This window comes from Microbacterium sp. M4A5_1d (genome assembly GCF_053345465.1).
In genome coordinates, this window is the sequence record NZ_JBKFAD010000001.1 from 1 (window position 1) to 57,671 (window position 57,671).

General features: G+C 70.5%; 41 protein-coding genes and 1 rRNA gene (1 of these 42 running past the window's edge). 17 read left to right on the top strand and 25 right to left on the bottom strand.

Annotation, left to right across the window (positions count from 1 at the left end; genetic code table 11):
- The 3 genes from rrf to ACLBWJ_RS00015 all read left to right on the top strand — a co-directional run.
- Positions 1 to 90: ribosomal RNA gene (gene rrf / locus ACLBWJ_RS00005) — 5S ribosomal RNA — on the top strand; the annotation flags it as partial.
- Positions 91 to 189: 99 nt separating this feature from the next.
- A complete protein-coding gene (locus ACLBWJ_RS00010) occupies positions 190 to 846 on the top strand; it encodes a GntR family transcriptional regulator (RefSeq protein ID WP_269266029.1) in 657 nt (218 codons plus the stop codon).
- Positions 847 to 871: 25 nt separating this feature from the next.
- Positions 872 to 1,894: a 1-aminocyclopropane-1-carboxylate deaminase gene (locus ACLBWJ_RS00015; protein ID WP_447659553.1), complete on the top strand. Its 1,023-nt coding sequence runs from the start codon at positions 872 to 874 to the stop codon at positions 1,892 to 1,894.
- A gap of 5 nt (positions 1,895 to 1,899) precedes the next feature.
- Here ACLBWJ_RS00015 and ACLBWJ_RS00020 read toward each other — a convergent pair whose 3' ends face one another.
- On the bottom strand, positions 1,900 to 3,027 hold the full coding sequence (locus tag ACLBWJ_RS00020; RefSeq protein WP_447659554.1) for a class I SAM-dependent methyltransferase: 1,128 nt from the start codon (positions 3,025 to 3,027) through the stop codon (positions 1,900 to 1,902).
- A gap of 67 nt (positions 3,028 to 3,094) precedes the next feature.
- Here ACLBWJ_RS00020 and ACLBWJ_RS00025 point away from each other — a divergent pair, with 67 nt between their 5' ends.
- Complete coding sequence (locus ACLBWJ_RS00025; protein ID WP_274179570.1) at positions 3,095 to 3,490, top strand: DoxX family protein; 396 nt, start codon at positions 3,095 to 3,097, stop codon at positions 3,488 to 3,490.
- Here the strand turns inward: ACLBWJ_RS00025 and ACLBWJ_RS00030 are convergent.
- Together ACLBWJ_RS00030 and ACLBWJ_RS00035 are read right to left on the bottom strand one after the other, a co-directional pair.
- Complete coding sequence (locus ACLBWJ_RS00030; protein WP_269266033.1) at positions 3,469 to 4,122, bottom strand: response regulator; 654 nt, start codon at positions 4,120 to 4,122, stop codon at positions 3,469 to 3,471. The genes ACLBWJ_RS00025 and ACLBWJ_RS00030 overlap by 22 nt on opposite strands.
- Positions 4,119 to 5,792, bottom strand: a complete 1,674-nt coding sequence (locus tag ACLBWJ_RS00035; RefSeq protein WP_447659555.1) for an ATP-binding protein — start codon at positions 5,790 to 5,792, stop codon at positions 4,119 to 4,121. Before ACLBWJ_RS00035 ends, ACLBWJ_RS00030 begins: the two co-directional genes overlap by 4 nt.
- A 153-nt stretch (positions 5,793 to 5,945) precedes the next feature.
- Here ACLBWJ_RS00035 and ACLBWJ_RS00040 point away from each other — a divergent pair, with 153 nt between their 5' ends.
- Positions 5,946 to 7,475, top strand: coding sequence for a CitMHS family transporter (locus tag ACLBWJ_RS00040; protein ID WP_114588223.1), 1,530 nt, complete (start codon positions 5,946 to 5,948; stop codon positions 7,473 to 7,475).
- A 6-nt stretch (positions 7,476 to 7,481) separates the two neighbouring features.
- On the opposite strand, the gene ACLBWJ_RS00045 is transcribed toward ACLBWJ_RS00040, so the two are convergent.
- A complete protein-coding gene (locus tag ACLBWJ_RS00045) occupies positions 7,482 to 8,495 on the bottom strand; it encodes a Gfo/Idh/MocA family protein (protein ID WP_112617948.1) in 1,014 nt (337 codons plus the stop codon).
- Between the two features lie 51 nt (positions 8,496 to 8,546).
- Here ACLBWJ_RS00045 and ACLBWJ_RS00050 point away from each other — a divergent pair, with 51 nt between their 5' ends.
- Complete coding sequence (locus ACLBWJ_RS00050; RefSeq protein ID WP_447659556.1) at positions 8,547 to 9,878, top strand: M20/M25/M40 family metallo-hydrolase; 1,332 nt, start codon at positions 8,547 to 8,549, stop codon at positions 9,876 to 9,878.
- On the opposite strand, the gene ACLBWJ_RS00055 is transcribed toward ACLBWJ_RS00050, so the two are convergent.
- Complete coding sequence (locus ACLBWJ_RS00055) at positions 9,871 to 10,383, bottom strand: hypothetical protein (RefSeq protein WP_274179576.1); 513 nt, start codon at positions 10,381 to 10,383, stop codon at positions 9,871 to 9,873. The two genes, ACLBWJ_RS00050 and ACLBWJ_RS00055, sit on opposite strands and share 8 nt — an antisense overlap.
- Positions 10,384 to 10,570: 187 nt before the next feature.
- Here ACLBWJ_RS00055 and ACLBWJ_RS00060 point away from each other — a divergent pair, with 187 nt between their 5' ends.
- The 5 genes from ACLBWJ_RS00060 to mmsB all read left to right on the top strand — a co-directional run bounded on the left by ACLBWJ_RS00060 (position 10,571) and on the right by mmsB (position 16,523).
- A complete protein-coding gene (locus tag ACLBWJ_RS00060) occupies positions 10,571 to 11,578 on the top strand; it encodes a LacI family DNA-binding transcriptional regulator (RefSeq protein WP_114588219.1) in 1,008 nt (335 codons plus the stop codon).
- 181 nt (positions 11,579 to 11,759) lie between these two features.
- Positions 11,760 to 12,452, top strand: coding sequence for an L-ribulose-5-phosphate 4-epimerase (locus tag ACLBWJ_RS00065; protein WP_269266740.1), 693 nt, complete (start codon positions 11,760 to 11,762; stop codon positions 12,450 to 12,452).
- 63 nt (positions 12,453 to 12,515) lie between these two features.
- Positions 12,516 to 13,643: a multiple monosaccharide ABC transporter substrate-binding protein gene (gene chvE / locus ACLBWJ_RS00070; RefSeq protein WP_181574275.1), complete on the top strand. Its 1,128-nt coding sequence runs from the start codon at positions 12,516 to 12,518 to the stop codon at positions 13,641 to 13,643.
- A 97-nt stretch (positions 13,644 to 13,740) separates the two neighbouring features.
- Positions 13,741 to 15,270: a multiple monosaccharide ABC transporter ATP-binding protein gene (gene mmsA / locus ACLBWJ_RS00075; protein WP_112617952.1), complete on the top strand. Its 1,530-nt coding sequence runs from the start codon at positions 13,741 to 13,743 to the stop codon at positions 15,268 to 15,270.
- Positions 15,271 to 15,293: 23 nt separating this feature from the next.
- Complete coding sequence (gene mmsB, locus ACLBWJ_RS00080) at positions 15,294 to 16,523, top strand: multiple monosaccharide ABC transporter permease (RefSeq protein WP_274179564.1); 1,230 nt, start codon at positions 15,294 to 15,296, stop codon at positions 16,521 to 16,523.
- A 94-nt stretch (positions 16,524 to 16,617) separates the two neighbouring features.
- Here mmsB and ACLBWJ_RS00085 read toward each other — a convergent pair whose 3' ends face one another.
- The 13 genes from ACLBWJ_RS00085 to ACLBWJ_RS00145 form a co-directional block, all read right to left on the bottom strand.
- A complete protein-coding gene (locus tag ACLBWJ_RS00085; RefSeq protein ID WP_282501059.1) occupies positions 16,618 to 17,559 on the bottom strand; it encodes a quinone oxidoreductase family protein in 942 nt (313 codons plus the stop codon).
- Between the two features lie 20 nt (positions 17,560 to 17,579).
- Positions 17,580 to 21,533 (bottom strand): ATP-dependent RNA helicase HrpA, encoded by a 3,954-nt coding sequence (hrpA, locus tag ACLBWJ_RS00090; protein ID WP_447659557.1) that lies wholly within the window; start codon positions 21,531 to 21,533, stop codon positions 17,580 to 17,582.
- Between the two features lie 31 nt (positions 21,534 to 21,564).
- A complete protein-coding gene (locus tag ACLBWJ_RS00095) occupies positions 21,565 to 22,347 on the bottom strand; it encodes a hypothetical protein (protein ID WP_447659558.1) in 783 nt (260 codons plus the stop codon).
- Positions 22,344 to 23,840, bottom strand: coding sequence for a protein kinase (locus ACLBWJ_RS00100; RefSeq protein ID WP_447659559.1), 1,497 nt, complete (start codon positions 23,838 to 23,840; stop codon positions 22,344 to 22,346). The genes ACLBWJ_RS00095 and ACLBWJ_RS00100 overlap by 4 nt, the downstream gene beginning before the upstream one ends.
- The gene (locus ACLBWJ_RS00105) at positions 23,833 to 24,687 is read right to left on the bottom strand and encodes a PP2C family protein-serine/threonine phosphatase (RefSeq protein WP_269266044.1); all 855 of its coding nucleotides are present in this window, start codon (positions 24,685 to 24,687) and stop codon (positions 23,833 to 23,835) included. The genes ACLBWJ_RS00100 and ACLBWJ_RS00105 overlap by 8 nt, the downstream gene beginning before the upstream one ends.
- A complete protein-coding gene (locus ACLBWJ_RS00110) occupies positions 24,687 to 25,985 on the bottom strand; it encodes an FHA domain-containing protein (protein WP_323985839.1) in 1,299 nt (432 codons plus the stop codon). The genes ACLBWJ_RS00105 and ACLBWJ_RS00110 overlap by 1 nt, the downstream gene beginning before the upstream one ends.
- A 51-nt stretch (positions 25,986 to 26,036) precedes the next feature.
- Positions 26,037 to 28,541: a transglutaminase domain-containing protein gene (locus tag ACLBWJ_RS00115; protein ID WP_323985837.1), complete on the bottom strand. Its 2,505-nt coding sequence runs from the start codon at positions 28,539 to 28,541 to the stop codon at positions 26,037 to 26,039.
- A complete protein-coding gene (locus ACLBWJ_RS00120) occupies positions 28,538 to 29,893 on the bottom strand; it encodes a DUF58 domain-containing protein (protein ID WP_282501053.1) in 1,356 nt (451 codons plus the stop codon). The genes ACLBWJ_RS00115 and ACLBWJ_RS00120 overlap by 4 nt, the downstream gene beginning before the upstream one ends.
- Positions 29,890 to 30,855 carry an AAA family ATPase gene (locus ACLBWJ_RS00125; RefSeq protein ID WP_274179557.1) on the bottom strand — a complete coding sequence of 322 codons (966 nt, stop codon included), beginning with the start codon at positions 30,853 to 30,855 and terminating at the stop codon, positions 29,890 to 29,892. Before ACLBWJ_RS00125 ends, ACLBWJ_RS00120 begins: the two co-directional genes overlap by 4 nt.
- A gap of 31 nt (positions 30,856 to 30,886) precedes the next feature.
- Positions 30,887 to 36,823 carry an Ig-like domain-containing protein gene (locus tag ACLBWJ_RS00130; protein WP_447659560.1) on the bottom strand — a complete coding sequence of 1,979 codons (5,937 nt, stop codon included), beginning with the start codon at positions 36,821 to 36,823 and terminating at the stop codon, positions 30,887 to 30,889.
- A gap of 1 nt (position 36,824) precedes the next feature.
- On the bottom strand, positions 36,825 to 37,976 hold the full coding sequence (locus ACLBWJ_RS00135; RefSeq protein ID WP_274179555.1) for a serine/threonine-protein kinase: 1,152 nt from the start codon (positions 37,974 to 37,976) through the stop codon (positions 36,825 to 36,827).
- A 106-nt stretch (positions 37,977 to 38,082) separates the two neighbouring features.
- Positions 38,083 to 39,129: an FHA domain-containing protein gene (locus tag ACLBWJ_RS00140; protein ID WP_269266051.1), complete on the bottom strand. Its 1,047-nt coding sequence runs from the start codon at positions 39,127 to 39,129 to the stop codon at positions 38,083 to 38,085.
- A gap of 33 nt (positions 39,130 to 39,162) precedes the next feature.
- Positions 39,163 to 40,758 (bottom strand): dolichyl-phosphate-mannose--protein mannosyltransferase, encoded by a 1,596-nt coding sequence (locus tag ACLBWJ_RS00145; RefSeq protein ID WP_354450483.1) that lies wholly within the window; start codon positions 40,756 to 40,758, stop codon positions 39,163 to 39,165.
- Positions 40,759 to 40,780: 22 nt separating this feature from the next.
- On the opposite strand from ACLBWJ_RS00145, the gene rsmI reads away from it, so the two are divergent.
- Positions 40,781 to 41,605, top strand: coding sequence for a 16S rRNA (cytidine(1402)-2'-O)-methyltransferase (rsmI, locus tag ACLBWJ_RS00150; protein WP_274179553.1), 825 nt, complete (start codon positions 40,781 to 40,783; stop codon positions 41,603 to 41,605).
- Between the two features lie 87 nt (positions 41,606 to 41,692).
- On the opposite strand, the gene ACLBWJ_RS00155 is transcribed toward rsmI, so the two are convergent.
- The 5 genes from ACLBWJ_RS00155 to ACLBWJ_RS00175 all read right to left on the bottom strand — a co-directional run bounded on the left by ACLBWJ_RS00155 (position 41,693) and on the right by ACLBWJ_RS00175 (position 50,122).
- Positions 41,693 to 44,029 (bottom strand): glycosyl hydrolase 53 family protein, encoded by a 2,337-nt coding sequence (locus tag ACLBWJ_RS00155; protein WP_282501051.1) that lies wholly within the window; start codon positions 44,027 to 44,029, stop codon positions 41,693 to 41,695.
- Positions 44,030 to 44,136: 107 nt separating this feature from the next.
- On the bottom strand, positions 44,137 to 45,030 hold the full coding sequence (locus tag ACLBWJ_RS00160) for a sugar ABC transporter permease (RefSeq protein WP_269266054.1): 894 nt from the start codon (positions 45,028 to 45,030) through the stop codon (positions 44,137 to 44,139).
- On the bottom strand, positions 45,030 to 46,658 hold the full coding sequence (locus ACLBWJ_RS00165; protein ID WP_114589280.1) for an ABC transporter permease subunit: 1,629 nt from the start codon (positions 46,656 to 46,658) through the stop codon (positions 45,030 to 45,032). The genes ACLBWJ_RS00160 and ACLBWJ_RS00165 overlap by 1 nt, the downstream gene beginning before the upstream one ends.
- A gap of 61 nt (positions 46,659 to 46,719) precedes the next feature.
- The gene (locus tag ACLBWJ_RS00170) at positions 46,720 to 47,955 is read right to left on the bottom strand and encodes a sugar ABC transporter substrate-binding protein (RefSeq protein ID WP_274179551.1); all 1,236 of its coding nucleotides are present in this window, start codon (positions 47,953 to 47,955) and stop codon (positions 46,720 to 46,722) included.
- A 145-nt stretch (positions 47,956 to 48,100) separates the two neighbouring features.
- Positions 48,101 to 50,122, bottom strand: coding sequence for a beta-galactosidase (locus ACLBWJ_RS00175; RefSeq protein WP_274179550.1), 2,022 nt, complete (start codon positions 50,120 to 50,122; stop codon positions 48,101 to 48,103).
- A 198-nt stretch (positions 50,123 to 50,320) separates the two neighbouring features.
- Here ACLBWJ_RS00175 and ACLBWJ_RS00180 point away from each other — a divergent pair, with 198 nt between their 5' ends.
- The 3 genes from ACLBWJ_RS00180 to ACLBWJ_RS00190 are packed head-to-tail and all read left to right on the top strand — an operon-like array spanning position 50,321 to position 53,906.
- Positions 50,321 to 51,337, top strand: coding sequence for a LacI family DNA-binding transcriptional regulator (locus tag ACLBWJ_RS00180; protein ID WP_274179549.1), 1,017 nt, complete (start codon positions 50,321 to 50,323; stop codon positions 51,335 to 51,337).
- 59 nt (positions 51,338 to 51,396) lie between these two features.
- On the top strand, positions 51,397 to 52,965 hold the full coding sequence (gene metG, locus ACLBWJ_RS00185) for a methionine--tRNA ligase (protein WP_404567693.1): 1,569 nt from the start codon (positions 51,397 to 51,399) through the stop codon (positions 52,963 to 52,965).
- A gap of 2 nt (positions 52,966 to 52,967) precedes the next feature.
- A complete protein-coding gene (locus tag ACLBWJ_RS00190) occupies positions 52,968 to 53,906 on the top strand; it encodes a TatD family hydrolase (RefSeq protein WP_274179547.1) in 939 nt (312 codons plus the stop codon).
- A gap of 4 nt (positions 53,907 to 53,910) precedes the next feature.
- On the opposite strand, the gene ACLBWJ_RS00195 is transcribed toward ACLBWJ_RS00190, so the two are convergent.
- On the bottom strand, positions 53,911 to 54,876 hold the full coding sequence (locus ACLBWJ_RS00195) for a LacI family DNA-binding transcriptional regulator (protein WP_274179546.1): 966 nt from the start codon (positions 54,874 to 54,876) through the stop codon (positions 53,911 to 53,913).
- Between the two features lie 8 nt (positions 54,877 to 54,884).
- Positions 54,885 to 56,201, bottom strand: coding sequence for a glutamyl-tRNA reductase (locus tag ACLBWJ_RS00200; protein WP_269266062.1), 1,317 nt, complete (start codon positions 56,199 to 56,201; stop codon positions 54,885 to 54,887).
- A gap of 164 nt (positions 56,202 to 56,365) precedes the next feature.
- Between ACLBWJ_RS00200 and hemE the strand changes: the two genes are divergently transcribed.
- Both hemE and ACLBWJ_RS00210 read left to right on the top strand, forming a co-directional pair.
- Positions 56,366 to 57,388 carry a uroporphyrinogen decarboxylase gene (gene hemE, locus ACLBWJ_RS00205; RefSeq protein ID WP_282502583.1) on the top strand — a complete coding sequence of 341 codons (1,023 nt, stop codon included), beginning with the start codon at positions 56,366 to 56,368 and terminating at the stop codon, positions 57,386 to 57,388.
- Positions 57,385 to 57,671, top strand: partial view of a protoporphyrinogen/coproporphyrinogen oxidase gene (locus tag ACLBWJ_RS00210; RefSeq protein WP_447659561.1) — the 5' portion only. It continues 1,120 nt past the right edge of the window; the window shows 287 of its 1,407 coding nt (coding positions 1-287); the start codon lies at positions 57,385 to 57,387; its stop codon lies off the right edge, out of view. Before hemE ends, ACLBWJ_RS00210 begins: the two co-directional genes overlap by 4 nt.

Here is a 57,671-nt window from a genome sequence, read left to right on the forward strand (position 1 = left end):
CCCGGTTACATTCCGAACCCGGAAGCTAAGCCTCACAGCGCCGATGGTACTGCAGGGGGGACCCTGTGGGAGAGTAGGACACCGCCGGACTTCTTTCGTAAGAGGGCCACCCAATGCTGGGTGGCCCTTTTTCGTGCCCCCGGGGCCGTTCGCTTGACGTACTGAGCCAGGTAGTGTGCAATATATTGCATGCCGCTCGTTCCCGTCTCTCGCCCAGCCTCTCTGCGCGACCACGCGTACACGGCGCTTCGCGACGCGATCGTGAGTGGCAGGCTCGAGCCGGGCGCTCGTCTCCGCGATAGCGAGCTCGAGGAGTGGCTCGGGGTCAGCCGTACGCCGATTCGTGAGGCGATCGCCCGTCTGGAGGCCGCGGGGCTCGTCCGGACGCGGCGGGCGAAGGCCACGGAGGTGGCGCCGCTCGATGAGCGCGAGGCTCTCTCGGCGCAGCGTATTGCGGCATCACTGCATGAGTTGGCGGTGCGCGAGGGAGTGCGCCAGCTCACGGCGTCGGACCTCGATGCGATGCGTGCTGCGAACGACCGGTTCGCGGACGCACTGCGCGCGGATGACATCGACGCAGCGCTCGCGGCCGACGACGACTTCCATCGCGTCGCGGTTTCGGCGAGTGCCAACCCTCTTCTGGGCACTCTGCTCGAGCAGGTGACACCCCTTCTGCGACGCCTGGAGCGTGCTCGGTTCTCGAGCCTCGCCGGCCGCGACTCGGTGGCGGCCCATGCCCGCATCATCGAGCTCTGCGCCACCGGCGAGGGCGAGGCGGCCGCTGCAGCGACGCGTGAGAACTGGCTGACGCTCGAACGACTGTTGACCCATCCCGATCCCGCCTGAGCTCCACCCGACCCCAGGAGAACCGATGTCCCTCGCCGACTTCCCTCGTCACCCGCTCACCTTCGGACCCAGCCCCGTGCACCCGCTGGATCGCCTCTCAGCCCATCTCGGGGGTGCCCGTGTCTGGGCGAAGCGAGAAGACGTGTCGAGCGGCCTCGCATACGGCGGCAACAAGACTCGCAAGCTCGAGTACATCATTCCGGAGGCTCTCGCTCAGGGCGCCGACACGCTCGTCTCCATTGGCGGGATCCAGTCGAACCACACTCGCCAGGTGGCGGCGGTCGCGGCGCACCTGGGGCTGAAGGCCGTCGTCGTTCAGGAGAACTGGGTCGACTGGCCGGACGCTGTCAACGACCGGGTCGGCAACATCCTGCTCTCGCGGCTCATGGGAGCGGATGTCCGCCTGTCGCCCGCGGGCTTCGACATCGGATTCCGAGACTCGTGGAAGGAAGCGATCGCCGATGTGGAGGCCTCCGGCGGCAAGCCCTATGCGATCCCGGCAGGCGCGAGTGATCACCGCCTCGGCGGACTCGGGTTCGCCAATTGGGCGCACGAGGTGCGCCAGCAGGAAGAGCAGCTCGGTGTGTTCTTCGACACGATCGTCGTCTGCACCGTGACGGGGTCGACCCACGCCGGGATGGTGGCCGGGTTCGCCGACCTCGCGGAGAACTTCGGTGACCGTCCCCGGCGGGTCCTCGGCATCGACGCCTCGGCCACGATCGACAAGACCCGTGACCAGGTTGGCCGGATCGCGCGTCGCACGGCGGAGCTGATCGGTGTCGGCCGTGAGCTGCACGAGGATGAGATCCAGGTTCTCGAGGGCTGGGCGGGGGAGCGCTACGGCATCCCCGTGGGCTCGACGGATGAGGCGATCTACCTCACGGGGCGCCTGGAAGGAGTCATCCTCGACCCGGTCTACGAGGGAAAGTCCATGGCGGGTCTGATCGACCTGGTCTCTTCCCGCGACATCCCCGCTGACTCGAACGTGCTCTATGCGCACCTCGGCGGGCAGCAGGCGATCAACGCCTACAGCGGCCGCTACCACTGAGACGGTCAGCGGCGCGTGGACACCGTGACCGTGAACTTCGGGTCTCGGGCCACCTGCCGGGTGGGGCCGACAACGCGCTCGAGCTCCGCTCGGTACTGCAGCGCGGAGTTCCAGACGCACCACAGTTCGCCGCGCGGCCGCAGCACACGCGCCGCGTCGCGGAACAAGCGCGGGGCGATGCGGTCGCTCACCGCGGCACCGGAATGGAACGGCGGGTTCAGCGCGATCAGCGACGCGCTCGCATCCGGGCGCCGGGCGAGCAGGTCATCGCGTACCACCTCGACGCGCTCGGACACACCGTTGGCCCGCATCGTGGCCGCCGCGGACGCCACGGCTGAGGCCGATTGATCCGAGGCATACACGCGGACGTCGGGGTGACGGGTGGCCCACGCGGCCGCGACGACTCCCGTGCCGCAGGCGAAGTCGATCCACGGGTCGTCTGCCGTTCCGCCCGGTGCGATCTCGGGCAGGTTCGCGAGGAGGAGTCGTGTCCCGATGTCGAGGCGCGGACCCGCGAACGCGCCGCCGTACGCACGGATCTCGATCCCGTCGCTGCGTCCAGATCGCGCCTCGGGAAGCGTCGTCTGCGGGAGTGGACCGCGGGCGACGAGCACCCGGGACTTCCCACGCGCATGCGTGACGTCGAGGCGCTCGAAGGAGCCGCGGAGAACGTCGTTCATCGCGACCGTCATGTGCTTGATTCGCCCTCCGGCGTAGACGACGACGTCGGGGGAGGCCGCCGCCGCGATGGTGGCGGCGATGTCGGCGAGAGCATCTAGCGAGCGTGGCAGCCGAAGCAGCACGACTCGCGCGCCCGCGACGAGCGCGGCATCGAGCGGGAGAGAGGTGAATGTCGCCTGGGGGACGAGACGCTTCGCGTTCGCGGCGAGAGCGGCCTCGCCGCTGAGGGGGTCCTGGTGGACTCGGATGCCCTCGGCTCCGGCGGCCGCAGCGCCCAGGGTGAGCGCGCCGTAGCTGTCTCCGATGACGGTGACCTCGTCGGGGCCCGTTTCGGCGCGGGCAGATTCCGATTCATCCAGGATCAGGAGATCGGCGGCATCGGCGGCGACGAGACCGGGCGCTTCGACGTCGGGCCAGCGGCGGAGAAGGGAAAGATCGAGCGCGCCGGACACCCGGGTAAGCCTAGTGCGGAGAAAGCAAGGGTTCGCCGGGCGGCCGTGGAGCGCGCAGACTGAACGCATGAGAACCGCGCTCCGCTGGCTGCTCGCCGGCGCCATGATCTTCGCCGGCCTGAGCCACCTGTTCTGGGCGCGCCGTGACTTCCAGGCCCAGGTGCCTGACGCGGTCGTCGAGAAGCTCCCGATCGATCGTGATGGCGTCGTCGTCGCCTCCGGAGCGGTGGAGGCACTGTTCGGGGTGGCGCTGCTCGCCTTGCCGCGCGAGCGCTCGCGCATCGGTGCGCTGCTCGCCGCGTTCTTCATCGCCGTCTTCCCCGGCAACATCGATCAGTGGCGAAAGGGACGCAGCGCCTTCGGGCTCGACACCGATCGGCGTCGATTCGTCCGGCTCTTCTTCCAGCCCGTTCTCGTCACGTGGGCCTGGTGGTCGACGCGTCAACCGCGCGACGCTGCGTAACGGTGCTCCGGGCGGCCCGTCGATCCGTAACGCAACCGCACGTCGACGACCCCGCGCGCGGCCATCGCCGCGAGGTGGCGCTGAGCCGTCGCCCGTGAGATACCGCATTCGGTCGCGATCTCGCCCGCCGATGCCTCCCGCGCCCCGAGGGTCGTGAGGATCATCTGCTCGGTCGCCGAGCGCGTCGTGGTGGCGGGACCGCCGTGGACGATCGACAGGGCGCGATCGATGTCGTCCTGCTCCACGTCGGCGGTGTCGAGGACGTTCCGGTAGCGGGCGTACCGCTCCAGGCGCTCGCGGAGAGCGCGGGAATCGAACGGCTTGATCAGGTAGCCGATGGCCCCCGCACGCAGGGCGCGGCGCACCGTCTCGGCATCGGAGGCCGCCGACAGCACGATGGCATCGGTGTCGATCGAGCGCACGAGCTCGACGCCCTCGCCGTCGGGCAGGTAGTTGTCGATGAGAACGAGGTCGGGGCGGTGCTCGGCGATCGCGGAGCGAGCTGTGCCGATCGACCGGGCCGGCTCGAGCGCGCGGAACCCGGGAACCGCGTCGACGGCGTCGCGGTGGAGATCCGCGACGCGGAAGTCGTCGTCGACGACGAGGACCCGGAGCGGGGCTGTCGTGGTCATGAGTCGTCCTCCTCGGGGCGGGGTGCGGTCGGCTCGGTAGTCGCGGTCGTGTCGGGCGCCGCGGTGCGCAGCACGCCCGGCAGCCGGGCGGCGAAAACCGCTCCGGATGCCGCGGAGCCGCGGCCGCCCGGATCGATCAGCCACACGTCGCCGCCGAGACGGCGCGCCAGCTCGCGCGAGAGCGGCAGGCCGATCCCGCGTCCGCGCACGCGGTCGTCGCCCGGCTCCGCAGACGGCGCGAAGACATCGCGGCCGTCCGCCACACCGGACCCCGAGTCGGCGACGGTCGTCACGAGCGCGTCGCCGTCGCCGAAGAAGGTGACCTCTACCCAGCGGGGTTCGGCTTCACGCGCCGCGGCGGCGACGGCGTTGTCGATGAGATTCCCGATGACGGCCGCGGCATCCTCGACACGCGCGAGCTCTCCGAGGACGAGGGTGTCTTCGCCGACGGCGATGCTCACTCCGCTCGCGGCTGCTTCGGTCGCTTTCGCCGCGAGGAGCGCCTGGAGGAACAGGTCGTCCACCCGCTCGATGCCGGCGACGGCGATCGGAACGCTGCCGCGCTCGAGGAGTTCGTCGAGGAACGCTCGGGCGTCGCCGACCCGCTCGGCGTCGATCAGGCCTGCGGCGACATGCAGGCGGTTCGAGAACTCGTGCCGCTGCACCCGCAGCGCCCCGGTCACGGTCTGAACCGACGAGAGCTGTTCGCCGAGCTCGGCGACATCCGTGTGATCCCGAACGATCACCACGTCCCCGAGCTCGCGGCCACCGCGCCGCACCGGATGCACGTCAACGGCCAGCACGCGGTGGCCTACGACGACACGGTGCAGCGGAAGCCCTTCCATGATCGCGGAGACGACAGGCGCGGGCAGGGGCAGAGCGGAGAGCGGTTGCCCCACGGAGCGCTCGAGACCGAGCAGCTGTTCGGCAGTCGTCGAAGCGACCCGCACGACACCGTTCTCGTCGAGGGCGAGCACGCCGTCTCCGATGCCGTCGAGGACCGCGCTCTGCTGCTGCACCAGCGCGGTCAGCTCCTCGGGCTGCAGACCGAGCGTCGTCTTCTCCCAGCGGCGTCGCAGAACCGAGCCCGCGGCGATGCCGATGCCGAGTGCAAGAAGCGCGGCGATCCCGATCGCGAGAAGCACGGACGGCAGGTCGTCGAGCACGCTGCCCTCTTCGAAACCCACACTCACCTCACCCACCGGCTCGCCGCCGTCGGGCGGGAGGACGGGCACCTTGGCGCGTGCGGAGCGCCCGAGGGTTCCGACCTCCCAGTCGACGACCTCCTCGCCGCCGAGAACGCGGTCGAACGGGGTCGACACGGTCTCGCCGAGACGACGCGGATCGGGGTGGGCGAGCCGGATGCCGTGGTCGTCGGTGATCACGACGAAGAGCGCGTCCGTGCGCTCGGCGATCGCGAGAGCCGTGCTCTGCAACGATCCGCCGACGAGGTCGGCAGCATCCGGGGTACCGGGGTCGTCGGACCACCGGGCGACGGCGGTGCGCACCTCCGGGGTCGCTGCGACTGAGCGCGCGATGTTGAGTGCGCTCTCTTCCGCGGCGTTTCGCACCTGCGTCACCGCGATCACCGCGAACGCCGCCGTGCACACGAGCAGCACGGTCGCGACGACGCCGAGCTGCACGAGGAAGAGCCGCGTCGTGAAGCGCATCCGACCTCCCCTTGCTCGCGCGCAGAATGCGCAGAACACACGCTACGCGCTCAAGTCGCCGGAATGAGCCCAAGCGCGCGGGTCGACGGCGAAGCGACCTAGATTCGACCGATCGCACCGTGGGGCCGTGCGCCCGCCGACGAAGGAGTCGACATGACAAATCCTGTGAACCTCGTGGCCGCCGCCGCGGCCGAAGAGGGGTACGACCTCGCCTTCATCCCGCCCGAGGGCGTTCTCGTCGCGCTCGGGTTCACGATGGTGCTGACCTTCATGGCGCTCATCATGACGCGCCGGCTCACCCCGATGGTCGCGCTCATCATCGTGCCGACGGCATTCGGCCTCTTCGCCGGCGCCGGCCTGGGGCTCGGCGACATGATCATCGACGCCATCACGAGCATGGCGCCGACCGCGGCTCTGCTGATGTTCGCGATCATGTACTTCGGCATCATGATCGACGTGGGGCTCTTCGACCCCCTCATCCGGGTGATCACCCGCGTGCTCAAGGACGATCCCGCCAAGGTCGTGCTCGGGACCGCTGTGCTCGCGGCGGTGGTCTCGCTGGACGGCGACGGCTCGACCACGTTCATCATCACGACCTCGGCGATGCTGCCCATATACCTCCGCCTGGGTATGAGTCCCGTCGTGCTCACCTGCGTCGCGGGCCTGATGAACGGCACGATGAACATCGTCCCGTGGGGCGGGCCGACTGTGCGTGCGGCGTCGGCGCTCGGTCTGCAGCCGACCGACGTGTTCGTGCCGATGCTGCCCTCGCTCGCGGCAGGCATCGTCGTCTCGCTGACCTTCGCCTGGTTCCTGGGACTTTCGGAGCGTCGACGGCTCGCCGGCAGCATCGACACGTCCCGTCTCGGCGGGGGAGACGGCGTGCTCGGTGGGCCCAAGCTCTTCCGCGGTGCCGACCCGCGACCGGGCGCGCTGGCAACGCTGCGCACCGGGAACGTCGTGACCGTGCGCGGCCGGAAGCCCGTTCCGGCGGCGCAGTGGGTCGAGGAGCGCGACACCGCTATGGCCGACACGATGCTGGACCCGAATCGGGCCACGCTGCGTCCGCGCCTGGTGTGGGTCAACCTCGCGCTCACGCTCGTGGTCATGGTCCTGCTCGTCCTCGACCTGTTCCCGCTCGCGTACGTGTTCATGGTGGGTGCGGCGCTCGCCCTCGTCATCAACTTCCCGAAGCTCAAGCAGCAGGCGGACGAGATCGTCGCCCACGCGCCTTCCATCGTCGGCGTGGTCTCGATGGTGCTCGCGGCGGGCGTGCTCGTGGGCGTTTTGAACGGTACGGGGATGGTGGCCGCGATGGCCTCGTGGGTCACCGAGGTGATCCCGTCGCAGCTCGGACCGCACCTCGCAGTGATCACGGGCGTCCTGTCGATCCCGTTCACGTTCTTCATGTCGAACGACGCCTTCTACTTCGGCATCCTCCCGATCCTCGCCGAGAGCGCCGCGACCTATGGCATCGAGCCGGTCGAGATGGCGCGTGCGTCGATCACGGGGCAGCCTGTCCACCTGCAGAGCCCGCTCGTGCCCGCCATCCTGCTCCTCGTGTCGCTGGCGAACGTGAATCTGGGCGACCACCACAAGAAGGTGCTGTGGCGTGCGTCGATCGTGTCGCTCGTCATGCTCGCCGTCGCGGTGCTCGTGGGCGTGGTGCCGTTCGCCGCCTGAGCGGGATCACCCTTCCTGCGGGTAGCGCACGCCGATCTGATCGCGGATATCGTCGAGCACGCCCATGATCGCGACGGTCTCTGCGATCGGCAGAACGTCGCCGTCGGTCCGTCCGGCGGCGACGAGGGCCTCCGCCTCGAGGGCCTGGAACTGCATGCCGCGCCCCTCGATCTCCGAGCGGTACTCCTCGAGGATCGTGCCGTCGTGCGATACGACGCGGAAGTCGGTGGCCGCGTACCAGACGCCCGAGATCTCGACCCGCGCTTCGGTACCGACGATGTGAGCGGTGTTCGGCCCGGCCCCGCGGGAAGACGACACGGTCGTCGAGACCGCACCCGAGGGGTGGGTCATGACCGTCGCGACCTCGGCGTCGGCGCCCGTCTCCATCAGCCGCGCGAGCGCCCTCACCTGCGTCGGGAGCCCGAGGAGGTCGCAGACGAACGACACGGGGTAGATGCCGAGGTCGAGCAGCGCGCCGCCACCCAGCGAGAGATCGTTGAGACGGTGCGTGGGATCGTCGGAGATCCGCTGCGTGTGATCGGCGAACACCGTCCGGACCTCGCCCAAGGTTCCGGCGGCGACGATCTCGCGCAGGCGGACCATGTGCGGGAGGTAGCGAGTCCACATCGCCTCCATGACGAGGACGCCCGCGTCGGCTGCCAGATCGCGCAGCGCCACGGCCTCGTCACGGTTGAGGGTGAACGGCTTCTCCACGAGCACGTGCTTGCCGTGCTGGATCGCGAGCGCGGCGGCGTCGCGATGACCCGGATGCGGGGTGGCGATGTAGATGATGTCGACGTCGGGGTCGGCCGCGAGCTGCTCGTACGAGCCGTGAGCGTGGGGGATGCCGTATTCCTCGGCGAAGCGCGTCGCCGAGTCCTGTGTGCGTGAGCCGACTGCCACGACCTCCCGCCCCGCTGTTCGCAGATCGCGGGTGAACGCGTGGGCGATTCCGCCGGTCGCCAGAATGCCCCATCGCAGGCCGGTGTCGGAGCTGCCGGACGTCGTCTGATTCGTCATAACGCGAGCCTAGCCAGCGGCTGACCGACCCGCGCGGCGTAGTCTCGCAGGGTGGACACCGCTGCCGTCGATCGCTTCCGCGAGCTGTTGCGGATCCCCACCGTCTCGCACGCCGAGCCGGCCTCGTCCGATGGGGCTCAGCTCGTGCGCTTCCGCGAAGCGGTGCGTCGGCTCTACCCGCGCCTGCACGACGAGCTCGAGTACGAGACGGTGGGGGAGCACGCGATGCTCTACCGGTGGCGGGGCCATGCCTCGGACGCGTCGCTCGTACTCATGGCGCACTACGACGTCGTTCCGGTCGTTCCCGGCGAATGGATGCATCCGCCATTCGACGCCGTCCTGGCCGGCGAGGGCGAGGAGAGGACGATCCATGCGCGCGGTGCGATCGACGATAAGGGCGCACTGGTGGCGATTCTCGAAGCCGTCGAGGCTCTCGTCGGGGAAGGATGGCGGCCGGCGCGCGACGTGTATCTCGCCTTCGGGCACGATGAGGAGGTCGCCGGTCTCGGTGCTCCCGCGATCGTGGAGGTGCTGCGCTCCCGTGGCGTCCGGCCGGCGCTCGTCCTCGACGAGGGCGGGGCAGTCGTCTCGGGTGCCGTGCCCGGCGTCGACGTCGAGACCGCGATGATCGGCGTCGCCGAGCGCGGGGTGATGACGCTCGGGCTCACGGCGCGCGAGGCGGGAGGGCACGCGTCCACTCCGCCCCCGCTGCCGGCCACCGCGCGACTGGCGCGGGCGATCGACCGGTTGCATCGACACCCGGCGCCCGTGCGGCTCGTGCCGCCGGTGCGGGCGATGTTCCGCACCCTGGCGCCATTCGCCCGCGAGCCGTTCCGCTCCATCTTCACCAACCTCTCCGTCACCGGAGCGCTGCTCGCGCGGGCGCTGCCTCGCTTCGGCGCCGAGACCAACGCACTGGTGCGCACGACCGCGGTCGTGACGGAGCTCGACGGGGCGGACGGTGAGAACGTGCTCGCCACGGCTGCTCGAGCAGCCGTCAACATCCGCCTGCTCACGGGCGACTCGGTTGTTGCGGCAACCGAGCGCGTGCGGCGAGCGATCGCTGATCCCCGGATCGAGATCGAGGTTCGCCACGGCTCGGACCCATCGCCCGTGTCACCCTGGCGCGGCGAGGGATGGCGCCGGATCGCGAGTGCGGTCGGTTCCGCTCTCGGCGAGGACGTCGTCGCCACGCCGTACCTGCAGCTCGGGGCGAGCGACAGTCGGTGGTTCACCGCGATCTGCGAGAACGTCTACCGATTCGCGCCGTTCCGGCTGACCGCCTCCGAGCGCGAAGCGCTTCACGCGCACGACGAGCGGATCCGTGTGCACGTGTGGCTTCGCGGGATCGAGTTCTACCGCGACCTGCTGCGACTCAGCTGACGGGGGAACGCCGGGGCGGCGAATCGGAGACGCCGGTGAGGAACGCGACGATCTCGTCGGCGCTCGCCGAGATCTCGGGTCCGCGACCGAAGGTCCAGCCGGCGTCGGTCGCGCGCACGGTGTGGCCTGCGATGGCGGCCCGTCGTGCGAACGGGGCGCTCGTCGAGGCCGCGAGCGCGACCGCGCCCGCGATATCGAACGGGAGCGGACGCCGGTCGCTCGGCAAACGGAGGTAGGCACGCGCGACCGCCGTGAGTTCTCGGACGCTGCGCCGTCGCCCCCGCGCGATACGGCCGGCGAGTTCGGCGAGGGAAGCGCCGTCGCCGTCGCCCGACAGGCCTGCTTCGTCGACGAAGGCGCGGCGGCGATCGAATGGAGCACCGTCGAGCGCGGAGGCTGCGAGGGCGACCACCGTCGCGATCTGCCCACGACGGTCGGAGGGGGCCGCCGCGGCGTCATCCGCCGACCGGTGACTCAAAGGCAGGAAGCGCGCCAGGTCGGACATGCGGTCAGCATACGGCGGTGTCGGGGCGGGAGGGCTTCTCGCCGCTGGTGTGACGCGAACCGCGGTCGTCACATGGCCGCGGAGCGCTCCGTGTGACTGTCACATAGAGCGGACCACGTGTTTTCGAAACCCGCGGTGCATAATGGGCACGAGCCGATGTGAACGTGCGCATCGGGCCGGAGGAACCATGAGCGAAGACGCTACGGGCCGTCGCCCGAGCATTCGCGATGTCGCGCGTCTGGCCGGTGTATCGCATCAGACGGTCTCGCGCGTGCTCAACAATCATCCGAGCATCCGCGCGGAGACGAAGGATCGCGTGCTCGCGGTCATGGCGGAACTGGACTACAGCCCCAATCGGGCGGCCCGCGCGCTCGTCACGAGCAGGTCGCACACGATCGGAGTGCTGACGTCGTCGGCGACCCAGTACGGTCCCGCGTCCTCGATCGCGGCGATCGAGGCGGCCGCGCGCGAACGCGGCTACTGGGTCTCCACCGCCAACGTCGACGCCCGGGATCCGAGCTCGATCCAGGCCGGGCTCGCGCACCTGGTGGCCCAGGCGGTCGAGGGACTCGTCGTGATCGCGCCGCAGGTGCGCGTGTTCCGTGCCCTGGCCGCCCAGCCAATCGGCATCCCGTACGTCACGCTGCAGTCCACCGAGGTGGATCCCGGCCACGCCCTGTCGGTCGACCAGATCGCCGGCGCCCGGCTGGCCACACGGCACCTCATCGAGCTCGGCCACCGGTCGATCTACCACATCGCCGGCCCCCAGGACTGGATCGAGGCTGAGGCGCGGATGCGCGGATTCCTCGAGGAGATGAGCGATTCCGACATCCCGACGACGGCGCCGGTGCTAGGCGACTGGACGGCCGAATTCGGCTACTACGCCGGGCGCGAGCTGCTCCGGGTCCGTGACTTCACAGCGATCTTCTCGTCGAACGATCAGATGGCGCTCGGGCTCCTGCACGCCATCCGCGATGAGGGGCTGGACTGCCCGCGCGACATCAGCATCATCGGGTTCGACGACATCCCCGAGGCCGCGCACTTCTGGCCGCCGCTGTCGACCGTGCGTCAGGACTTCGCCGAGCTGGGGCGTCGTTGCGTGGATCTGTTGCTCGGCCAGGGCTCGGGCGAGGTGGACCCGGCGGTGCTCGTGCCCGAGCTGGTCGTTCGCTCGTCCACCGGGCCGCGCCGCTGAGTCGTCGTTATCGATCCGAGACACGCCGGGAGTTGACACTCCCGTTCGGACCGTGGCTATAGTGTCGCAATGTGAACGGTCACATCGATCGTCACACGATCGAGGCCCGCCGATGGTGGCCGGGCGAAGGAGCACTCGAGTGGCACGCAACGCAGCGATCAGCAGCGAGTACGTCGACGGCGTGAAGGTCGAAGTCGCGGTGGCGCGGGTTCGGGCCGAGGTGGCGTCGTTGCACGCGGAGCTGGTGCGTTACGGGCTGGTCGTGTGGACCGGTGGCAACGTGTCGGGGCGGGTTCCGGGGGCTGATCTGTTCGTGATCAAGCCGTCGGGGGTGTCGTATGACGAGTTGGCTCCGGAGAACATGATCGTGTGCGATCTGGACGGCAATGTGGTGCCGGGCACGCCGGGCAGTGACCGGTCGCCCTCCAGTGATACGGCGGCGCATGCGTATGTGTATCGGAACATGCCCGAGGTGGGCGGTGTGGTGCACACGCATTCGACGTACGCGGTGGCGTGGGCGGCGCGGGGTGAGGAGATCCCGTGTGTGATCACGGCGATGGCCGATGAGTTCGGGGGGCCGATCCCGGTGGGGCCGTTCGCGATCATCGGTGATGACTCGATCGGCCGGGGGATCGTGGACACGCTTCGGGGGCATCGTTCCCGGGCGGTGTTGATGCAGAACCATGGGCCGTTCACGATCGGGTCGAGTGCGAAGGATGCGGTCAAGGCTGCGGTGATGGTGGAGGACGTGGCTCGCACGGTCCACATCGCCCGGCAGGCGGGGGAGTTGCTCCCGATTCCGCAGGACGCGATCGATGCGCTGTACGACCGGTATCAGAACGTTTACGGACAGACCACCGACGACCGCCGGTAGCCCCGCACCGGGGCGCGGTCACCATTTCCCGCAAGACAGTGAAGTCACTGGAAAGGACACACAGTGAACAAGAAGTTCCTGTACGCAGCAGCGACGCTCGCCGTCGGCGCCCTGGCGCTCTCGGCATGCTCCAGCACCGGCGGCGGCGCCGGCGGCGGTGAGGGCGGCGGAGACGGCGGCCTCATCGGCGTCGCGATGCCCACCAAGAGCTCGGAGCGCTGGATCCAGGACGGCAACGCCGTCAAGAAGGCCCTGGAGGACCAGGGATACCAGGTCGACCTCCAGTACGCCGAGGACGACATCCCGACCCAGGTCTCGCAGATCGAGAACATGATCACCAAGGGTGCCGAGGCGCTCATCGTGGCCTCGATCGACGGCACGACGCTGACCGAGGCGCTGCAGAACGCCGCCGACGCCGAGATCCCCGTCATCGCCTACGACCGACTGATCAAGGGCACCGAGAACGTCGACTACTACGCGACGTTCGACAACGCGCTCGTCGGCCGTCAGCAGGCCTGGACGGTCCTGAACGGCCTCGGGCTGACCGACCTCGAGGGCAAGCCGCTCGACGGCGCGCCGGCCGGTCCCTTCAACATCGAGCTGTTCGCCGGCTCGCTCGACGACAACAACGCGTTCTTCTTCTGGGACGGCGCGATGGAGGTCCTGGAGCCGCTGATCGACGACGGCACCCTCGTGGTCAAGTCGGGTCAGACCGACATCGAGCAGGCCGCAACGCTGCGCTGGGACGGCGAGACCGCCCAGAGCCGCATGGAGGACATCCTGACGGCCAACTACTCCGACGGCACGCAGGTCGACGCCGTCCTCTCGCCCTACGACGGCATCTCGCGAGGCATCATCTCCGCGCTCGAGGGTGCGGGATACTCCACCGGCGCCGAGTGGCCGATCATCTCGGGCCAGGACGCCGAGGTCGACTCGGTCAAGGCGATCCTCGCCGGTGAGCAGTACGCGACCATCTTCAAGGACACCCGCGAGCTCGCCAAGGTCGCGGCCGACATGGCCGCCGCCGCTCTGAAGGGCGAGGAGCCCGAGGTCAACGACACCGAGACGTACGACAACGACGTCAAGGTCGTGCCCTCCTTCCTTCTGGCGCCGGTTCCCGTCGTGAAGGACAACGTGGAGTCGTCGCTCGTCGACACCGGTTACTGGACCGCCGAAGAGCTCGGTCTCTGAGCCGCGGCATCCGCCCATCCTCGGAACGGCGGCGGGAGCGAACCGCTCCCGCCGCCGCACCCGAGAAATCATCCACCCCCACAAGGAAGTCGGAGACGTGAGCGAAACCATCCTCGAGATGCGCGGGATCACCAAGACCTTCCCCGGCGTCAAGGCGCTCTCGAATGTCAATCTCGCCGTCCAGCGCGGCGAGATCCATGCGATCTGCGGTGAGAACGGCGCGGGGAAGTCGACCCTCATGAAGGTGCTGTCCGGGGTCTACCCGCACGGCACCTACGACGGCGAGATCGTCTACGCGGGCGACACCGTCGAGTTCAAGAATCTGCGCGACAGCGAGGCGCGCGGGATCGTCATCATCCACCAGGAGCTGGCGCTCAGCCCGTACCTGTCGATCGCCGAGAACATCTTCCTGAACAACGAGCGGAAGGGCGCCGGCGGCCTCATCGACTGGAACAAGACCAACTTCGCCGCGGCCGAGCTGCTGCGTCGCGTCGGGCTCAAGGAGAACCCGACGACGAAGGTCAACCAGATCGGCGTCGGCAAGCAGCAGCTCGTCGAGATCGCCAAGGCCCTGTCGAAGGAGGTCAAGCTGCTGATCCTCGACGAGCCGACCGCCGCGCTCAACGACGAGGACTCCGACCACCTGCTCGATCTGATCCTGAGCCTGCGCGAGCAGGGCATCACGTCGATCATCATCAGCCACAAGCTGAACGAGATCAAAAAGGTCGCCGACACCGTCACGGTCATCCGCGACGGCAAGACGATCGAGACGATCTCGAAGAACGACGTCACCGAGGACCGCATCATCAAGGACATGGTGGGCCGCGACCTCGAGCACCGCTATCCCGATCACGAGCCGCAGATCGGCGACGAGCTGCTGCGGGTCGAGAATTGGACTGCGCACCACCCGCAGGACCCCACCCGCGTCGTCGTCGACGACGTTTCGGTGACGGTCCGGGCGGGCGAGATCGTCGGCATCGCCGGGCTCATGGGCGCCGGACGTACCGAGTTCGCGATGAGCCTGTTCGGCCACAGCTACGGCACCCGCATCTCGGGCAAGGTGTTCATGCGCGGCAAGGAGATCCGCACGCGCACCGTCTCGGAGGCCATCGCCAACGGGCTCGCGTACGCCACCGAGGATCGCAAGACCTACGGGCTGAACCTCATCGAGGACATCAAGCGCAACATCTCGATGGCGTCGCTGAAGAAGCTCGAGAAGGCCGGGCTGGTCGACGACAACGAGGAGTTCTCCGTCGCGAACCAGTACCGCAAGAGCATGAACATCAAGGCGCCGACCGTCCTCGCCAAGACCGGGAAGCTCTCGGGCGGCAACCAGCAGAAGGTCGTGCTGTCGAAGTGGATCTACTCCGACCCCGAGGTGCTCATCCTCGACGAGCCCACGCGTGGCATCGACGTGGGGGCGAAGTACGAGATCTACACGATCATCAACAAGCTCGCCGCAGCGGGGAAGGGGATCATCGTGATCTCGTCCGAGCTGCCCGAACTGCTCGGCATCTCCGACCGCGTGTACGCCCTCTCCGAGGGGCGCATCACCGGTGAGCTGCCCATCGCCGACGCGACTCCCGAGTCGGTCCTCAAACTCATGACCATGGAGAAGCCCCGCTGAGCGGGGCCGCAGGAGATCCTCGAATGTCTCAGAACAACGCCCCTGAAACCGCCGCCGGCGGCGGGCTCAACCCGACCGAGAACCGCTTCACGCGCTGGATCGGACACATCCTCGCCGACCTCGGCAAGAACGGCATCTTCATCGCGCTGATCGCGGTGGTCGCCCTGTTCGCCATCCTCACCAACGGCATCCTGCTGCGCCCGCAGAACCTGTCGAACCTGGTCGTCCAGAACGGCTACATCCTGGTGCTGGCCATCGGCATGGTGATGATCATCATCGCCGGCCACATCGACCTCTCCGTCGGCTCGGTCGCAGCCTTCATCGGCGCCGTGTCCGGTGTGTTGGCGGTCAAGATGGGGATGCCGTGGTGGCTCGCCATCGTCCTGTCCCTCCTGATCGGCGCGCTCGTGGGAGCCTGGCAGGGCTTCTGGGTGGCCTACGTCGGCATACCCGCGTTCATCGTGACATTGGCGGGCATGCTCATCTTCCGCGGTCTCGCGCTCGTGGTGCTGGGCAACGCGAACATCGGCTCGTTCCCCACCGAGTATCGAGCGCTCGGCAACGGCTTCCTGGCGGGCATCTTCGGTGAATCCGATCCCGACCTGTTCACCCTCGTCATCGGTGCGCTCGGCATCGTCGCGCTGATCGTGCAGCAGTGGCGGACTCGCGCCGGACGCCAGAAGTACTCGCAGGACGTCGAGCCGCTCGTCTGGTTCGTCGCGAAGCTCGCCCTCATCGCGGTCGTCATCGGGTGGTTCACGTGGGCCCTCGCCTCGTACAAGGGCATCCCCGTCACCCTGATCGTGCTCGCGGTGCTGGTGCTGGTGTACGGCATCGTCATGAACCGCACCGTGTTCGGCCGTCACATCTACGCGATCGGCGGCAACCGCCACGCGGCCGAGCTCTCGGGCATCAAGACGCGCCGCGCGGACTTCTGGCTGTTCGTCAACATGGGCGTGCTCGCCGCTCTCGCCGGTCTCATCTTCACCGCCCGACTGAACCTCGCCGGGCCCAAGGCCGGTGACGGATTCGAGCTCGAGGCGATCTCCGCGGCCTTCATCGGCGGTGCGGCGGTGCAGGGTGGTGTCGGCACCATCGGCGGCGCGATCATCGGTGGTCTGATCATCGGTGTGCTGAACAACGGCATGTCGATCATGGGCATCGGCATCGAGTGGCAGCAGGCCGTGAAGGGTCTCGTGCTCCTGCTGGCCGTCGCCTTCGACGTCTACAACAAGCGGCGCTCGGGCAACTGACGACCCGCGCCTGAGCGAAGCGGCGCCCGCGCCGGCATCCTTCCGAGGATCGCCGGTGCGGGCGCCGCTTCGCTGTGGTCGGGGGAGCTGCCGGTCAGGGCAGGAGCGTGATCTTGCCCGGAGTGTGCGCGGCGACGAGACGGTGCGCCTCTGCGGCCTCGGCGAGGGGCAGTTCGGGTCCGAGCTCGACGCGGAAGGCGCCGGCGGCGAGCAGCGCCGCGGCCACCGGGATCGCCTCGGCCCGCCAGGCCACCTGCTGCTCGGTGAGCGGCTCGGGGCTTCCCCCGGAGAACGCGCGGATGCCGAGCCCCGCGGCATCCGCTCCGCGCACGATCGTCGCGATGCGGGAGCGGTCGGCGACCAGCTCGAGCGAGACGTCGAGCGCCTCGTCGGTGCCGGCGCAGTCGAGGGCCACGGTCACCCCCTGCGGGGCGGCCGCGCGGACACGGTCGGCGAGGCCGTCGCCGTACCCGACGGGCGTCGCGCCAAGATCGCGGACACGGTCCGAGCGGGCCTCGCTCGCCGTGGCGATGACAGCAGCTCCCCTCAGCCGGGCGAACTGGATCGCCGCCTGACCGACCGAGCCGCTGCCGCCGTGCAGCAGCAGGGTGTCGGCGGGTCCGACGTCGAGCGAGCGCAGCGACTGATACGCCGTCGCCACGGGGATGCCGAGAGCGGCCCCGACCGCGGGGGAGACCCCGGCGGGGAGCGGCGTCAGCTTGTCGGGCGTGACGACGATGTCGGTCGCATAGACACCGCTCGCCCCGAAGACCACGACCTCGTCCCCGACACGGAAGCCGTCGACATCCGCGCCGACCGCCGTGACAACGCCGGCGCCGTCATTACCGACGCGCCGCGGCTTCGAGATCGTGGCCGACGGCCGCAGGCCCGCCCGCAGCTTGTGGTCGATCGGGTTCACACCGGCCGCTGTCACGCGTACACCCACCTGACCGGGGCCCGGAGCGGGCACCTCGATGTCGCTGAGGGAGAGGACCTCGGGTCCGCCGAACTCGGAATACGTCACTGCGTGAGCCATGGGGCCACGCTACCGACTGATCAGCCCGTGCCGGCCAGCGTCTTCGTGATCCGCTGGATAGACACGGGCTCGGCGGTGCCGAGACGCTGTGCGAAGAGGCTGACGCGGTACTCCTCCAGCAGCCAGCGTGCGTGTCGCAGGTTCGGCGGAGCGTCGTCCGATGGTGGGATCGTCCCGCCTGCTTCGGTGAACAGCGTCGCGGCGCGCTCGTACTCGGTGAGGCGCTGCCGGTCGCGTCCGGGGTTGTCGCTCAGGGACGACACCCGTTCGAGAGCGCCCTGGAGGTACCGCGGCAGGTGCGCGAGCCGGGACGTGCCGGTCCGCGACAGGAAGCCGGGGAACACCAGGCCGGCCAGTTGCTGCTTCACGTCGCCGAGAGCGGCGAGCAGGACCATCGAGTTCTCCTTGCGGATCGCCCGCTCGACGTCGCGCTGAAGGGTGAGGATCCGCGCGCTCAGCGAGACGGTCTGGAACAGCTCCTCGACCACGGCCGCCGAGAACGCGGCGCGCACCGCCTGGAACTGCGCCGGCGTGCGGACGGATGCCGCGGTGCGGTCGATGACAGCATCCGCGACAGCGACACGCGCATCCTCGATGAGAGCCTTCGCCGACGCGTACGGGGATGCCGCGAGCGCGAGCTTCTCGGGCGCAGTGAGGTGGTCGAGGACGTACGTGGCCGAAGAGGGGCCGGAGAGCAGGACGAGTCGCCTGACGCCCGCGCGGGTCAGGCGATGGGCCCGCTCGGGGGTCGCCTCGATGCGCAGGGCGACGGATGCTCCCTCGTCGACGAGGGCGGGATAGCCCCGCACGACGCCGCCGGCGACCCTGGTGTCGACGAGCTCGGGAAGATCGCCGAAGGTCCAGTCGGTCAGGCCGGTCCGCTCGACGATCCCGGTCCGCTGGTCGCCTTCCGGTCCGGCACCCGTCGGCGCGGCCGGTGACGCCGCGGCGGGCTGCGCGCCGGGACGCGGGGCGGCCTTCGCGAGGGAGCGGGCGACGGAGGCCCGGCTGCGGTTCGCGAGTCGCTGCTGCAGCTCGGCGAGGTCGCGCGACGAGCCGAGCGGGCGCCCGCGCTCGTCGACGGCGCGGAAAGACATCGACAGGTGCGCCGGCACGCGTTCGAGGTCGAAGTCCGATGACGTGACCGGCTGATTCGCGACCCGCTGGATGCGCGCAGCGAGCGCGTCGCGCAGCGTCAGGGCGGGCAGGCCGTTCCGCGACTCGGGTCCATCGCCGGCGAGTTCCTCGGCGAACCGGGAAGCCCAGTCCGCGGCGGGCACGACGTGCCGGCGGATCGCCTTGGGGAGAGCGCGCAGGAGGCCCGCGATCAACTCGTCGCGCAGCCCCGGCACCTGCCAGTCGAACCCGTCCGGGCGGAGCGAGGCGAGCAGCGCGAGGGGGACGACCACGCTGACGCCGTCGTCGGGCGCGCCGGGTTCGAAGCGGTACGCGAGCGACAGCACCTGATCGCCCTGGCGCCAGCGGGCGGGGAAGGCGCGCTCGTCGCTGCCCGCGGCGTCCCCGGCGAGGTCGCTCTCGGTCATGTCGAGCAGACGCGGCGTGCGGGCGGCGGCGTCGCGCCACCACGCTTCGAAGGATCGGACATCGAACACGTCGCGCGGGATGCGGGCGTCGTAGAACGCGAACACCGCTTCGTCGCCCACGAGGATGTCGCGACGCCGTTCGCGTTCCTCGATCTTCTCCAGGCGTCGCCGCAGCTCGAGGTTGCGGCGCTCGAACGCCGTCAGGCGCTTGTCGAGGTGCGCGGAGTTCCAGTCGCCCTCGACGAGCGCGTGCCGGAGGAACAGCTCGCGGGCGAGCTCACGGTCGCGCCCGGCCAGCTGCACTCGCCGACGCGGCACGATCTCGACCCCGAAGAGGGTGACCTTCTCGGCGGCGACGGCGGCTCCGGCATCCTTCGACCAGTGCGGGTCGCTCATCGAGCGGTGCGCGAGGTCTCCGGCGAGTTCTTCGGCCCACGCGGGGTCGATCGCCGCCACCGTACGGGCGTACAGGCGCGAGGTCTCGACGAGCTCGGCTGCCATCACGGCGTCCGGTGACGCCTTGCGCAGACCCGAGCCGGGGAAGATCGCGAACTTCGCGCCGCGGGCGCCGCGGTACTCGGCACGGGGGCGCTGGGGCTTGCCGCCGCCGCTTCGACCGGCCGCGGTCCGCGTGGCCGAGGTGCTCCGGGTGTCGAGGATGCCGATCTGCGAGAGGAGACCGGCCAGGATCGCACGGTGCACACGGTCGGGATGCGCGGCGCCCGTCGTCGCGATGGGCTCGTCGCGTCCGCGCTTCCCGCGGTCGCGGTCTCCGCGGGCGAGCGCGCTCAGCTGGCGGTGGACGTCGAACCATTCCCGCACGCGGACGTAGTTCAGGTGTTCCGCGCGGCAGGTGCGGCGGAACGCGCTGGAACCGAGCTCGCGCTGCTGGTCCTGCAGGTGGTTCCACAGATTGAGCAGCGTCAGGAAGTCGCTCGTCGGATCGGTGAACCGGGCATGCAGCCGGTCGGCTTCCTCGCGCCGCTCTTCGGGGCGCTCCCGCACGTCCTGAATCGACATGCCCGCCACGATCGCGAGGACGTCGCGCGTCACGCCGAGGGTGCGTGCCTCGACGAGCATGCGCGCGAAACGCGGATCGATCGGAAGACGCGAGATCTCGCGGCCGGTGTCCGTCAGGCGCCAGGCGCCCTTCTCGTCGCGGCGCACCGCCCGCAGCTCCACGAGCAGATCGAAGGCCGCCTTCACACCGCGGGAGTCCGGCGGCGTCAGGAACGGGAAGTCGGCGATGTCGCCGAACCCGAGCGCGAGCATCTGCAGCACCACCGACGCGAGCGATGTCCGCAGGATCTCCGGCTCGGTGAACTCGGGTCGCGAGATGAAATCGTCCTCGGCGTAGAGGCGGATCGCGATACCCGCCGAGGTTCGGCCGGCACGCCCGGCGCGCTGCTGCGCGGAGGCCTGCGACACGGCCTCGATCGGCAGCCGCTGGATCTTCGACCGGTGGCTGTAGCGCGAGATGCGCGCCGTTCCGGCGTCGACGACGTAGCGGATGCCGGGGACGGTGAGGCTCGTCTCGGCGACGTTGGTCGCGAGGATGACCCGGCGCCGGACTCCGGCGACCCGCGAGGGCTCGAAGACGCGGTGCTGTTCCGCGGCGGAGAGTCGCCCGTACAGGGGGAGCACCTCGGTGGGGCGTGCGTCTTTCGCGTACGCGGAGCGCACGGCGTCCATCGCGTCGCGGATCTCCGCCTCGCCGGGGAGGAAGACCAGCACATCGCCGTCGGCCTCGCGGTCGAGTTCCCGCAGGGCCGCGATGAGCCCGTCGACATCGTCTGCGGTCGTCTCGTCCTCACCGTTGTCGTCGTGCGGCCGGTACCGCACCTCGACGGGGTAGGTGCGACCCGAGACCTCGATGATCGGCGCGGGGGCGCCCTGGGCGTCGGCGAAATGCGCGGCGAAGCTCTCCGGATCGATCGTCGCCGAGGTGACGATGACCTTCAGGTCGGGGCGGCGGGGGAGGATGCGGCGCAGATAGCCGAGGAGGAAGTCGATGTTGAGCGAACGCTCGTGCGCTTCGTCGATGATGATCGTGTCGTACCGGCGCAGCATCCGGTCGCGGTGGATCTCGTTGAGCAGGATGCCGTCGGTGACCAGCGCCACCTGCGTGTCGGCGGAGACCTGGTCGGTGAACCGGACCTTGTAGCCGACGGCGCCGCCGAGGGGCACCTCCATCTCGGCGGCGATGCGCTCGGCCACCGTCCGCGCGGCGATCCGACGCGGCTGAGTGTGGGCGATGCTCGTGCGTCCGAGCTCGAGACAGATCTTCGGCAGCTGAGTGGTCTTGCCCGACCCGGTGGCACCCGCGACGATCACGACCTGGTGGTCTCGGATGGCGCGCGCGATCTCTTCCCGTGCCCCGCTGACGGGCAGCTCAGGCGGGAAGGAGATCACAGGGGCGGGCGAGGACACAGCCCTCCATCGTACGGCGCTGCGGCGCGGTTCAGGCCTGTTCGCTGCGGATCTCGTCGAGCAGTGGCAGATCTGCGGCGGTCACGAGGCGTGAGAGCACCGCGTGCTCGACGAGTCGCGCCCGCCGATTGGTGGCCAGCTTGCCCACGCCGCCGCGGAGGCCGCGCACGCCCTCACGGTCGAGCTTGTCGCAGACGTTGTCGAGCTTGCGGTTGAAGGTCGTCAGCGGCCAGCCGAGACGCTCCGCCGCCGCAGCCGACGTCGGCACCTGGCTCGAGCCGACCATGCCTCCCCGGAGGATCGGCTCGCACATGGCCAGCAGCAGCAGACGCTGGCTGGAGGTCAGCGCGACGGCGCCCACGGTCGTCGTGCCGACGTGGTCGTCCGTCGTGCGAGGGAAGCTGTCACGGACGGTGAATCGAGACCCGTCGGTGTGGACCGTCAGCTCGTAGGTGTACGCGCCGGCCGTGAACATGACCACGAGAGCGGGGAACACGAGGGGAACCCGCGCTCCCGGGCCGAGTACGGCCTGATAGGCGCCGTCGGGAGTGGCGAGACTGACGGAGATCGACTGTCCGATGTTCGACAGCCACCACAGGCCGTGCTCGGCATCGATGGCGAGCAGCCGACGGTGCAGGTACGGGTTGGTGTCGATGACGAGGTCGGCGTCGCGGCCGATCGCGTAGGTGGTCCCCGCGACCGGACGGAACCACTCGCCGCAGAACTCGATCGCTACGCTCTCGGCGGTCTCGCCGGCAGCGGTGCCCACCTCCTCGCGGTCGTGCTCGTCGGTGTCGTGCTCGATGGCTGTCATGCTCCTCCTCCGATGATCATCACGATGGCCGTCGCGGCGGCGCCGAGGAGGATGACCCCGGCCCCGACGACCGCGATGACCGTGCCGTTCCCGCGGCGCTTCGCGGCGGTCGCCGCGGGCTGGCGGACGGGCGCCTCCACGCGGACGCGCGCGACCTCCGGGACCTCGCGCGGCGCGCGGGCCCGGTAGCGCTCGCCGTCGGCATCCGGCCCGACCGCGAGACGCTCGGTGTCCACTCGGCCGCGCACCACCTCATCGCGCAGCGCTCGCCGCACGAGGGTCGTCGGCTCGCTGTCGGGACCAGCCAGGGGGAGGTCCTGCGGCGGCCGGGATCCCTGCGCGCCGGGGAGGGACCGCGACACCAGACGCGTGTGATCGTCGTCGGGGTCGCTGCTCCGGGCCGACAGGACGGTGCGGTCGTCAGCCTCGGCGGTGCGACGGACGGCCAGAGCGGTGCGGTCGTCGTCGGGGCCGGTGCGCCGCGCGGCCAGCACGGTGCGCTCGTCGGAATCGTCGTCGACCGGGGCGCGGCGGCGTTCGGCGAGCACGGTGCGGTCGGCGAGCACGGTGCGGTCGGTGAGCACGGTGCGGTCGGCGAGCACGGTGTGGTCGGCGTCGTCGTCGTCGCCTTCGGGTCGGCGCCGACTCGCCAGCACGGTCCGCTCGTCCTCATCGGGCGTAGGCGCAGCCGCAGCGTCCTCTTCGACCGGCTCACGGACGTCGAGGTGCGTGACCGGGAGGTGACAGTCCGACTCGATGCGCTGCAGCTCGAGACCGAACTCGGCGGCAGACGGACCTCGCCCCGCCTCCGTCGACTCGAGGGTCGCGAGGACGAGCGTCTCCAGTTCGGCAGGAACCGAGTCGACCCCCTCGAGCGGCGATGCCGTGTCGGCCACGGGGCGCCCCGTCAAAAGCTCGGCGGCCGCCGCGGCGAGGCCGTGCACATCGGTGGCTCGCGCACGAGGCGACAGGTCATGCCTGTCGCGAAGAAGCAGATCGTCACTGTCGAAGCCGATCATGGCGGGCCAGCCGTAATCGGTCGTCAGAACGTTCTCGATACGGATGCGGCCGTGGGCGATTCCGCTCCTGTGGGCGGTCTCGACAGCGCCGCAGAGGCGGACGAGCAGCCGGAGGGTCTCGGGCACGCTCATCGGACGCCGCGAGGCGGTCTCGGCGAGGGCAGCGCGCGAGCAGTACTCCATGACGAGGTACGGTCTGCCGTCGTCGGTCGTGTCAGCGGAGTGTACCGTCGCCGCGCTCGGATGCGTCGTCAGGGCGATCAAGCGCGCGGCGGCTGCGGCGAACGCCGTGCGCTCGCGCTCGCCGAGCGGATGGCGGAAGACCTTGACCGCTACCGGCTTCCTGCCGGCGGCATCCCGGTACAGGTGAACGTCCGCGCGGTCGCTCGACGACAGCACTCGGTCGGGGTTCCGGCCGTCGATGGCCGCAGGGACCGGGACCGGCGGGCGGGACCGACGACGCAGCTCAGCCATGGTCCGCTCGGCGGCGTCGAGAGCGCGCCGTGGCGACCTCGACCGTCGCGGTGACGGACTCGCTGTTCATGAAGCCGCCGGTCGTGTCCTCGAGCCGAGGACTGATGCCGCCGGCGACGACGTCCAGGACGATCGTGCTGATGTTGTCGCGGCCGCCGTGAGCCAAGGCCTGCGTGACGAGGGACTCCGCGGTCTGCGCGGGGGAGCCGCCCATCATGAGCCCCGCGCGAAGAGCCTCGTCGGAGAGCTCTCCGGTGAGCCCGTCGGAGCAGACGACGATGCGCTCACCGGTGACGATCGGGATGAGCCAGAAATCGGCGCGGCTGCGCTCGCCGCCGATCGCTCGGGTGATGACGTTCCGGCCCTCGTACGTCGACATCTGATCACGGGTCAGCTGCCCGGCATCCACGAGCTCCTGCGCGACCGAGTGGTCGATCGTCAACTGCTCGAGGCGCTCGGCGAGCAGACGGTAGACGCGCGAGTCGCCGACGTTGACGATGAGCCAGCGCCGCACCCCGCCCTGCTGCACGGCGACGACGCCGGACAGGGTCGAGCCCGCACCGCGGGAGGTTCCGGCGGCGACGACGGACACCGCGGAATGGGCCCGTTCGACAGCGTCGGCGACCTCCTCGGGGCGCAGGTCGTCGCGGCCCACGAGCGGCCGGAACACCTCGATGACCGCGGCAGATGCGCGATCGCCGGCATCATGTCCGCCCATGCCGTCGGCCACGACGAACACGGGGTACTCGGCCAGCAGAGCGTCCTCGTTCACCGACCGGCGGCGCCCCGTGTCGGTGCGGCTGCCGCTGGTCACATGGACGTCGATCGGAGGAGTGGCGGTGGTCATCAGGCCTCGGTGAGCTGGAGCTCGGCGTCGCCCAAGTGGAAGACGCCCGATACCGGCGTAGGCCCGGAAGCCTCGACATCGTCGGGACCGACGAAGACGCCGTTGGTGGACGCCAGGTCGGTGATCGTCCAGACCGTACCGGTGTGCTGCAACAGCGCGTGCGTCTTCGACACCGTGCGGGTGACATCGTCGATCGCGATGATCTGCGCGTCGGGCGCTGCGTCGGGGGCGACCGGGTTCCGGCCGAGGACGACGGCCGCAGCGGAGAGCGCGACGGACGACCCGTTCGGCAGACGGAGCGTGGCCTGCGGTCCGCGGCGGGCCGCGAGCACGGTGCGCTCATCGACATCCGCCTCATCGTCGACGGGCGCGGCCACCGGGGCGGCCACCGGGGCGGCCTGCGCGACCGGTGCCGCAACCGGCTGCGGTGCCGGCGAAGGCGAAGCCGTCGGAGCGGACCACGACTGGGGGGCCGGATCCGCAACGCCGGGCCCGGCGGGCGGAGGCGGCGGAGCCCAGGGGCTCGCGCTGATCGGCTCGGCTGCGGGGGCGGCGGGCGTCGGCACGCCGGGCGCGGCGTTCGACGGTGCGGCGCTCGCGGGAGCGAAGAGCGGCGGTGCCGGTGGCGCGGCCGGCGCGGGCGACGCGAGAGCGGCCGTGGCCGGGGCGGACGGGACACCGGCATCCGTCGGGGGACTGCGGAAGGGCGCCGGCTCGGCGGGCGCCTCGCGGCCGAGCCACCGGGCGGAACCCCACCCGACGACGCTCGCCCACACCGGGAAGAGCAGGGCGCCCAGCACGACGAACCCCGTGCCCAGGCCGAACCCGCGGCACAGGGAGCGCAGCATGCGGATCTGGATCACCAGCGCGAAGGCGAGGAAGCCCAGCCAGATGAGAGCGGGCACGACCGCCGCGGCAGCCAGGGCGCCGGCGGCGCTGCCCGCGTCGCCGCCGAAGCCGGCGTTGAGGGCGATCCCGGCGAAAACCCCGGCGACGACCCCCGAGATGATCGTGACCAGCACGGCACCGCCTGCCAGCACCGCCGCCCACCAGCCGCGCATTCCGGCGAGGACGTAGAGCTCCCAGAAGTTGAGCACCGGGACCCACGCCCGCCAGGGATCGACACCGGTCTTGCGGAACACCGCCGTCAGCGCGAGCGCGGTCCACACATAGATGCCGATGCCGAGCACCACCTGGACGATTCCGAGCGCCGCGAACGCGCCCGAGGGCCCGCCGTTCCCACCGCCGAGCGCCATGACGGTCGTCGCAGCGTCGATCGTGAAGCCGTGTGCCTTCACCTGTTCTCCTGCCCTCGAGCGCGGTGCATCCCGCGCGTGCCGCGTGCCACCTTATCGATCCCGTCGGCTGCGCGGCAGTCGTTGCGCACGGCTGATGCGACGTTCCCGTCGCATCAGCGAACGCAGCGACACCCGCGCGCGCAGCCGAGCCCAGAAGCTCAGCCCCTCGTCGAGCCGCGAGCGCTCCGACTCGACGATCCGCCAGAAGCGATCGGCGTCGTCCTCATCGGGCGGTGCGACATCGAACACGGAACGGTCCGCGAGCGTCGCCAGCTCGGCTGCTCCGGCCGAACCGCCGTACGCCGTGACGAGCTCGTGCCGCGTCCGTGAGCCGGGGCCGGGGAGACCGTGGTCGACCGCGGAATCGACGAACTCCTGCCAGCCGCCGGTGAATCGCGCGACCGGGTCGGTGCTCGTGCGGCGACCGCGGCGCCGCGCAAGCTTGACCAGCACGATGAGCGCGAACGGTCCGAAGAGCAGCAGCAGGACGAGCAGCGAGACCCCGCCGATGCGAAGCGCCGTCCACAGGGCGGTGAGGTCCTGCGAGGTTGCGGAATCGTCGTTCGGACTCCGCCCGCCGTCGCTCGGATTGGCGTCGGCGGGCTGCACCGTCTCGGCCTGCTCCTGTCGCACGTCGGTCGGGATCTTCGGGTCCTGCCGCTGCTGCGTATCGGGAGAGGGGAACACCGCGTGCTGGGGAGTGACGTCGACGGCAACCCACTCGGGGCCGACGCCGCGTACCTCCAGCCAGGCCGAGACGTCGCCTGCCGCGCAGACCCCCTCGTCACAGGTCGTGAGCGTGTCGTCGGTCGAATCCAGCCGCGCGCCCACGACGATCCGGGCGTCGAAGCCGAGCCGATCGGCGATCATCATCGCCGCCACGGCGAACTGCTCGTCGTCGCCGACCGCGGCGACCAGCGCCGCGTCGTCGTCACCGCCCACCTCGTCCTCGCGTGCGAGGAGATCCGCGAAGAGCTGGTCGATGCGATCGGTGGAGTGCCCGGCCCGGCTCGGCTGGAACGCGTAGTCGCCCAGCTCGGCAGTCCACGCCGGCGGTGCCGCCGGATCGATCGTGAGCGCATGGCTGAGGAAGCCCCGTGCGCGCAGCAGCTCCACGAGCTGTTCGAGGCCGGCGCCTCCGGACCCGCTCGCGTGCTCGTCCACCCACCGCACGAGAGTCTCGGGCACGACATCCTCGCTGAGCGTCGGACCCGATCGTGCCGGCTCGAGCGAGCCGAGAGTCGGCGGATCCTCGCGATACGCGGTGCCCTGTCGGTACTCCGCCCCGGGCGCGAGCCCCGGCGGGGCCAGCTGGACCCCCGCGGCCGTCTCGGCGTTGTAGTAGAAGCCGTCGGCGAGGGTTGCGGCATCCGATCCGTCGAAGTCGACCGAGGTGACGGCGCCGAGCGTCGGCATCCAGACCTCGTTCCACCCCTCGATGACGATGCGCCCGGCACCGGCCGCGGAACCGGGGTCGGCAGGCAGCGCCGACGGAACCCGGGTGAAGGAGGAGCGCGCGTCACCCGGCGCCGCGGCGGGGTCGACGACCCGGGCCGACCGGCCGTCGTAGTACGGCAGCGTGGCCAGGCGCACGCGGTCGACACCCGCCGGCGCGGCCACACGGAACATCGTCTGGTCGAACCGGTCGTCGCCGAACCAGGTGCGGTACTGCCCGAGGGGGCTCAGCTCGGCGGCGATCTCGAGTCGCGGGTCGACCTCGGCTCGCAGAACGTCGCGCGAGGTGCCGGCGAGCGCCCACGGCGCGACGACGGTCGCCGCGACCAGCCCGACGGCGACCATTCCCGCCGCGGTCGCGGCGCGGCCGGCGAGCCCTCGGATGGGGCGGTTTCCGCTCCGTACCCCCGTCGCGGCCGTCGCGGCCGCTATCGCGCGTCGACGATCCGCCGTGGTGCGCCACACGATCGCGACGAGAGCCATCACGAGCGCGGCCATTCCGACCAGCGCCTCCCGGCTCAGCGACACCGGCCCGACGCTCAGGCCCGGCATCGGTGCGGTGGCGCCGAAGGCGATTCCGAAGACGGTCGGGAGGAGTGTTGTGACGACGGCCAGCGGCCACCATCGTCCGCCCCGCCACGCGATCGAGAGGGCGAGCACCGTCGCAGCGAGGAAGACCAGAAAGGCCGGTGCGAGTGTGGCCTGGTAGCTGCCGAGCGGCAGCTCGAGCGTCAGCAGGTCCTTCCATCCGGTGACCGGGGCCGTCACGACTCCTCGCAGTCCCTGAAGGGCCTGAGACACCGAGCCGAGCGACCCGGGGGCCGCGAGCGGGAGGCCGAGGACGACGTACGTCGCGATCGTCGCGAGCGCGAGCCACCAGCCGTTCAGGCGCCAGCGCAGGCCGGCTGCTGCGAGGGCCGTCCCCGCGAGCATCGCGGCGACGACGACGATGACGAACGCGGCGCTGCGATAGATCGGCCAGGCCGCGAGAGCGCCCACGGAGATCACGAGCAGGAGGACCGCGGCCTGCGCGATGAGGAATCGCCACGCGGTTCGGGGGGTGCGTCGAGCCCGCAGGTCGCGCCGTGCCGGGGCGCTCACGACTGCGCCGCCCGCGACAGCAGCTGACGGAGGTCGTCGAGGAGCCCGATGGAGAGCACCGACATCGACCCGAGGGCCTTGAAGCCGGGCTCGGCCTCGAGTGAGCAGGTCACCGCGATGACCCCGACGTCGGCGGGGAAGGCCAGCGCGGCGGACTGCAGCTGCGCGGGGGTCAGGGGCGAGCCGCAGACGAGGAACGCGATCGACACGTCGGGGTGGCTCTCCGCAGCGAGCGACGCGGCATCGCGAAGGGGGCTGACGTGCTCGATGCGGTCGAGCCCGGCGAGGTCGTCGAGCAGCGTGCGGGTCGTGATGGTGGTGAGCTCGCGGATGGTGCGGATGCGCCGACGTGCGAACTCGGGCACCTCGCCGCCGACGACGACGTCTACGTCGCGGCCGTCGCGGATGCCGCGGATGCCGAGTGAGGCGGCGGCGCTGACGGCGAGCTCGAACTCCTCGTCGGAGGCGTACTCGTCGTCACCGACCGCGAGGGCGATGACCATACGACTGCGCCGGGTCTCCTCGTACTGGCGCACCATGAGGGTGCCGGTCTTCGCCGTCGACTTCCAGTGGATCTGGCGCTGCGAGTCACCGGCGACATACGGCCGGATGGCATGGAAGGAGAAGTCCGCGTCGACGACGGTGCGCGACGCGCTGCCCTCGAGATCGCGGATGTAGCCGGTCGTGGTGCTGCGCAGCGTGGTGGTGACGGGGTGGATGTAGAGCGTGTGCACGTCGTCCCACGTCCCCTCCCGCTTGAGGATGCCGAGGGGGTCGCCCCGCACGGTGCGAGCGGGGCCGACCGTGATGATGCCGCGCCGGTGCGTCGGCACCACGACCTGTTCGGTGTGGGTGTGTCCGTGGCGCAGCAGGGGAACGTGCACATCGACGATGCCGTCGCCCACCGGGACGTCGATGCGACCGGGCAGGGCGGGCGCTGTGCCGACGTTGGTCACGACGAGCGTCCCCTCGACCTGCGTTCCGGCGACGACCCGGTCGTGCTCGAGCTGCAGGTCGACCTGGTAGGCGCGTGCGCTGAAGAGGAAGGGCACCGACAATGCGAGGAGCACGAGGGCCGCCACACCGGCGGCGGCGAGCTCCATGAGACCGAGCGGCAGTCCGACACCGAGCCCGACGACAGCGGTGATGACCATGAGCCACCCGGCCACCGTGACCGTCTCGGAGATCCATCGCGCCGTGGCCGTGGCTGCGCGTCGCAGACGCCGCCACGATTGCACGCCGCGCACCGCGAGCACGGTGGTGCGGCCGGTCGTGCCGAACCGCGTGCGCGCGAAACCCGTGCCCTCCGAGAAGGAGGTGCGGGTGAGGCGGGACTCGGTGTCGAAGCTCACACGGTCTCTCTCTGGCTGGGCGGCACCGTGTCGAGGAGCACCTGCCCGATGACGGCGCCGGCCGTCACACCGTCGAACTCGGCCTCGGGGTCGAGGATCAGCCGGTGCGCGAGCACCGGCTCGGCGAGGGCCTTCACGTCGTCGGGCGTGACGTAGCTGCGACCGTGGGCGATCGCCCAGGTCTTCGCCGCCTTCGTCAGCGCGATCGCGCCGCGGACGCTCACCCCGAGGCGCACTTCGGTGGCGAGGCGGGTGGCCTCGATCAGACGGGCGATGTAGTCGAGGACGAGCGCGTCGAGGTAGACCCCGCGCGCGATGTCGGCCATGCTCACGACGCCCTGGGGGGTGATGACGGGGGAGACCTCGCGGCGGGTCTCGGCAGCACCCTCGAGGATGCGCACCGTTGCCGCGTGGTCGGGATACCCGAGTGTCGTCTTCATCAGGAAGCGGTCGAGCTGCGCCTCCGGCAGCCGGTAGGTGCCCGCCTGCTCGACGGGGTTCTGCGTCGCGACGACGAGGAAGGGCACACCCACCCGGCGGCTGACGCCGTCGACGGTGACCTGGCCCTCTTCCATGACCTCCAGCAGCGCCGACTGCGTCTTGGGCGAGGCGCGGTTGATCTCGTCGGCGAGCACGACGTTGGCGAAGATCGGACCCTGGTGGAACTCGAACTCGCCGCGGCTCTGGTCGTAGACCGTGATGCCGGTGACATCGCCGGGCAGCAGGTCGGGGGTGAACTGGATGCGGCTGCTCGTGCCCTGCACGGTCTGCCCCATGGCGCGGGCGAGCGAGGTCTTGCCGGTGCCGGGGTAGTCCTCCAGCAGCAGGTGTCCCTCGGAGACCATCGCGGTGAACGCGAGCTCGATGACATGCCGCTTGCCGAGGACGACCTTCTCGACGTTGTCGACGAGCGTCGCGAACGTCTCCTGGAACCAGGAGGTCTGCTCCGGTGTGATGCTCATGGGGTCCTCTCGCTTCGCCGTGCGGCGGGGGTCAGGGGGTGCCGTCGCCGGCACCGCCGGCGGGGTCGGTGGGAGTCGGTTCCGGTGCGGCGATCTGCTCGCAGGTGCGTTCGAGGGTGAGCTTCTGCAAGCTGGACAAAGGCCCCGCCCACGTGATCGTGTAACGGTTGCTTCGTACCGCGCCCGTGCCGCCGACGGCCTCGGAGGCCACCGAATACGTGCCCGACGGGAGACCGGGCGGATTCCAAGCCGGAACCGACGTCTGATCCGAACGGCACGACGGTAGCGAGTTCGCGGACACCTGAACCGGGAAGGAAGCCGTGGACGACGCAGGACCGATGGGTGAAGCATCCGAGCAATTGGTCGGGTAGCCGAGGAACGTGTCGCACCACTGTCCCGACCAGCCAGTCACCGGTCCGTTGTAACTCGGCGCGAAGTCGCGGGCCGGGTTGCCACCCTGCAGCAGGCGGAACTGCGCGTCGTCAAACGGGGGGTTGGTCGGCTGATTGAGCCGGGCGTCATAGGTGTACGTCGTCCCATCGCCGTTCGGCCGCGTGTTCACGGAGAACGTGATCCCGTCCGGCGCCTCGACGTTGCCGACGGGACGCGCAGAGATCTCGGCGCCGGTGACGCCGAAGCCCTTCTTGCCGTTGAACGTGTGCTCAGCGCATGCCCACACCGTCTTGCGTTTGAACGCCTGCGCTTCGAACTGCTGACTCGTCGCCGAACCGGTGGGCACGCATGCGTCGGCCGAGACGTCGCTGAAGCCGATGAGGGTCTGCGTCCCATCGCCGTTCGAGGTCACCGATGCGGTCACGCGCATCGAGTTCGACGTGTTGGTCTCCGACAGGGTCAGGCCCGGGGCCCCGACTCCGTGCGCCGTCACGGCACGCGACTGTCCTTCGCTCGAGCCCGCCGCGATGGGAGGCAGGTCGAAGGTCGTCAGCGGCGTCGCAGTGAGCGTGGTCGCGGAGTTGGAGCCGACGTCGTAGTTCGTGAAGGTCGCGGTGCCGCCGACGACGGGACGCGTGTCCGATCCGGCGCGCCCGCCCGTCAGACGAACGCTGCCGGTCGTGGCATCCAGCCCCGTCACGGTGATGGTCGCGCGTCCGCCGTCGCGGCCGTTGGGCACCGGCTCGAACGACGAGCCGGCGGGCTGTGCCGGCGGGCGGTAGGCCCAGGCCTGCGCGCGGACGGTCGAGCGCGATTCGCCGACCGAACTGTACGCGCGGGCCTCGTAGGTGATCTTCTCGCCGACGGGCGCGGAGATCGGCGAGCACGACCCGGAGGCTGGGCACGTGGCGACCTCGCGACCGTCCGCCGTGATGCGGTAGCCCTGGACCGCGGGGTAGGAGCCGCCGTCGGAGGTCACACGCAGGCTCACCGAGTCGCCGGTGTACGCGGTCCACTCCATGCGGGCGGGATTCGCCGGAAGGCCTTGCAGGTCGAGGATGACCTGTCCGTTGCGGGCACCGCTGGACTGCCGCCCCTGCGCGTCCTCGACGGTGAAACTCCCCGTGCACTCGGCCGCGCCCGGCGCATCCGAGCTCCACGTCGCGCGCACCGCAGTGTCGCTCGCCCGGGAGAAGGACACCCCGGTGCAGTTGCCGGGGCCGCTGGCTCCGACGAGCCTCAGGGGCGTGCCGGGCAGCGGGTTGACTTCGCCGGCGCCGCCGATCACTTCGATCGTGCACGAGGTCGCGCCGCCGGACTGCGAGCAGGTCTGCACCGCCGACCCGCCCTTGGGGAGCGTCGACGGTGCCGGACCGACGGTCAGGAGGAGGTTCGCCGGTGCGGCGTCGGAGTGACTCGGGAGCGAGATCGCGACGGGTTCCTGGCGACCGGGGCGCGCGGCATCCGCTGCCGTCACCGTCGCCGTGTTTCCGTCGACCGTGACGGTGAACTGGTCTCCGCCGTACGAACCGGCGTAGCGGACTGACTCCCAGTCGGCGCGGCCGGCCCACTGGACCATCTGCGCGAGGTCGTAGGTCTGCGTCGATCCGGGACTCACGGTGAGCGACGCGCTCCGCAGAGTCGGCTGCGGGATCTCGGCCTCGACGGTCACGCGGAGCGTCAGGAACGTCGGGACGTCTTGCGTGCTCAGCCGCGCCGGCACGATGCAGCTGTCGGTCCACGGTGCACCGGCGCCCGCGGTGTAACGGATCGTGGTGCCCGATACGACGCTGCAGACGGCTTCGCCGCGCGCGCCGCCCGTGCGGATGCCGTCGTCGATGACCAGGGTCGCGCCGCGGGGCACGCGCACCGCGTCGGCGAGGTCGACCTCGACGCTTTCCTTCTCGCGCACCTGCAGGGGCGGGTAGCCTTCACGCAGCGCGAGCCGGACGTCGGCCTCACCGGGCACACGGAGGAATCCGTAGGACGTGACCTCGGTGCCGTCGAAGGCGGTTCCGGTGACCTCGAAGGGGATGAGGCGTGATCGCTCGGGCAGCTCACCCGAGATCTTCCAGCCGTCGACGTCGAGATCCGTCGGTTCGCCCCAGAGCGAGAGACGCAAGCCCGAGGCGTCGCCGGTGTTCCACGACACCTGTCCGTCGAGGACATCGACGCCCTGCGGGAAGTCCTCACGGTTCTCGAGCGTCAGCACGGTGTCGCGCACGACGGGATAGTCGGGAACCGGCTCGCGCACCGTCTTGACGACGATCAGTCCGATGGCGGTGTCGCCGCGCTCGTTCCTCACGGTGTAGGTGTACGAGAAGGTGCCGAGCACGTCGCCGGCCCGCAACGTCACGGCGCCGTTGTCGACGGTTCCGATCAGGCTCTGCAGGGTCTCGTACTCGCTCGAGCCTTCCTGAGCGTTGGGGGCGACGCCGATCAGCTCGAGGTCGCTCCCCGCGGGATCGATGTCGTTGTCGGTGGGCCGCACGACCGCCGTGCTCTCGGCGCCGACCTGCATCTGCAGGTAGTCGCTGTAGGTGACCGGGCTCGGGTCGGTCTGCGTGTCGATGACACCGACGCGGACGTCCGCGGTGCCGGTCGCGCCACTGGGGTCACGGACGGCGTACGGGAACCTGACCTGACCGCTGAAGCCGTCCGGGCTCGTGTAGATGATGGCCGAGCCGTCTGCGGAGATCGTCGCCGACCCCTGCTCGGGCTGCGCGACGATCCGATCGAGCACGACCGGGTCGCCGTCGGGGTCGACCGCGTAACCGTCGAGGGGGATGCTGACCGATTGCCCGCTGAGGACACGGCCGACGAGCGTGCGCGGGAGCGGAGCCTGATTCGACTCGTCGCCCACGACCGTGACCGTCACGCGCGCCGTATCGGTGACCTCGGGGAAGCCCAGCCGGAAGACCGTGTAGGTGAGCGCGTACGTCCCGGCCTGCTCGGGCGCGAGGTAGCGCAGCAGGCGGCTGGTGGCGAAGGCGAGTCCGCCGCCGGTCTCGTTCACGATCGACGACGGGTCGATCGCGATGAGCGCGCCCGACGGGGCCGTGTCGTTCGCGAGCACGGGGATGTCGATCTGCGTGCCCGCTCGCACCGTCACAGCATCGTCGACGGCAATGGGAGGCTCGGCGCTGGCCGAGGGCAGCAGGACCACCGTGAGCTCGCCCTGGGCTGTCGCGGCTGCACTGCCGGTCCCGTCCGAGACGGTATACCGCACGACGCCGAGGCGCCCCGGCTCTCCCGAGTCGGTCGTCCCGCTGACCCGCAGCAGGCTCTGCCCGACCAGGTCGACGCCCAGTGATGCGAAGGGATCGCTCTCGGGGCGGATGTCGCTGAGCAGCAGCACCGAACCGGCGGGGTTCGACACCGCCGAGGCGACGTCGATGGTCGCGTCCTCGTTCGGCCGCACGAACGCCGTGAGAGGCGGGGTCGTGATGCCCGCGGATTCGGGCGCGAGCATCGTGACGCGCACCATCGCGGTGGCCTCTGTCAGCGAATCCCGCACGTTGTACTGCACGAGATACGAACCGGGGGCCGAGGCGCTCACGACCATGCTGAGGGCGGCGGGGTTCGCCGCCGCCGTCGTCTGCGCCTCGTTGAGCGGGACGACGCCGGTGAGGGAGACCGGCCCGGCGGCGCCGGTGACGTACGGCGCCACGGACACATCCAGGGGCTCACCGACGACTCCCGTAACGGCGAACGACTCAGCGGTGAGCTCGGGCGTCGGGGTCACGGTGATCGTGAGCGGCTGCGTCACCGTCGCTCCGCGCGCGTCGGAGACCGTGACCGTGATGGTCACGGCCAATCCCTCCGTCGTGTTGGGATCGGGATGCTGGTAAGTGAGCGTCCCCTCGGGCGACGTCGTCACGGTTCCCACGCCGGTGTCGTTGGTCGCGCCGGCGAGGAAGACCGGATCGCCCTCCGGATCGACCCAGCCCTCGAGCAGCTCCGCTGAGACGGTTCCGCCGGGAGCCACCGTGAGCGATGGCCACGTCGCGAGGCATCCCTCGACGCCGCACCACACCGGCGGGCTGTTCTGATCGTCGGGGACGACCGTGAGGGTGACGGTGGCGACCTCGGAGAGCAGGCCGTCGGCGGCAGTGCCGTCGGTCACGCGGTAGCGGAGCGTCGCCGTGCCGGCGGCCTCGGGGGAGACCGCGACCGTCAGCTGCTGCTGCGCGCCCGTGATGGAGGCCGTGCCGAATGCCGGATCGAGGTTCTCGAGCGATGCCGGGTCGATGCTCAGCACATCCTCGTTCGGGTCGTGGTCGTTGAGCAGGACGGGCAGGAGCGTCACCGAGCCGGCGCGGACGCCGAACGCGTCATCGACGGCCACCGGCGGCTTGGGGGCGACCACGCGCTCCGAGGTGGCATCATCCTGCTGCTCGACCTCAACTTGGCGATCGAGGTCCCACTGCTGCGACGATGCGATGAGGGCCCCGTCCGGGACGTTCCACACCCAGCCGGAGCGGCGATCGTTGAGTGCGAGCCTGGTGCCGTTGCCGATGAACGCGGGGTCGACGTTGTCGCCGATGTCCGCGCCGCGGTAATCCAGGTCGGTCACGGCGCCGGGATCGGCGCTCGACCAGAGCGAGCCGACGGATTCACCGTCGCCGAGCCACGCGGCGTACACCGTCGTGTCGAGCACGGCCGGCTTGGCCGGGGTGCCGGCGCCGGGGCGGTCGAGCACCCGCGATGCGGTGCCGCCGGAGATGTCGACGGCGACGACGCCCTCGGTGTCGGCGATGTAGGCGCGGTCGCCGTCGGGCGCGGCATCCTGCAGCCGCGCGCCGGTGGCGAGGTCGGTCGTGATGGGCTCGTCGCGGCCGCGCAGCCAGACGTCGCCGGTCCCTTCGTCGAGGAGCACCCAGCGGGTTCCGACGACACTGAGCTGCGCCGTCTCGAGCTCCGCCGGTCCGGTGTCTTCGCCGAGGATGCTGCCCGTGCGTGAGTCCGCGCGGACCACACGACCCTCGTCGGCCGAATAGGCGTACACCACGCCTGCCGCGTCGACGGCGACGGCAGTGGCGACGAAGCGGGGCCGCTCCTCGCCGTCGGGCACCTCGGCGTCGGCGTACGGATCGATCGGGATGCCTTCGCCGCCGCCGGACAGGCTCGACCCGAACACGGCGCCGGCGTCCGTCCGGTACGCGATCGCGTCGCCGGTCACGGCGATGTCGGCGGTTCCCGGAGGCGTCGGGGTGAAGGCGTCCTCCGCGTCGTCCGTGAGGTCGGCGGGACGCCCCATGTCGACATCGGAGAACTGGGAGGCGCCGTCGCTGTAGACGAACAGACGGTCCGTCGTCTGCGCGACCGCACTGCCGTTGTCGACCTGCTTCACGGTGTCGATCTCGCCGAGCTCGAGGTTGACACGGGCGTATCCGCTGCCGGCGCCGTTCTGCAGCGCCCACACGGTCGGGTCGTCGGGCGGCGTCTGCTGCGCGTCGTATCCGGGCCACACGACCGCCAGGGTCGCCGTGACCGCGAGGACCGCCGTCACCGCGCCCGCGGCGATCCAGGTGGTCCGGCGCACGCGGGGTCGCGTGCTCTCGCGCCGCGCCATCTCAGAACCCTCCGCCGACGATGAGGAGCGTCGTCGCCGCTCCGGCTCCGGCCACCAGCAGAGCGCCGCCGGCGATCAGCGCGACCCGCGCGGCGGTGCCGAGACGGCGGGTCGGCTCGGCCCCGGCGAGGATCGTTCCCTCATCGGGGCGACGGTCGACGGCCTTTGCTGCCCGCGCCGGGCGACGCGACTCGTATGCCACCGACGGACGGACGGGTCCGCGCGCACGGTCGTCGGCGAAGTCGACGCTGGCGCCAGCCGCGGCCCACTCGTCGACGGCGACCTCCATCGGAGTGTGCGGCAGTCCGAGTTCGTGCTGGACGAGCTGCAGGTCGTGGGCGAGGTCGGCTGCCGTGGCTTGCCGCGCACCCGGATCGCGACTCATCGCGCGTGCGAGGACCTGTTCCAGGCGCTCGGGCACGTCGCCGCGGCCGATCGGTGTGTACGACGCTTTCCGGATGCGCGACTTCAGCTGCTCGCGGCTGTTCTGGCCGCTGCCGGCACGCTCGAACGGGCTGCGGCCGGCGAGGAGTGAGTACAGCGTCGCCCCGAGCCCCCAGACCTCGGCCGTCACCGAGCCCGAGATGCGCTCGTCGATGATCTCGGGAGCACTCCAGGGCACCGACATCGCGAACACCTCGTCGCCGTCGGAACGACCCGAGATGGCGGCGGCGATGCCGAAATCCGACAGCACCGGAGTGCCGAAGGTCGTGATGAGGATGTTGGACGGCTTGATGTCGCGGTGGAGCAGTCCGGAACGGTGCGCGGTCTCGAGCGCCGAGCCGATCTTCACGCCGAGCTGCAGCACCTCCGCGACCGGGATCACCTCGCGGCGGTAGCGATTGGTGAGGGAGGTGGGGCAGTACTCCATCACGATGTAGGGCCGACCATCGGAGGAGATCGAGGCCTCGTAGATGGTCAGGATCGAGGGATGCGAGCTCAGACGCGCCATCACGTCCGCTTCGGCATTGAACATGCGGAGCAGGCTCTCGTCGACGATGTCCTCGAGGAGCACCTTCACGGCGACAGGACGGCGCGGGAGGTTCTGCTCGAAGAGGAAGACATCGGCGAACCCACCGGTTCCGAGGGGGCGGACGTAGGTGAATCCCGCAAGACCGGGCGGCGCGGAGGGCAGTCTCGACGCCACAGTCATGCACCCCCTGTCAACGGGGGCGCGATGTCATCGTCCCCCGGAATCCGAATCCGGTGAGATTTTTCTAACACACCGAGGTCGGGCCGGGAAATCGCTTGTCGTCGCCTCACGAGAGCGACTCGAAAGTCGCGCGGATCCCGTCGCCGAGATCGAGCACGGCCCCGGGGGAGACGCGCGAGGCAGCGCCGCTCCGCAGCAGGCCGGCTTCGCCCGAAGCGTCGCGCACGATGGTGCCGTTGGTCGAGCCGAGGTCGCGCACGACGAGCGCGCCATCGTCGAGCCGGACCTCCACGTGAGTTCCCGACACCTCTTTGCGGGGCGAGGGCACGGCAACGATCCGGGCGCCGGGATGCTGCGCCGCGCGGGGCGCCCTCCCCAGCACGATGGGGCGGTCGAGCGGGTAGTCGCCGCCGGGCTCGAGACGCAGGACATACCGGTGGGATGCGGGTGCGTCGGCTACGGGGGCGGGGGCGCGACGGGACCCGAGGACGGTGCTGTCGTCGACCTCCGCCTCCCGAGGCGACTCCGGTTCCGATACCAGTTCGGGCTCGGGTTCGGGCTGCGGGCGCCGTCGCGGCCCGAAGGGCGGGGTCAGCGCGCGTCGGTCGACGGCGACGGTCTCGAGCGGGTCGGCGTCTTCGAGCGCGGCAACGGGGGCCGCGGAGGATGCTGCGGAAGCCGGGATCGCCGCGACGGCGGCGCGTGCGGTCGCGCCCCATTCGAGGGCGTCGGTGCGGACGACGCCCCGACCGATCGGGAGCAGTGAGCGACCGGGCTCGGTGCCGAGCCCGAGCGAGATGCCCGCCACGTGCTGAGCCGATCCCTCGACCCAGGTCCCGACCCCGGTTCCGGCATAGCTGCTGCGCTGCGGACCGTGCAGGTCGATCGTGGCCGCGCCGCGGACGGCGACCGAGACCGCGCTCGATCCGGCGTCGACGACCTCGACGAGGGCGAAATCGGGCAGGGCTCCGATGCCGACGGCCGCGATCGCCGAGAGGACGTCCTCGAACGCGGCATCCCTCCCCGTCATCGCCTCCCACACCGCAGCGGCGAGCGCCTCGCCGGCACCCGGACCGAGCAGCAGGGCGAAGCGATCGGTGACCATCGCGAACCCCGCGCCGCGGGTGTCGTCGGGCGTCGGGTAGCGGAACACGCGCCTAGCCTACGGTGCCGCGCGCGGCGGGCGTCAGACCCAGCCGGGCAGCCAGTTGTGCAGCCGGTAGAACTCGTAGGGCACCGAGATCGCCGACCACAGCGGGAACCAGAATGCGGCGAGGACCAGGACGAGGCCGAGGAACACGACGACGACGCGTTCGACGCCGCGGGTGGTTCCTCGATCGCGACGCGCGGACCGGACCGCCGATCGGATGACGAAGACCAGAGCGAGCAGGAGGAACGGCTGGATCAGGACCGTGTAGAACTGGAAGATCGTGCGCTCGGGGAAGAGCAGCCACGGCGAGTACGTCGCGACGACACCGGTCAGGACGATGCCGTACGCGCCGTCACGGGTGCGGAACAACAGGTAGACGAGGTACAGCACGCTCGCGACGCCCGCCCACCAGACGATGGGGTTCGGCATGCTGTACAGGATCTCCCAGCAGCCGTTGGGGTCGGTGCACGAACCGGTTCCGCCGGGCGTGCTGCCCGCGTACATCGAGGTCGGGCGCAGAAGGAGCGGCCATTGCGCCGCGGGGCTCGCGTAGGCGTGGGGAGTCGACATCCCGGCCGTCGACCCGTACATCGACTCGTGATATCGCCACAGGCTCTGCAGCGACAGGGGTACCCATGACCAGAATCCGGTCGCGGGGTTCGCGTCCGCAGCGTGCCGGTCGTACCCGCCGTCGGTCACGAACCAGCCGGTCCACGACGCGAGGTACACCACGAGCGCCACCGGCACGAGCAACACGAACGACACCGCCCCTTGCCGGACCGTCGCGTCGGCGGGCCAGAACAGGATGCCGGCGCTGCGGCGGGCGAGGGCATCGCTGACGACGAGGTAGATGCCGATCGCCGCCAGCACCCAGACGCCCGACCACTTCACCGCGGTCGCCGCGCCGGCCGCCGCACCCGCGGCGATCACCCACGGGCGGTTCCACAGCACCGGTCCCCAGGCGGGGGCGCCGACGTCGTCCCATCGCGCCGCGATGCGCTCGGCGAGAACGACCCGGCTGCGTTCGCGGTCCAGCACGACGAACCAGAACGCCAGCAGGGTGAACAACGTCAGGAAGATGTCGAGCAGCGCCACCCGGCTCATCACGATCCCGAGGCCGTCGATCGCGAGCAGGCCGGATGCCAGCGACGCGAAGACGATCGAACCGGTGAGGCTGCGTGCGAGGAGGTAGAGCACGAGCACGCACGCCGTGCCGGCGAGGGCCGTGCCCAGGCGCCAGGCGAAGGTCGAGTCGGCGCCGAACAGGGCCATCGGCAGACCGATGAGGTACTTGCCGAGCGGGGGGTGCACGACGAAGCTGCCCGTCGTCGTGAAGATGTCGGTCTCGCCCGCGAGGAAGCGTTCGTCGGCGCCGTCCGGCCAGGTTGCGGCGTACCCGAGCACCCATTGGCTCCAGGCGTCCTTGACGTAATAGGTCTCGTCGAAGACCACGGCGTGGGGATGAGCCAGGTTCCACATCCGCAGGACGGCGGCGATCAGCGTGATCACCAGCGGTGCGATCCAGGCCATCCGTCGGGCGAAGGCCGGGTCGCCGCTGAAGCGGGCGTGCCACCGGTCGAGAAGGGTCGGCCGACGCCTCTCGGGGAGCAGCGGCTCAGCGGTCGTCGTCACGCCGCCAGCCTATGCTGGGGCGGTGATCATCCTCGCCGCGACGCCCATCGGCAACCTCGGCGACGCCACGACGCGGCTCGTGACCGCGCTCGAACAGGCGACGACCATCGCCGCCGAGGACACACGCACCACCCAGCGCCTGCTCCAGGCCCTCGGGGTGACCAACCGTCCCCGTCTGATCGCCCTTCACGACCACAACGAGAAGCAGCGAGCCGTCGAGCTCGTCGAGCGCGCCCGTACCGAGGACGTCCTCGTCCTCAGCGATGCCGGGATGCCCACGGTCAGCGACCCCGGGTTCGGGCTCGTCGCCGCGGCGGCGGCAGCGGGGGTCACCGTGACCGTTCTGCCCGGTCCGAGCGCCGTGCTCGCCGCGCTCGCCGTCTCCGGGCTTCCGACGGACCGGTTCGCCTTCGAGGGCTTCCCGCCCCGCAAGCCGGGGGACCGGCGCCGGCTCTTCGACCAGCTGGCCGGCGAGCAGCGCACGCTCGTCTTCTTCGAGGCGCCGTCGCGCATCGCCGAGGTGCTGCGGGCGATGGCCGAGGCGTTCGGAGGCGACCGCCGAGCGGCCGTCTGCCGCGAGCTGACGAAGCTGCACGAGGAGGTGGCGCGCGGCACGCTCGATGAGCTCGCCGCGTGGGCTGCCGACGGCGTCCGCGGCGAGATCGTCATCGTGGTGGAGGGCGCCGGGGCGCGCGAGATCGACCCCGCCGACGCGCTCGCGCAGGTCCAGCGGCTCGTCGCCGACGGCATCCGGCTCAAGGAGGCCGCCGTCGAGGTCGCGGCCGCGACCGGCCTGTCGTCCCGCGACCTGTATCAGGCCGCCCTCGCCGCCCGCGCCGGGTCCTGACGCGGGCCCGTTCGCGCGAGAACGCACCGACCCCGCGAGAACGCACCGTATCGGGCACGTTCTCGCGACGACGGTGCGTCTTCGGCGTCAGCTGCGCCGCATGCGGGCGCCCCGCCGGACGGCGAGGGGCAGACCGACGAACACGAGAAGCGCGGCGGCCGTGAGCGCGGCGAGGGGGAGTGCGCCGCCGGATGCTGCCAGGGCATCGGGTCCGGCGGTGAGCGCGGACGCCGTGCCGGGCAGCGCAGGTGCGGATGCCTCGGGGGCGGGCACCAGCCCGACGAGCGCATCGAGCGCAGCCCGGAGCGTCGTCGTCGAGGCGTCGACCTCCGCCTGCGGCGTCGCCGGGGCCGCCAGGACCGAGCGCGCAGACGCCAGTGCCGCGTCGACCGCGGCGAGGGATGCCGCGGTGTACATCGACCGGTCCAGCGAGGCGGCCTCGACCGTCGCCGCGGTCAGCGCCGCGAAGTCCGCCGCGGGTGCTGCGCGGACGAGCGCGACGTCGTCGATCGTCCCCCAGGCGCCGGCGGGCAGGTCGCCTGCGATCCGGACGGTGAGCGTATCGCCCGCTGACGCGAACACGGCGTCGGTGACCGGGGTCGACCACACGCGCCAGCCGTCGAGGGCGAAGCCGGTCTCCGCAGGCAGCGCGCGGGCAGCAGCCGCTTCGTTGGACAGGCTGAGCTGCAGGCGTCCGTCGGCCCCGGCGGCCCCACCTTGGGCGGCCGCGGAGGCGGTGTACCAGCCCGCCTCCGGCACGACGACCTCCTGCGCGAGGGAGAAGCCGTACGCGGCGTCGGCCCAGAAGTGCGCCGAGTACGTGCCGGTACGAGGATCGTCCTCCGCCCGCACGGTCAGGCCGCCTCCTTCCGAGCGCCACATCGAGACGTCCGCGTCTTCGAAGCCGCCGTTGCGGAGCAGGTTCCGCGCGATGACGGTGACCGTCGCCGACGTGGCATGGCCTGCCGAGGTGGTGCCCGAGAAGGTGTGCACGCCCACGCCGTCGACGGCATCCGGTCCCGGGGTCCAGTCGACGCTCTGCTCCTCGGTCGTCCCATCGGTGTAAGACACGGTGACGGTGTCGGGCAGCGCGATCGGGTCGCCGTCCGTGACGGTGAGCGCGACACGCTCGACATCGCTGACGGTCCGCGGAGCGATCGCGCCGGTGCGCACGTACGAGAACACGTTCAGCGACGCGAGGGGGTAGCCGTCGTGGTCGAACAGGGCCTGGTTGTCCCACGCGGAACCGCCGAACCACTGTCCCGCGTCATGGGGCTCGTAGCCGCCGGCGTAGCTCGACGCCCAGCCGGATCCGTCGCGCTCCCAGAGCACGCGGTTGGACTCGAGCTGCTCGGGCGGACCGACCGGCAGCCACGCGGGCTCCCAGTAGAAGACGCCGAGCCCGGCCTCGCCCACGTTCGCCACGGCTTGCACGACGTCGCGTACGGCGGCGGCCTGGCCCTGCACGCTCACGGGGTAGCGCGTCGCGTCTTCCGGGGTCTTCACGACGTTCGGGTGTCCGTCGCCGTCGTCGAGCGTGTACGCCCACGACGTCTCGGCCACGAGCACCTTCTTGTCGTACGTCTCGGCGATCTGCGACAGCACCGCCGTGAGGTTATCGGGCGTGCCGTGCCAGAACGGGTAGTACGACGACGCGAACACGTCGTAGTCGACATCCCGCGCCTTGAGCTCCCGGGCGACGCCCGCGTAGAACCCGGGGCGCTCGGGGTTGGTGAAGTGCAGCACGACGCGGGCGTCGGGCATGACGTCGCGGATCGCGGCCGACCCGGCGCTGAAGATCCGCGCCATGTCATCCCACCCGGTCACCCCGGCGATGCCGCCATTGGTCTCGTTTCCGACCTGCACCATTCGCACGTCGACCCCGGCGTCGCGGAATCGTATGAGCGCGTCGCGCGTGAACGCCCCGGTCGCCGCGACCTTCTCGTCGACGGTCATGCCCGCCCAGGCCTTCGGAGCCTGCTGCTTGGCGGGGTCTGCCCAGAAGTCCGAGTAATGGAAGTCGACCAGGACGCCCAGGCCCGCCGCCGTCGCGCGACGGCCGATCTCGATCGCCCGGGTGACGTCGACGTCGCCACCGCCGTACCCGTTGCCGTCGGCGTCGAAGGGGTCGTTCCAGACGCGGATCCGGATGTCGCTGACCCCAGCATCCCGAAGGATCCTGAACAGGTCGCCCGGGTTGCCGTCGGCGTCACGGAACACCACGTCCGACTCCTCGAGCGACAGCACCGACGACACGTCGACGCCGCCGATGAAGTCGGCCGGCAGGTTCTCGACCCGCGGCACGGTGATCGTGCTCGGGACTGGCGCCGGGTCGTCGGCTGCCGACGCCGGCAGCGCGAGCGCCCCCAGCGACAGGACCGCCGCAGTGACGGCCGCGGTCAGCCGCGGGATGATTCGTGGCATGTGCCTCTCCTTCGAGGTCGGCGCGCGCGGGCGCGCGAGAGCGTACGGTCCCGGCGAGTGCGTACCGGGGAGGGTGTTGTTTGGGCGAGAGGGTGCGTTCTCGGGCGTCAGCCCTTGACGGAGCCGGCGGTCAGCCCGCCGATGATGTAGCGCTGCAGGCCGAGGAACAGTGCGAGCACGGGGATCGCGGCGAGCACCGCGCCGGCCGCGAAGAGGCCCCAGTTGCTCGCGAGCTGGTTCGACACCCACTGGTACATGCCCACGGCGAGGGTCCAGTTGTCCTGCGACACCAGCACGATCTTCGAGATGATGTAGTCGCCGAACGATGCGATGAACGCCAGTAGGGCCACGACCGCGAGGATCGGGGTGACGAGCGGCATGATGATCCGCCAGAACACCTGGGCGTGCGTTGCGCCGTCGATCTTGGCCGACTCGTCGAGCTCCATCGGGATCGTGTTGAAGAACCCGTACATGAGGAAGGTGTTCACACCCAGGGCGCCGCCGAGGTAGACGCAGATGAGCGCGATCTTCGAGTTCAGGCCGAGGGCGGGGAACACCTCGCCGAGGGCGAGGAGCATCAGGAAGATCGCCACGAAGGCGAGCGCCTGCGGGAACATCTGGATGATGAGCAGGGCCGTGAGGCCCGGACGGCGACCGCGGAAGCGGAACCGGGAGAAGGCGTACGCTGCCGCGGCCCCCATCAGGACGGCGCCGACCGCCGACGCCCCGCTCACGATCAGCGTGTTGCCGTACCAGGTCCAGTACGACGTGCCGCTGAGGGAGGCGAAGTTCGCGAGGTCGAAGACGCCGAACAGCTGGTTGCTCGCGGCGAGGCTGCCGCGCGGGTTGAGCGCGGCCGAGATGACGTAGAGCAGCGGGAACATCGCGTAGAAGAGGATGACGAGCGCGACGAGGTACTTCCAGCCGACTTCGAGCAGCCACCGGCGGCGGCGAGCGCCGACGCGGCTGGGCGGGGTGGCGACGGTGGTGGTTGCGGACATCACTGGTACTCCTCCAGCTTGCGGGTCTGGCGGAACGCCAGGGCGGAGATCGCGCCGACCACGATGAACACGAGGATCGACAGGGCGCTGGCCAGGCCGTAGTCGGCAGCGCCGCCCGAGACTCCCGAGATGTCCCAGATCGCGGAGATCAGGATGTCGGTGGATCCGAGCGCATAGGGCGCGCCGGGGATCGCCGGCCCGCCGCTGTTGAACATGTAGATGACGGTGAAGTTGTTGAAGCTGAAGGCGAACGACGAGATCAGCAGCGGGGCGGTCGCGACGAGCACGAGGGGGAGGACGATCGCACGGAACTGCCGGAACCGGCCCGCGCCGTCGATCGACGCGGCCTCGAGCGTGTCGGACGGCAGTGCCTGCAGCGCGCCCGTGCACACGAGGAAGTAGTACGGATAGGTCAGCCACACGTTGACGAAGAGCACCGCGATGCGAGCCAGCCACGGGTCGCCGAGCCAGTCGATGTTCGCGCCGCCGAAGAAGAACTCATTGATGACACCGAACTCGGCGTTGAACATGCCGCGGAACAGCAGGGCCGACATGAACGCCGGGAAGGCGTACGGGAGGATGAACAGCGTCCGAAGGATCTTGCGGCCCTTCACCCGCGGGTCGTTGAAGATGAGCGCCACCACGAGCCCCATCGCGAACGGAATGAGCACCGACAGCGCCGCCCAGACGAACGTCCAGAGCGTGACGAGCGCGAGCGGCTCGAGCAGGCCCGGGTCTGTGACGAGGCGCAGGAAGTTGTCGAACCCGACGTTCACGACCCAGCCGGTGGGCAGGGCCGCTCCGTCCGCGGAGACGAATCGGCCGTCGTCTGTTGCCGTGTAGACGGCACCGGATGCCGTATCGGTGATGGTCTGCGCGTCGGCATCCCACGTCAGCGTCGAGAGGTACACGGCGCCGGTCGAGCCGTCGCGCGTGCGGATCGAGCCGTCGTTGGGGTCGTCCGAGACCGGTACGCGCAGCTCGACGATCTGCTCCTGCAGCGCGGGGTCGCCGAGGAAGGTGCCGCGGGGAACGACATTCCAGCCGGGAACGTCGGTGGGGGCGCCCGAGCCCGACGCGTCACCGACGACCTCGAGCGGCCGGTCGGTGGCCCCGGCCTTGATCTCGCCGTCGTCGACGATCGCGAAGCCGTACTCGCCGCCCTGTTCGACGACCGAGAGCGGGTACGAGGGCGAGGTGTCGATGCGTCGCTCGCCCTGGGCCAAAGCAGCGGCCACCGCCTGGTCCTGCGAACCGACGTGGCCGGCGCCGTAGTTCGTGAAGGCGATGTACGCCGTGTAGCCGAAGATGAAGACCTGGAACACCAGCAGGAAGGCGAGTCCCGGGAGCAGGTACTTCAGCGGCAGTGCGCGCTTGGTGAAGTACACGATGTCGGCGGCGACGAGCAGGACGGCCGCCGCGGTCGCGATGAGCCACGACTCGGCTTGGACGGCGGCGAACACCCCCATCAGGCCGAAGGCATTGACGATCGCCATCAGCACGAGCTTCACGACGAAGCCCCAGCCGATGCCCGACCAGCGTCGGCCATGCGGTTCTGACTGCTGCGAGCGGTCGGGGGAGCGAGGCGGCGGTGCGCTCTCGCTCACGGTTCCCTGGGGGACCGACATGTGCATCTCCTTCACGAGAGAGGTCCGGGGGCGGAGCGGTGTGCTCCGCCCCCGGAGGGGGTCAGCCGATCGCGGCCTGGACGTCGGTCACCATGGTGTTCCAGGTGCTGACGGGGTCGCCGCCCTTGATGATCTGCACCTGTGCGGCGTTCCACAGGTCCCAGACCGAACCCATCTCGGGGATCGAGGGCTGCGGCACGCCGTTCGCGGCGGAGGCGAGGAAGCCGGCGACGACGGGGTCGGACGAGACCTCGGCGGCGAGGGTCTTCCACGCGGGCAGGCGCGGGTCGGCCTCGTAGAGGGCGCGCTGCGCGTCATCCGTTGCGAGGTAGGTGGTCAGGAACTCCTGGGCCAGCAGCTTGTTCGCGCTCTCCGAGCTGATGTAGAAGCCCTGGACGCCCACGAACGGCGCGGCGGTCTCGCCGCCGGCCGACGGGATCGGGTTGACCTTGACGTTCACACCGTTGGCGGTGAGGGCCTCGATCGCCCACGGGCCCTGAACCGTGTACGCGGCGGTACCGGCGGCGAAGAGCTCGTTGTTGGTGTCGTAGTCGATCGTGGTCGAGATCTCGCCGGAGCCGGCCTCGCCGTGCGCGCCGAGCCAGGTGGCGAAAGCCTCGCCGCCCGCGCCGCCCATGCCGACCTCGGTCGTGTAGGAGCCGGTGGCGTCCTGCACGAACACCGGGGCGCCGAACGACGTCTGGAACCCGTACATCGTGTACGCGTCGCCCTTCTGACCCGCCGTGTTGATGACGAACGGACGCTCGGCGCCCGCGGTCTGGGCGCGGGCGATCATGTCGTCGAAGGACGACGGCGCCTCTTCGCCGACGAGGTCGGTGTTCTGCACGAGCGCGATCGTCTCGAGCGCGTAGGGGAAGCCGTAGAGCTGCCCGTCGTAGGTGAACGCGTCGACGGCGACCTTCTCGATCTGGTCGGTTTTGTCGCCGAGGTCGATCGTGTCGACGACGCCGGCCGAGACGAAGGAGCCGAGGAAGTCGTGGGCGCCCACCGTGATGTCCGGACCCTCGCCGGTCGGCACCTGGTTGATGAAGTCGTTGCGGATGTCCTCGAAGTTCTTCTGGACCAGCTCGATCTTGGTGCCGGTCTCGTCTTCGAAGGCCTTCGCCGCCGCCTCGATGGCCGGCGCGCGGTTGGCGTCGGTCCAGACGACGAGCGAGCCGCCGCCCGAGCCGCCTTCGGCGTTGCCGCTGTCGCTGGGGGTGCTGCCGCCGGAGCAACCGGCGAGCAGGACGGTGGTCGCCGCGATGGCGACGATTCCGGTCCCGATCTTGCGCATGGATCTTCCTTCCGAAGTGGTCGATCGGAAGGGCCTCGTGCGAGGTCGCTCCGTCACGACCGATGTGGATGCCGCTGCCGGGTGGCGGCGGCGCTTTCTCAGTGCATGCCGTGAGACGTCGGCTGTCTCCCGGCGTCGGGGTGGGTCAGTGACCACCCCCGGGTGCTGTGCGCGGTGCGCGGATGACGGCGACGTCGCCCGCACTCACCTCCAGCGTGCCCCGGACGGCGCGCCCTGAGAACAGGTCGACACCTTCCAGGGCGAGCTCAGCGTCCGTCGCCGCATGGTTGATCGCGATGACGTAGTCATCGGCGTCGCCCGCGCGGCGGACGATCTCGAGGCCGGCCGGCGCGTCGACCGGGGCGATGCCCGCGTCGGCGTAGACCTCCGCCATGATGGCGGCGAGGCCGGCGGCATCCGGTCGCGTACTGACGTACCAGCCGGTGCCCGCTCCGTGCCGCTTGCGCGTCACCGCGGGCATCCCGGCGCCCGGTCCGTCGACGTAGGTCGCGCGGGTCTCCGCGTCCGACACCACCAGGTGCTCGTGCCAGACGTCGGCGGTATGGGACGCGCCGCCGAACTCGATCGTCGTGGTCGCGCCCGCGCGCAGCGGCAGGTGCTCCTCGACGCGGACTCCGAGCGACGGCTCGAGGGGAGCGGCGAAGCCGCCCGGGTGCACGGCATCGTTCTCGTCGACGACGGCCGAGAAGAACGAGACGACCAGCGTGCCGCCGGCTTCGACGTACCGGTTGAGGTTGTCGGCGTCAGCCTGACGCAGGAGGTACTGCGCGGGGGCGATGACGAGCTTGTAGCCGGAGAGATCGTGGCCCGGCAGGGCGAAGTCGACCGTGATGTTGTCGCGCCACAGGCGCTCGTAGAACGCCCGGATCCGCTCGTCGTGCGAGACGTCCTCCGAGGGACGCCACTCGAGGTCCTGCGCCCAGAACGACTCGAAGTCCCACAGGATCGCGACGTCGGCGTGGACGCGCGAGCCGCGCACCTCGGTGAGGCGATTCAGCTTCGCGCCGAGATCGACGACCTCGCGGAAGACGCGTGACTCGGTGCCGGCGTGCGGCAGCATCGCCGAGTGGAATTTCTCGGCGCCGGAGCGCCCGGCGCGCCACTGGAAGAAGAGGATGCCGTCGGCACCGCGGCCCAGGTGCGACAACGAGTTGCGCGCCATCTCGCCCGGTCGCTTGGCGACGTTGCGCGGCTGCCAGTTGACCGCCGAGGTCGAGTGCTCCATCAGGATCCAGGGCTTGCCGCCCCCGACCGAGCGTGAGAGGTCGGCGGCGATGGCCAGGCCGATCTCGCCCTCGACGTCTGCAGCCCACAGGTAGTGGTCGTCCGAGACGATGTCGACCTCACGCGCCCAGGCCCACAGATCGCAGCCGTGGTGCTGATTCGCCATGAAGTTCGTCGTCACCGGAAGGGACGAGAACCGCCGGATGGCGTCGCGCTCCGCGATGAAGCACGCGCGCAGCTGGGCGTCGGTGAACCGCGCGAAGTCGAGCCGCTGCGCGGGGTTGACGACCGAGGGAGCGGCAGCGGGGACGCCGACGTGCTCCCAGACGCCGTAATGCTGCCCCCAGAAGGCGGTGCCCCACGCCGCGTTGAGGGCGTCGAGCGAGCCGTACTTCTCCTGCAGCCAGCCGCGCCAGGAGCGCTGGGCGTGCTCGGAGTAGTCCTCACCGACGGGGACGCCGTACTCATTGTGGACGTGCCACATGACGACGGCCGGGTGGTCGGCGTAGCGCTCGGCCAGCGTCGAGGCGATGCGCACGGCCGCCTCGCGGTAGGCGGGGGCCGAGTGCGACGCCATGCCGCGCGACCCGAAGCCCATCACCACGCCGTCGCGGTTGACGGCGCGGGCATCGGGGTGCTCGGCGAAGAACCAGGCCGGCGGGGATGCCGTCGGGGTGCCGAGGTCGACGGCGATGCCGTTCTCGTGGAGAAGGCCGATGATCTCGTCGAGCCAGTCGAAGTCGAAGACGCCCTCGCTGGTCTCGATGAGCGCCCACGAGAAGATGCCGACGCTGACGAGGTTCACTCCGGCTTCGCGCATGAGGCGGACGTCCTCGCGCCAGACCTCGCGGGGCCACTGCTCCGGGTTGTAGTCGCCGCCGTAGGCGATCCCGTCGATGGCCGGCCAAACGCTCGCAGGCATGAAACGCGTCCTCGTGTCTCTCAGATGCGCCGGTCGTACTGTGACCGGTCACAGGGGTGTGTGACCACTGTAAGCGCGCGACCGATCCGCGACCCGCCCCGTTATCGAACTGTGACCGGTCCCAGAAGGATTGCCAGCCTCGGCGCGTCCTCCAGGGCGCGAGACGGGTGAACGTCCCGTCCGGAGTAGGCTCGCGACGTGAACGGCTCCACCGGCGCGTCGCGCAAACCGACCATCCGCGACGTCGCGGCAGCGGCCGGCGTCTCGCACGGCACCGTGTCGCGGGTCATCAACGGCGGGCACTGGGTGTCGCCCGAGGCGCGGGACGCCGTCGACCGCGCGATCCGCGAGACCGGCTACACCGCGAACCACGCGGCCCGGAGTCTCGCGACGGGGCGGTCGAACTCGCTGGCCTTCCTGCTGACCGAGCCCCAGCACCTGCTCTTCGCCGACCCGACCTTCGCCCTGCTGCTGCGCGGAGCGACCGAGGCACTGGCCCAGCGTTCGATGACCCTCGTGCTGATGATCGCCGACACCGCGGCCGAGCGGGCGAACGTCGAGCGGTACGTGCGCGCGGGGCACGTCGACGGCGTGCTGCTCATCTCGTCGCACGAGTCGAACCCGCTGCTCGCCTCGCTGATCTCAGCGGGCGTGCCCACCGTGTGCACCGGTGTCCCGCTCGGCGATCGCGCGCACGTGCCCACTGTCTCGGTCGACGAGCAGGAGTCGGCACGCATCATGACGCGTCACCTCCTCTCGCGTGGTCACCGCCGCATCGCTGTGATCACCGGGCCCGACGACACCCCGGGCGGTCGGTACCGCCTGCAGGGGTTCCGTGAGGAGATGGGCGATCTGTTCGATCCCGAGCTCGTCGAGCAGGACGTCTATTCGAGCGACGCCGGCGCGGCGGCCATGACCCGTCTGCTGGAGCGCGCCCCCGACATCGACGCCGTCTTCGCGGCATCCGATGTCATGGCGGTGGGCGCGATCGCCGCCATCCGCCGCAGCGGACGGCGCGTTCCGGACGACATCGCCGTCGCCGGCTTCGATGATTCGGGCCTCGCGGCGACGCACGATCCGCCCCTGACGACGATGCGTCAGCCGTGGAACGAGATCAGCTCGGCGATGGTCGACATGGTGCTGCAGGTGATCGCGGGGGGTGACCCGGAGCCGCTCGTGCTGCCGACATCCCTCATCGTGCGCGAGACCGCGTGACGCGTCGCTGTGTCGACACACGGCCGCGGCGGTCCGCGCACTCGAACTAGAATCTCGGGGTGAGCAACGGCCGCAGCTTCTACATCACCACACCGATCTACTACCCGAGCGACCTGCCCCACATCGGGCACGGCTACACGACGGTGGCGGTGGATGCGCTCGCGCGCTGGCACCGCCAGGCGGGCGACGACACGTGGATGCTGACGGGCACCGACGAGCACGGTCAGAAGATGCTCCGCGCCGCGGCGGCGAACAACGTCACCGCTCAGGAGTGGGTCGACAAGCTCGTCGAGGAGTCCTGGTTCCCGCTGCTGCGCACCCTCGACGTCGCGAACGACGACTTCATCCGCACGACGCAGGAGCGTCACGAGGAGCGCGTGAAGGTATTCGTGCAAACGCTGTTCGACCGCGGATACATCTACGCGGGCGAGTACGCGGCGCTGTACTGCGTCGGCTGCGAGGAGTTCAAGCCCGAGGCCGAGATCGTCAACGGCACCGGTGCCTTCGAAGGCCTCAAGGTCTGCGCCATCCACTCCAAGCCCCTCGAGCTGCTGCAGGAGAAGAACTACTTCTTCAAGCTCAGCGAGTTCCAGGACCGCCTGCTCGAGCTGTACAAGACCGTCCCCGATTTCGTCCGCCCCGAATCGGCGCGCAACGAGGTCGTGTCGTTCGTGAAGTCGGGCCTCAAGGACCTGTCGATCTCGCGGTCTGCGTTCGACTGGGGCATCACGGTGCCCTGGGACCCCTCGCACGTCATCTACGTGTGGGTCGACGCTCTGCTGAACTACGCCACTGCGATCGGCTACGGCACCGACCCCGACGAGTTCGCGCGGCGCTGGCCCGCGTATCACGTCGTGGGCAAGGACATCCTGCGGTTCCACGCCGTGATCTGGCCCGCGATGCTGATGGCCGCCGGGCTCGACGTGCCGCGCGGCGTCTTCGCGCACGGCTGGCTGCTCGTCGGCGGCGAAAAGATGTCGAAGTCCAAGCTCACCGGCATCGCGCCGACCGAGATCACCGACGTGTTCGGCTCGGACGCCTACCGGTTCTACTTCCTCTCGGCCATCGCGTTCGGCCAGGACGGCTCGTTCTCATGGGAAGACCTGTCGGCCCGGTACCAGGCCGAGCTCGCCAACGGGTTCGGCAACCTCGCGTCGCGGACGATCGCGATGATCGAGCGCTATTTCGAGGCGATCGTGCCGGCGCCCGCCGAGTACACCGAGAGCGATCTCGCGATCCAGCGCATCGTCGCCGACGCCGCCGTCGCCGCGGACACTGCGATGGAACGGTTCCGGCCCGACGAGGCGATCGCTGCGATCTGGACGATCGTCGACGCGCTCAACGGCTACATCACCGAGAACGAGCCGTGGGCTCTCGCGAAGGACGACGCCCAGCGGGCGCGTCTGGGCACCGTCCTGTACACCGCCGCCGAGGGGCTGCGCGCCCTCGCGGTGCTCCTGTCTCCGGTGATGCCCGAGTCGACGCGCAAGCTGTGGGTGGCGCTCGGCATCGACGCCCGGCTCGAGGACCAGCCGCTGCGCGACGCCGGCACCTGGGGTGTGCTCCCCGCCGGTACGACGGTCAACGGCCTCGCGCCGCTGTTCCCCCGGGTCGAGCAGCCCGCCTGAGCATGGCCGACTCGCCAGAGAACACCGATCCAGCCGGCCCGGCATCGTCACTTCGTGGCGAGTCGACGGATGACGTGTCGCAGTACGTGCGCCAGCGCTCCCAGGCGGCGCGGGATGTGCGCTGGCCGGAGGCGCCGGAACCGCTTGCGGTGCCGGTCTACGACAACCACACCCACCTCGAGATCGAGGACGGTGACGAGCCGCGCACCCTGGAGGAGCAGCTCGAGCTCGCGGCATCCGTCGGTGTGATCGGCGTCGTCCAGGCCGGCGGCGATATCGACTCGTCGCGCTGGTCGGCGTGGGCGGCGGCATCGCATCCGCGCGTCCTCGCCGCCGTCGCCATCCACCCGAATGAGGCGCCGCTTTACGCTGCGGCGGGCCGGCTCGGCGAGGCCATCGCCGTCATCGACGAGCTGGCCGCGCAGCCGCGCGTGCGGGCGATCGGCGAGACGGGGCTCGACTTCTTCCGCACCGATGAGGACGGGCTGCCCGCCCAGTTCGAGAGCTTCGAGGCGCACATCGAGCTCGCGAAGAAGCACGGCGTCGCGATGCAGATCCACGACCGCGACGCGCATGACGCGGTCCTCCAGACGCTCGAGCGGGTCGGTGCGCCCGAGCGCACGGTCTTCCACTGCTTCTCGGGCGACGCCGACATGGCGCGGATCGCCGCCGACCGCGGTTACTGGCTGAGCTTCGCCGGCAACGTGACCTTCAAGAACGCGCAGAACCTGCGCGACGCCCTCGCGGTCACGCCCCGCGAGCGCATTCTCGTCGAGACCGACGCCCCGTTCCTCACGCCGGCTCCGCACCGGGGGCGGCCCAACGCGCCGTACCTGATCCCGGTGACGCTGCGCTTCATGGCCGCCGAGCTCGGGGTCGACGTCGAGGAGCTGTCCGCTCAGGTCGCCGCGAACACGCTCGAGGTCTACGGCGAGTTCTGACGCGTCAGCGCGTCGACGAGCCGCGGACGATCTCCCACGGAAGGTCGACGACGTCGGGCGACGCGGCATCGCGGATGCTGCTGAGCGCCTGGAACATCGCGGCGGGGGCGAGCTCCGGGTGCACGCAGACGTGCGTGACGCCCAGGCGGGTGTTCACGGCGCAGTCACTGGTGCACAGCGCGACGAACTGCATGTCGCGTGGGATGACGAAGTCCATCTCTTCGAGCTGCAGGTAGATGGCCGGCCCCTCTTCGGCGAAGGAGAAGATCGCATCCGCGCCGGCATCGCGGAGCTCGCCGACCCGGCGGGGGAGGGTGCCGTGCTCCGCGTCGAGGTACGCGACGAGGGGTTCACGGCCGCGCACGGTGCTCCACGCGTGGTACGCGGTCTCGCCGATTTCGTCGCGGGGCGAGCCCGCATCGTCGACGAGGAACCCGATTCGCCGGGCCCCACCGGCTTCGAGCAGGGCGAGCGCCGCGCGCACCGCCTCGTCGTAGCCGGTGCGGACGGTGATGGACAGCTCGGTGTCGACGTAGAGGTCATTGGTCGCGACGGGGATGCCGCGGGCGATGGCCTCGCGCAGCAGCAGGTCGTCGGCGGCCACCTCGGCGAAGTAGACGACGTCGATCTGCGCACCACGGAGCAGATCGGGTCGTGCCGCGGGCAGCATCGTGACCGTGAAGCCCTGATCGGCGGCAGCGCTGACGAGCGCGCCGATGTGCCGGCTGCGGTGGAGGGCGCCGCGCTTGGACAGGTCCAGCTCGGCATCCTGGGGAACGACGAAGCCGACCGACATCGTGCGGCCGCTCCGCAGCGCCGCGGCGTACTTGTTCGGCTGATAGCCGAGCTCGGCGGCGATCGCCTTGATGCGCTCCCGGGTCTCGGGGCGCAGGCTTCCGCGATCGTTAAGCGCCTGACTGATGGCGGCCGTCGAGACACCCGCGCGCAGCGCGATGTCTTTCAGGGTCACCGGCCGGCTCATGACCGACCGGCTCCCGCTTCGGCGTCGCCCGGGGCGCGCTCGGTCGGGACGGTGCCGCCCGGCGAGGTCGCTCCGGTCGCGGCGGGGAAGACGGTGGCCACCGCATCGGCCCAGGCTGCACCCGAACCGGAGGAGGCGAGCGTGTGCCCCTGCGCGATCAGGCGATGCAGCAGGACGCCGGAGAAGTGGCGCAGCGCAGCCTCGACCTGAGGCGACTCGCCCCGCAGGTGAGCCCGCTCGAGCTCGTCGTCGAGGATGCCGGTGATGTAGCCGCGCATCGCCACGACCGACGGGGCGACCTCGTGCACGCGACGCGCGGCGGCGTGCCGTGCTGCGGCTCCCGCGACGATCTCGCGCGCCTCGTCGAGCGTCGCGAATTCGTCGATCGGCGCGTGGATGCGGATCGTCTCGAGGTCGAGCAGCTCGATGTCGGGAACATCGCGCAGCGCCGGGTCGACGTTGCGGGGCAGACCGAGGTCGATGATCAGCTGCGTGCGGTCGGCGCCGCTGCGCCGTGCCGCGTGCTCGGCAGCGGTCAGAGCGTAGGTGTCGGTCGTGGTCGTGCAGGTGATGATGACATCGGCGGCTGCCGCCTCTTCGGCGTAGTGCTCGGCGTCGACGGCGACGAGGTGCTCGCGCTGGGCGAAGCGGCTGCGGCCCGAGCGCGAGTGCACGCGGACGTCGACGGCACCCTTGTCGCGCAGAGCGGCGAGGGATGCCGCGGCGTAGCGGCCGGTGCCCACGAGCAGAACCCGTGCAGTGGACCAGTCCGCCACCCGCGAGGATGCGAGCTCGAGGGCGAGTCGCACGAGCGAGCGGCCCGACTCGCCGATGCGTGTGCTGTTCTTCACGGCGCGCGAGGTCTCGGTGGCCCGCTGGAAGAGGTGCTCGAGGGGCGCCGTGGTCAGTCCGCCGCGCCGCGCGTCGTCGAGGGCGCGGCGCACCTGGCCGGCGATCTCGTCCTCGCCGACGGCGACGGAGTCGAGTCCGGATGCGACGGAGAAGAGGTGGTGGGCGACCTTGTTGCCGTGAGCGAAGTCGACGGTCTCGCGAACGGTCCGGTACGGAAGATCGCTCAGCTTCGCGATCTCTTCCATCGCGGCATCCATCGCCGGGATCGTCGAGGGGAAGTCGGCGTCGTCGCGCAGGTCGAAGTACGCCTCGAAGCGGTTGCAGGTCGCGAGCACGACGGCACCCTGGATGGCGTCATGGGCCTCTGTCAACCGGGTGCCGACTTCGTCTCCGATGACGGAGAGTCGCTCGAGTGAAGCGAGCGGCGTGGAGCGCTGATGCGCGGTGAGAGCGACGAGCACGTGCGGAAGAACCCCCTGGAATCGTGACTAGTATATCGATTAACTCATTCGAGGAGATCATCATTCCGGCATCCGCCCACCCTCTCGTCACGCACGCCACCGGCTCGAGCCGGCTCGTGCGCACCCTGCTCGGCGAACGCGTCGAGAAGACCCCCGTCTGGTTCATGCGCCAGGCCGGCCGGTCACTGCCCGAATACCGTGCGCTGCGCTCGCAGGGCACGATGCTCGACGCCTGCCTGACGCCCGAGCTCGCCAGCGAGATCACGCTCCAGCCGGTGCGCCGGCACGGCGTCGACGCGGCGATCTTCTTCAGCGACATCATCGTGCCGTTGGCGATCCTCGGCATCGAGGTGGAGATCGCGGCGGGTCGCGGACCCGTCTTCGCCCAGCCGCTGCGGACGGCGGCCGACATCGCCCGCGCGGTCGAGATCGATCCCGCTCTCGTGCGCGAACGCGGCGAGGCCATCGCCCGCGCCGTCGAGCTGACGACCGGGATGCTGGCCGAGGAGTCCGAGTCGCGCGGCGAGCCGCTGCCGCTCATCGGCTTCGCCGGAGCCCCCTTCACCCTCGCCGCCTACCTCGTCGAGGGCGGACCGTCCAAGGACCACCTGGCCGCCCGCCGTCTGATCCACGAGGACCCGGCTGCCTGGCGAGCGCTGACGGAGTGGCTCGCCCGCGTGACGGGGGAGTTCCTCGCGCTGCAGGTCGAGTCCGGCGCCAGCGCCGCGCAGCTGTTCGACTCGTGGGCGGGCGGTCTCCCTCCCGAGGACTACCGCGCGGCGGCTCTGCCGGCATCCGCGGCGTCGTTCGACGCCGTGCGAGCTCTCCCGGTCCCCGTCGGCTCGGGCATCGACCACATCCCGCTCGTGCACTTCGGTGTCGGGACGGGCGAGATCCTGCGTGACATGGCCTCGATCGGCATCGACGCCCTCGGAGTCGACTACCGCGTGCCCCTCGACGAGGCCGCTCGTCGGGTCGGCGGCGACCTGACGCTGCAGGGCAACCTCGATCCCGCGTTGCTCTTCGCTCCGACCGAGGTCCGCGACGCGGCGATCGCGCGCATCCTCGAGGCCGGGCGTGCGGCCCGCGCACACGTGTTCAACCTCGGGCACGGGGTGCCCATGGAAGCCGATCCCGACGCCATCAGCTCGGTGGTGCGGACAGTTCACGCCTGGCGGTCGGCATGACCGTCGAGACCGACGTCGTCGTCGTCGGGGCCGGTATCGCCGGGCTGGTCGTCGCGCTCGAAGCCGTGACAGCGGGGAAGCGCGTCACCGTCCTCGAGTCCGATGACCAGATCGGCGGGATGCTGCGCCGTGGGCGCATCGTCGGAATCGACGTCGACCTCGGGGCGGAGTCCTTCGCCAAGCGGACCGATGCGGTGCCGCGACTCATCGCCGACTTCGCCCTGCCGCTCGAGGTCGTCGCACCGCGGTCGGGTCCCGCGCACCTGGTCTCGCAGCACGGCGT

Excerpts from the sequence above, each read along its gene's own strand:
- ACLBWJ_RS00010 (WP_269266029.1), top strand. The coding sequence starts at position 190 with ATGCCGCTCGTTCCCGTCTCTCGCCCAGCCTCTCTGCGCGACCACGCG.
- ACLBWJ_RS00015 (WP_447659553.1), top strand. The coding sequence starts at position 872 with ATGTCCCTCGCCGACTTCCCTCGTCACCCGCTCACCTTCGGACCCAGC.
- ACLBWJ_RS00025 (WP_274179570.1), top strand. The coding sequence starts at position 3,095 with ATGAGAACCGCGCTCCGCTGGCTGCTCGCCGGCGCCATGATCTTCGCC.
- ACLBWJ_RS00030 (WP_269266033.1), bottom strand. The coding sequence starts at position 4,122 with ATGACCACGACAGCCCCGCTCCGGGTCCTCGTCGTCGACGACGACTTC.
- ACLBWJ_RS00035 (WP_447659555.1), bottom strand. The coding sequence starts at position 5,792 with ATGCGCTTCACGACGCGGCTCTTCCTCGTGCAGCTCGGCGTCGTCGCG.
- ACLBWJ_RS00040 (WP_114588223.1), top strand. The coding sequence starts at position 5,946 with ATGACAAATCCTGTGAACCTCGTGGCCGCCGCCGCGGCCGAAGAGGGG.
- ACLBWJ_RS00045 (WP_112617948.1), bottom strand. The coding sequence starts at position 8,495 with ATGACGAATCAGACGACGTCCGGCAGCTCCGACACCGGCCTGCGATGG.
- ACLBWJ_RS00055 (WP_274179576.1), bottom strand. The coding sequence starts at position 10,383 with ATGTCCGACCTGGCGCGCTTCCTGCCTTTGAGTCACCGGTCGGCGGAT.
- ACLBWJ_RS00060 (WP_114588219.1), top strand. The coding sequence starts at position 10,571 with ATGAGCGAAGACGCTACGGGCCGTCGCCCGAGCATTCGCGATGTCGCG.
- mmsB (WP_274179564.1), top strand. The coding sequence starts at position 15,294 with ATGTCTCAGAACAACGCCCCTGAAACCGCCGCCGGCGGCGGGCTCAAC.
- ACLBWJ_RS00085 (WP_282501059.1), bottom strand. The coding sequence starts at position 17,559 with ATGGCTCACGCAGTGACGTATTCCGAGTTCGGCGGACCCGAGGTCCTC.
- ACLBWJ_RS00095 (WP_447659558.1), bottom strand. The coding sequence starts at position 22,347 with ATGACAGCCATCGAGCACGACACCGACGAGCACGACCGCGAGGAGGTG.
- ACLBWJ_RS00100 (WP_447659559.1), bottom strand. The coding sequence starts at position 23,840 with ATGGCTGAGCTGCGTCGTCGGTCCCGCCCGCCGGTCCCGGTCCCTGCG.
- ACLBWJ_RS00105 (WP_269266044.1), bottom strand. The coding sequence starts at position 24,687 with ATGACCACCGCCACTCCTCCGATCGACGTCCATGTGACCAGCGGCAGC.
- ACLBWJ_RS00125 (WP_274179557.1), bottom strand. The coding sequence starts at position 30,855 with ATGAGCATCACACCGGAGCAGACCTCCTGGTTCCAGGAGACGTTCGCG.
- ACLBWJ_RS00130 (WP_447659560.1), bottom strand. The coding sequence starts at position 36,823 with ATGGCGCGGCGCGAGAGCACGCGACCCCGCGTGCGCCGGACCACCTGG.
- ACLBWJ_RS00135 (WP_274179555.1), bottom strand. The coding sequence starts at position 37,976 with ATGACTGTGGCGTCGAGACTGCCCTCCGCGCCGCCCGGTCTTGCGGGA.
- ACLBWJ_RS00155 (WP_282501051.1), bottom strand. The coding sequence starts at position 44,029 with ATGCCACGAATCATCCCGCGGCTGACCGCGGCCGTCACTGCGGCGGTC.
- ACLBWJ_RS00160 (WP_269266054.1), bottom strand. The coding sequence starts at position 45,030 with ATGTCCGCAACCACCACCGTCGCCACCCCGCCCAGCCGCGTCGGCGCT.
- ACLBWJ_RS00165 (WP_114589280.1), bottom strand. The coding sequence starts at position 46,658 with ATGTCGGTCCCCCAGGGAACCGTGAGCGAGAGCGCACCGCCGCCTCGC.
- ACLBWJ_RS00170 (WP_274179551.1), bottom strand. The coding sequence starts at position 47,955 with ATGCGCAAGATCGGGACCGGAATCGTCGCCATCGCGGCGACCACCGTC.
- ACLBWJ_RS00175 (WP_274179550.1), bottom strand. The coding sequence starts at position 50,122 with ATGCCTGCGAGCGTTTGGCCGGCCATCGACGGGATCGCCTACGGCGGC.
- ACLBWJ_RS00190 (WP_274179547.1), top strand. The coding sequence starts at position 52,968 with ATGGCCGACTCGCCAGAGAACACCGATCCAGCCGGCCCGGCATCGTCA.
- hemE (WP_282502583.1), top strand. The coding sequence starts at position 56,366 with ATGCGCCAGGCCGGCCGGTCACTGCCCGAATACCGTGCGCTGCGCTCG.